We start from the raw sequence: 57,671 nt of genomic DNA, 5'->3' as shown, positions 1-57,671 counted from the left end.
GAAATAACAGGTTTACAAGATGTTCCTAATGCAGGAGATAGATTTGTAGTATTTGGCGATGAAAAAACTGCTCGTCAAATTGGAGAGACAAGACAACAACAATATATTGAGAGCCAACGACAAAATAATTCAGCAGTTTCATTAGATACATTATTTGAACAAATGAAACAAGGAGAAATGAAAGATTTAAACGTTATTATCAAAGCAGATGTTCAAGGATCTGTGGAGGCGTTAGCGATGTCGTTAGCTAAAATAGATGTTGATGGAGTTAATGTTCGTATAATTCATACAGGTGTTGGAGCTATTAATGAGTCAGATATTACATTAGCTCTAGCATCAAATGCAGTAGTAATCGGATTTAATGTTAGACCAGATAATAATGCTAAACAAATGGCACAAACTGAACAGGTAGATATAAGATTACATAGTATTATTTATAAAGTTATAGAAGAAATTGAAGCAGCTATGACAGGTCTTTTAGATCCAGAATTTAAAGAAAAAGTAATAGGATTAGCAGAAGTGCGCCAAGTTTATAAAGTTTCTAAAGTTGGAACGATAGCAGGTGCATATGTGACCGAAGGAAAAGTATCACGAGATGGAAAAGTAAGAGTTATACGTGATAGCGTAGTAATTTATGAAGGAGAAATAGATACTCTTCGTCGTTTTAAAGATGATGTAAAAGAAGTACAAAGTGGTTACGAATGTGGGATGACAGTAGAAAACTATAACGATATTCGTGAAGGTGATATTTTTGAAGTGTTCATCATGGAAGAAGTAAAACGATAAGAAAGGATTAATATGTCAGAATTAAGAGCAAATAGGCTTGGAGAACAAATAAAAAAAGAAATAACACATATTCTTGCTACTAAGGTTAAAAATCATGACTTAGGATTTCTAACTATAACAGAAGTTAGGCTTACAGGAGATTATTCACAAGCAAAAGTTTATTACACTGTTCTTGGTGGAGAAAAAGAAAGACAAAAAACTAAAGAATCACTAGCAAAAATAAAAGGATTTGTAAAATCAGAAGTAGCAAAAAAAGTAAAAATAAGGAAATTTCCAGAATTAATATTCACTTATGATACTACTAGTGAATATGCAATGCATATAGAAAGTTTAATAGCTAGTATAAACAAAGGAGAGAAATAATGTTACAAGTAACAAATTTAGGTTTGCGTTTTGCGGACAGAAAATTGTTTGAAGATGTTAATATAAAATTTACTAATGGAAATTGTTATGGACTTATAGGGGCCAACGGTGCAGGAAAAACTACATTTTTGAAAATTTTATCTGGAGAAATTGATTCACAACAAGGACATGTATCTTTAGGAAAAGGAGAACGTCTAGCGGTATTACGTCAAAATCATTTTGCTTATGAAAATGATAAAGTAATAGATGTAGTAATGATGGGTCATGAGAAATTGTGGGATGTTATGAACAGAAAAAATGCAATTTATATGAAAGATCCATTTACTGAAGAGGATGGTATTATCGCTGCCGAATTAGAAGGTGAATTTGCTGAAATGGATGGTTGGAATGCAGAAAGTGATGCAGCTCAACTGTTAGAAGGATTAGGAATATCTAGTGATATACATTATTCATTAATGAGTGAATTAGATAACTCACAAAAAGTAAAAATATTATTGGCACAAGCATTATTCGGTAATCCAGATATATTGTTATTAGATGAGCCTACTAATGGTTTGGATATAGCAGCTATAAAATGGTTAGAAGAATTTTTAATAAATTTTGAGAATACTGTAATAGTGGTAAGTCACGACAGACATTTTTTAAACAATGTTTGTACACATATTTGTGATTTAGATTTTGGAAAAATTCAACTTTATGTAGGTAATTATGATTTTTGGTATCAATCTAGTCAGTTGGCACGTAGAATGCTAGAAGATTCTAACAAGAAAAAAGAAGAAAAAATAAAAGAATTACAAGAATTTATTGCACGATTTTCTGCAAATGCATCTAAATCTAAGCAAGCTACAAGTAGAAAGAAAATGCTAGATAAAATTACTTTAGATGATATCAAACCTAGTAGTAGACGTTATCCTTATGTAAGATTCACACCAGATAGAGAAATAGGTAATGATTTGTTAATAGTAGATAATGTTAGTAAAACTATTGATGGAAAAGAAGTATTAAAAAATGTAAGTTTTACTGTTAATCCAAATGATAAAGTTATCTTGTTAGGAGATGAGGTTGCTAAAACTACTTTATTAAAAATATTAGCAGAGGAAATAGAACCAGATAGTGGAATAATAAAATGGGGAATAACTACATCTAGAAGCTATATGCCAAAAGATAATACTCCTTATTTTGAAGGACTTAGATTATCATTAGTGGAATGGTTGCGTCAATATGCTTCTCCGGAAGAAGAAGCGGAAGCATATTTACGTTCATTCTTAGGAAGAATGCTATTTTCTGGAGAAGAAGCATTAAAGAGAGCGCACGTTTTATCTGGGGGAGAAAAAATGCGCTGTATGCTATCAAAAATGATGTTATCGAAAGCTAATGTAATATTGTTAGATGAGCCAACAAATCACTTGGATTTAGAATCTATTACGGCTGTTAACGAAGGCATAATTCAATTCAAAGGATCTGTATTCTTTACTTCACATGACTATGAATTTATTCAAACAATTGCTAATAGAGTAGTAGAAATTCAATCTGATGGTGGAGCTATTAATAAAGAGATGGATTATGAAAACTATCTTAAGTTTAAAGGTGTAATTAAATAAAATTTTATATATAAAAGAATTGTACGAGAGATTGAAAATATATCTCTCGTACAATTCAAAATATACAATTTTATATATTAAATTTCATATTAGAAAAGATTTCGTTAGTTACATATACAAGTGTAGATACTTCATCATTAGAGAATCTATCAAATTTAATTGAATCTATGTCTAGTAGAGCAACAACATTATTGTTCTTAATGATAGGTATAACTAGTTCACTGTTAGTTTGGCTATCGCAAGCAATGTGTCCAGAAAATTTGTGAACATCTGGGACATAAGTGAATGTTTTGGTAGTATAGCAATGCCCACATACTCCTTTATCGAAAGGAATTCTAACACAAGCAACATTTCCTTGAAAAGGACCAAGAACCAAATTATTTTTATTATTGTCGACAAGATAAAATCCTATCCAATTAGTATCTGGCAAATATGATTTGTATAACGCTGATATATTTGATAGGTTAGCGTATAAATTATCTTCGTCAGCTAATAAATTTTTTGCTTGAGCAATAAAAATATTTTTGTCATTTATAATATTCATAATAACACCTCGAAACACTTTTTTTTAAATTATTACACATAATAGCGGAAAAATAAAGTATTTTTAATTAAATTTATAATTAAATTGGTTGTTGACAATATTTATATTGTACGATAATCTTATTTATGAATACAGAAAAAGGAGATATTAACTTTGAATAAATTTTTAAGATTATTTAATATAGGTTTGTTATTAATAAGTTTTATATTTACTATCTTAAATATTTATTATGTACTCAAACATAATTTCTTTAATTTTAGTAATATTAACTACATAGTAATATTGATATTAATTTTATTACTATCAATTTTAATAATTTTGTTTATAAAGAAAAAAGCAAAAAGATTTACTTTTATAGTAACGGCAATATTTGTTTTATGTTCATACTTATTATTTGCACAATTAAATAAAACAGTAAAAATTTTTGAAAAGTTAAACGAAAATTCTACTATCAGTGAGCAGGTTATGAGTGTAGCTGTTTTAAAAGATAGTAATATAGATAATATTACTGATTTAAAAGATGAAAAAATTGCAGCTCCTTTATCTATTGATGAGGAAAATATTAATAAACTATTAAAAAATATAGAAGAAAAAGAAAATTTATCACTTGACTTAGAAAAAGTGGAATCATATATAAAAAATTACGAACAATTAATATCAGGAAATACTAAAGCTATAATATTAAATAGTGCTTATGAAAATTTGATAGAATTAAGTAATCCTGATTATAATGATAAAATAAAAAAAATATATGAATACAAAATAACTAAAGAGGTTACTAGAAAACTAGGAACCTCAAGCAACCGTGTTATGAATATTTATATAAGTGGAATAGACACTTATGGTCCAATAACTACTGTAGCCAGATCAGATGTGAACATAATACTAACTGTTAATAAAGATACTAATAAAATAATGTTGACGACTACTCCTCGTGATTCATATGTAAGAATAGCAGATGGAGGGAATAATCAATATGATAAATTAACACATGCAGGTGTATATGGTGTTGATACCTCTCTACACACATTAGAAAATCTTTATGATATAAAGATAGATTATTATGCTCGTATAAATTTCACATCTTTTTTGAAATTAATTGATTTGGTAGGAGGAGTAGATGTTTATAATGAACAAGAATTTACATCCTTGCATGGAAATTTCTATTTCCCAGTAGGTATGGTACATCTAGATTCTAATAAAGCTTTAGGGTATGTAAGAGAACGTTATTCATTAAGTGGAGGAGATTTTGATCGTGGAAAAAATCAACAAAAAGTAATGACTGCTGTTATAAAAAAATTAACTACGACAGAAGCTTTATCAAATTATGAACAAATAATTAATGAACTAACTAATTCTATCCAAACTGATATGCCTATATCAGAAGCAATGAGTTTGGCTAATGAACAACTTAATAAGAAATCAGATTATATGGTTTCATCACAATCACTATCTGGAACTGGAACTATGGGGTTACCTTCCTATGCTATGCCCGGATATAATTTGTATATGATGCAAGTTGATGATAAAAGTTTAGAAGAAGTTAAACAAAATATAAGAGATGTCTTGGAAGGGAAGTAATATGATAGATATACATAGCCATATAATATTTGATGTTGATGATGGACCAAAAACGCTTGATGAAAGCATAGCGTTGATAAAAGAAAGCTATAATAAAGGGACTAAATGTATAGTAGCGACTTCACATAGAAGAAAAGGTATGTTTGAAACATCTGAAAGAAAAATAAAACAAAATTTTGATATAGTAAAGAACGAAGTAAATAAAATATTACCAGATTTAGAGCTCTATTATGGTGCAGAAATATATTTTACTTTTGATATATTAAATAAATTAGAAAACAATATTTTTCCTACCTTAGCAAATACAGATTATGTATTAATTGAGTTTAGTAATACGGCTATGTATACAGAAATTTATAAAGCTGTAAATAAAATTGTTCTTTTAGGAAAAATACCCATTCTTGCACATATAGAAAGATATGATGAATTATCTAATAATGAAAAAAGAGTATCAGAATTGATTAGTAAGGGAGCATATATGCAAGTAAATGCGACAAGTGTTAGAAAATTAAAACTTTTTGTCGATTCACAAAAAAAATATAAAAAAAGAACAAAATATTTTTTAGACAAGAATTTAGTTCATTTTGTTGCTACTGATATGCATAATTTAAATGAAAGAAAGCCTTACTTGAAAGAAGCGTATACAATAATAGAACAAAAATATGGTAAAAATAGAGCAGATAAGTTATTTATAACAAATCAAACTAAAATACTTAATAACGAATCAATATAAACTGTTATATAAAGGAGAATATAATGAATAATAACGGAATAGAAGAAATAGATTTAACATCTCTATTTAAAAAGATTTGGAATAAAAAAATACTAGTAATTGCTACATCACTTCTATTTACTGCTATAATGGTTTTTTATAATATATTTATAACCCAACCTACTTATAAAAGTACAACAAAAATATATGCAGTAAATCAAAACGAAAAAGAAAATTCACTTACTGTGCAAGATATACAAATAGGGACAAACTTGGTAAAAGACTATCAACAAATAATTTTATCCTCTGATGTCTTGGAAGAAGTTATCTCTAAAAATAATTTAAATATTACACAAACAGACTTAGCTAATAAAGTAGAAATTACAGCTCCAAAAGATACACGTGTGATAGAAATTGTAGTGGGAGATAGTGATTCTAATAAAGCTAGTGATATTGCTAACAGTTTACGTGAATCTTCAATAAAAAAAATTAAGAGTATTACAAAAATCAATGATATTACAACTATAGAAGAAGCAAAACCTAGTAGTAAACCTTCTACTCCAAATGTAAAAAGAAATGCTGCTATAGCATTTCTATCTGGATTAGTTTTATCAATAGTTGTAATAGCAATACGTGAAATATTAGATGATAAAGTAAAACGACCAGAAGATGTAGAAGAAGTATTAGATATGGTCTTATTAGGAGTAATACCAAAACAAGAGAGAGTAAAAGAATAATGACTAAAATAGATATACTTTATAATAAAAATATTATAACAAAAGAATTATCAGAGCATTATAATGCTCTAGCAACAAATATTCAATTTTTAGGTAAAGATATAAAGAAAATAGTTGTTTCATCTGTTCAAGAAAATGAGGGAAAAAGTACAGTATCTATAAATTTAGCAAAATCATTGGCGGATTTAGGATTTAAAGTTTTAATAATAGATGGGGATACAAGAAATTCTGTACTTCTAGCTAGATTTAAAGCTAGAGGGAAGGTCGAAGGACTTACTTCTTATTTATCTGGATCTGTAGGAATAGAGAATGTACTTTATGAGACAGATGTAAACAATCTTACTATTTTACCAGCAGGTCAAATACCGCCTAATCCTACAAGTTTATTACAAAGCAGAAATTTTGAAATAATGTTATCAGCATTTGAAAAATATTATGATTATATAATAATTGATGCACCTCCTATAGGAGCAGTTATTGATGCAGCAATTATTGCTAAGAATTGTGATGGAAGTATTTTAGTGGTTCAATCAGAAGTAATAAAGAGAAAATTTGTAAAAAAAGCCAAAGAGCAATTAGAACAATCAGGAAGCAAGTTTTTAGGAGTAGTTCTTAACAAAGTAGACATTAAAACGTCTAGTTATGATGGTTATGGAGTTTATGGGAATTACGAAAAAAAATAAGGAGTTTTAAAAATGTATCATATAACTTCGAAAAATAAAATATTATTTTTAGCATTAGATATTTTATCTATAATATTTAGTTATAAAACATTAATTTTAATTGTTGATGAACGATACACTTTTTTTGATAATAATTATTTTATTATTTATTTAGTTTTATTAACACTAATAACAAATATTTTTACAGAAGAATATAGATACATAGAAAATAGAGGATATTTAAAAGAATTAAAGTATTCGATTGTTTATGCAATAAATGTAACTGTGGTTTTTTGTTTTATTCTAATTATTAGCAAGGAAAAATATATAGTTGACTTAGAAAAGTTAGAGTTAAGTATACTAGTATACTTAATATATATAGCAATATGCTATACATATTTACTAAGAATAATTGGAAAAGTATGTGTTAAATATATACAAGAAGATAAAAAGAAAGCTATTGTTTTGACAGACTTTAGCAAAAATACAGAATTAGAAAATCAAATAAATGTAGAATATGATATAGTAGCTTATATTAATTTTTATGATGATAACACGGATTACTATAATAATAAAAAAGTTTTGAATAATGTTAATAATATTCGTGACTTTATAGCTAATAATAGAGTAGATGAAATATTTATTGAATCTAATTTACATAATGATCGTGAAGATATTTTTAAATATTTTAAAGTTTTAGGGATACCTATAACTATAGATATAAGTGAGTTTGAAAAAAGATATGTAGGGAACACTGCAATAAAAAATGTAGGTAATAAGATGTTTATAACTTCAGCCATAAAAATTACAACATTAAAACAAGTTTTTATGAAAAGAGTTATTGATGTAATAGGTGGAATAATAGGTATATTCATTACTGCTATAGTAGCTATAATAATTTATCCTAAAATTCAAAAAGAATCTAAAGGACCTATAATTTTTCGCCAAAAAAGGGTAGGTCTTAATGGTAGGGTATTTAACATTTATAAGTTCAGAAGTATGTACTTAGATGCGGAAGATAAGAAAAAGGAATTAATAAATAGTAATGACTTGAATACTACTCTTATGTTTAAAATGAAAAATGATCCTAGAATATTTCCTTTTGGACAAAAACTAAGAGACTGGTCAATAGATGAACTTCCTCAATTTATAAATGTATTAAAAGGAGATATGTCTTTAGTAGGAACAAGACCACCTACTTTGGAAGAATATAAAAATTATGAATTGCATCATTTTAAAAGATTAGCTACTAAACCGGGAATAACAGGATTGTGGCAAGTTAGTGGAAGAAGTAATATAGAAGATTTTGAAAAAGTAGTAGAATTAGATTTAAAATATATACAAAACTGGTCAATAAGGTCAGATATAAAAATATTAATAAAAACAGTAAAAGTAGTTTTAAATAAAGATGGGAGTAGATAAATAATGAGCAAAAAAGTTTGTTTAGTAGGTTCTAGTGGAGGACATTTAGCACATCTTTATTTATTAAAACCTATTTGGGAAAATATAGATCGTTTTTGAGTAACTTTTGATAAGGAAGATGCACGCAGTCTTTTAAAAAATGAAAAATTTTATAAATGCTACTATCCTACTAATAGAAATATAAAAAATTTAGTGAAAAATACTTTTCTAGCTTATAAGATATTAAGACAAGAAAAACCTGATATAATAATATCTACAGGAGCAGCAGTAGCAGTACCATTTTTTTATCTAGGAAAATTATTTAAAATTAAAACAGTATATATTGAAGTTTTTGATAGGTATGATAAACCTACTTTAACAGGAAAATTAGTATATCCCGTAACTGATAAATTTATAGTACAATGGGAAACAATGAAAAAAATTTATCCTAAAGCGATAAACTTAGGGAGTATATTTTAATGATATTTGTAACAGTAGGAACTCACGAACAACAATTTAATAGACTTATAAAAGAAATAGATAAATTAAAAAAAGAAAACATTATATTAGATGATGTTTTTATTCAAACTGGCTATTCAGATTATTTACCACAATATTGTGAGTATAAAAAATTTCTGTCATATGAAGAAATGGAATACTATATGAATTGTGCGAGTATAGTAATAACTCATGGAGGACCATCAAGTTTTATGAAAACTTTAAGTAGGGGTAAAAAAACCATCATTGTCCCTAGACTTAAAAAATTTGAAGAGCATATAAATGATCATCAACTAGAATTTTTAGAAAGTATTCAAGAAGAATTTGAAATAGAGTTTGTTTTAGATATAAATGATATAAAGAAACAATTATTATGTAATGATCAAAATAATGGGAAAATTGTTTTGAACAATCAAATATTTGTTAAAAAATTGAAGGAATTATTATTATGAGTATTACCTTAGGTAGAGCATTTAATGTTGTTTTTACTTTATTAATTTTTATTTTATTGCATGAAAAATTTTATAATATTGATAAAATAACAGGAGAATCAAATTTATTAATATGTTTTTCGTTAATAGTATTAGGTGTTATTTATTTAATCATAAAAAATAATATCGTAATATCTTTTGAAAATTTGTTTAGGGGAATTTTATATTTTTTACTTGTTATATATACATTGTATTTGGGAAGTTTTAGTTATTTTGCATATTTCTATGGTATTTTGATAATAATTATATATATATACAATAAAAATATATTAATCGTTTATGATAAATTATTTTTTCCTGGTATTTTATTAAGTGGTCTTATTTTTACAATTGTACAAAAACTAGAAGATATTGAAAGAGTTACTGGATTTATGTCTACTTCACCTACAATATTTTCTTATATTATATTAATTGCTGCAGTATATTTATTAAATGATAACATAAATAGTAGTTTAGGCAAGATATTATTTATATCAGTAATATCTTTATATATAATATATTCTACTGGAAGTAGATCAACTCTAATATGTTTATTATTATTTATTGGGTATTCTATATTAAAGAATTTATATTTACATTATAATACGTATAAACTTATCTTTGTATTTTTATTATTTAGTGCAACTATAACATTTTTGATAGTGTATGGTTTGAATTTTAGAGAAAATGGTTTTGAGAGTACTAGTGATAGATTACTCATGATAAACTATTTTTTGAATGAATTAGTATTTAATTTTAATTCATACATAATAGGAAAAGGAGCATGGTATACTAATTTGTTAACACCTTATATCTTGGGTTGGAATGTTGAAGAATTCCCCTTACATCAAGATATAATAACTATATTAGTTGAATTAGGATATTTAGGTACTATATTATTAGTAATAACTCTAACTTATAAAAATAAAATACATCTATTAACAATTTTTCTCTTTATTATTGGATCATTCCACAATATAATAATATCACCTATATGTATTGTTTTATTAGTCCTATTTAATAATTTAATTGTTAGTAAGAGAACGTGATTTTTAATATAAGAAATATATGATTTTTAAAATAGATAAGTAGAGGTGATAATTAATGGAAAGTCTTATAAGTATAATAGTTCCTGTATATAATGCTTCTAGTTATATTGACAGATGTTTAAATTCTTTAGTAGGTCAATTTTATAAAAACTTAGAAATAATTTTAATAAATGACGGTTCTACTGATCAGAGTTTAGGTATTTGTAAAAAATGGTCAAAAAAAGATAGTAGAATTATAGTTATTGATAAAGATAATGGAGGAGTTTCTTCTGCAAGAAATGCTGGGCTAGACAAAGCTACAGGAGATTATATTTGTTTTGTTGATGCTGATGATTATATAAACTCTAATATGATTTCTAATATGTACAAAAATATTGTGAAAGAGAATGCCGATATATCAGAGATAGACTTTATTTTAACAGATGAAAAAAATTATAATAAAAAGAAAAAAACAAATTTTTATGAAGTTTTTGAAAATGAAGAGTCAATAAAGGAAATGTTTTCTAGCAGTAAAGTAGAAAATATTGTTTGTTCCAAAATGTTTTCTAAAGAAATAATAGGAGATACAAGATTTAATGAGAATATAAAAATCGGAGAAGATTTATTTTTTAATTATGAGATTATGAGCAAACCGCACAAAATAGTCGTGGATACTAACGAAGCTATGTATTACTACGTAATAGTAGAAAATTCACGAATGAATCAGAAATTTTCAGAAACATCACTTGATTTTATAAAAATATTCGAGAATATTAATAAAACTATTTCTGATGAATTAGAACCTTATTGTGAAGCCAAATATATAAGAGAAATGATTAAATGTGTCAAGAAAATGGAAGAAAGTGTACTAACTGACGACTATTTGGAGAAGAAAAAGAGCTTCATTAAAATTATTAGAAATTATCCTATTACGAAAAGTTTAAAATATTTGTCAAAAAAACATATAATTACTTTGTACTTAATGAAATTATCTCCTAAAATGTACGTAAAAATCTATAATAAATATCAAAAACAATAGTGGAGCATAAGTGTAATGATTAAAATTAGTATAATAATACCTATATACAATGTTGAGGATTATTTAGAAGATTGCATAAATAGTGTTTTGCAACAAACGTATAAAAATATAGAGATAATATTAGTTGATGATGGATCTACTGATAATAGTAATAAGATAAGCAAAATGTACAAAAAATTAGATAATAGAATTATTTTTTTAGAAAAAGAAAATGGTGGATTATCTGATGCAAGAAATTATGGTTTGATATATGCAACTGGAGATTATGTAACATTTATTGATTCTGATGATTATGTATCGGCTAATTATATAGAGAAAATGTTAGTTAATTTAGAAAAAACTAATAGTGATATGGCCATATCTGGATTTTGTAATAAAGAAAATAATATATTAAAAAATGATGACACAACGATGAGTGTGTCTGTTTGCTATAAAGAAGAAGCATTAGATAATATGCATATCGCAAAAAAGAGTATACCATTTTCAGTAGCTTGGGGAAAACTTGTTCCTAGAGAATGGTATAAAGAAATAGTTTTTCCAGTTGGCAAATTACACGAAGATGAGTACACAACATATAAACTTTACTTGAAGTCTAAAAAAATTGTGTTTGTTGATTATCCAATGTACATTTACATAATAAGAGGTAACAGTATAATGAACTCTGGGCCAACATCTAAAAATTTGCATGTGCTTGATGCGTTTAAAGAAAGAATAGAACTTCTAGAAAAGTATAATTTAGACATTAGAAAAAATTTGGTAGCTTACCATAGAATATTATATAAATTTAAGAATCAATTAGATAAACAAACTTTAAAAGAATATTCTAAATATATAAATGTAAATTTAGAATATATTAATATAAAATTAAATAAAGTGAACATAGAATTAAAAGATCGTATAAAAATGAAAGTTTATAAATTTATGGGGAAATATTTTTTTAGAAATAAAAATTAAGAGAGAAGTTACAATATGAAGAAGCTATATATTTGTCATACTTATTATCATTTAATGATAACTTTGTTAAAAGAAGAGGAAACTTTGGTTACTATTTATTTAGGTAATGCTGTCAATAATAGTAAAAGAATAAAAGAATACTTAGTTAGAAAAAAAATAGCAAATAATGTAATATTAGAAACTGAAAGTGAATATAATTTATCAAATTTAGAGAATTATGATGATATATATTTATATAATGATTGGACAAATATCGGTGAATATTTTAGAAAAAATAAAGTTTCATATAATCTAATAGAAGATGGCTATAATTATTATAAATATGATTTATACAATAGACATTTTTCTTTAAAGAGAAAATTATTCAATAAAATTTTTAAAAATAATATTCCTTTTGGGTATAGTAAGTATGCTAAAAGTATAGAAGTCAATGATAAATCTATTATCTCAAAAACAGATAAAAGATATACTAAAATGATTGAGCTACCTAGAAATAAATTATTCAACAATATTTCAGAAAAAAGAAAATATGAACTTTTAGAGTTGTTTGAAGTTGAGTCTTTGGAATATCCAGAATTTTATAAAGCAGCACTTGTATTGACACAACCATTATTTAAAGATGGATGCGTTAATACAATTAATAGCGAAAATGACCAATTTAATTACTTTAAAGATATAGTTCAAAAATATACTGAAGAAGGATACAAAGTTTATTTTAAAGTCCATCCGAGAGATAAGGTAGACTATAGTTCTCTAAAAGAAGTGATATTCATGAGTCCTGATGTGCCTATAGAATTGTATTTTTATTTGGGTAATTACATATTTGATGTAGGAATTACGCATTCATCGACTGCTTTAGATTATTTGTCAAATATTAATGAAAAAATATTTTTATGTGAATAGGAGTATTATGTTTTGAATAATTTGTTAAAATCAGGATTTATTATAACTATAGGAAATTTGTTAGTCCAAGGTTTAGCGTTTATTACATTACCTATATATACACGTGTTTTAACTGTAGATGTATTTGGGCAATTTAACTTGTATACGTCTTGGGTGTCTATTATATCTTTATTTATAGGGTTACAGTTAAGTGGCTCACTTAGCATAGCAAAAATAAAATATAATGATTACAAAGAATACTCAACTAATATACTAACATTATCTAATATATTTTTTTTGATAGTCCTGTTATTTGTAGTTATTTTTAAGGATACGATATCACGCTTACTAGATTTTAATGAAAATTATGTAATAATTATATTTATACAAAGTTATGCATCTTATTTAGTAGGATTTTTTACTACATATTTTGTACAATTGCAACAAATGTACAGAGTATTTATAATATCATTTTTAAATGCAGTATTTAATGTTATAATCTCACTATCACTAATCTTTTTATTAAATGATGACTTCTATGGTAGGGTGTTAGGTAATTTATTACCAGCAATATTTACCTCTTTAATTGTATTTATTTATTTTTATAAAAGTAAAAATATTAAGATTAATCGAGATTATTTAATTTTTTCTTTGGGAATATCGATTCCATTAATTTTTCATAATCTGGGTCATAATATTTTGAATCAATTTGATAGAATAATGTTAGGAAAAATGTCGAGTTTACAACATGTTGCACTTTATAGTTTTGGTTATAATTTGGGATTAGTAATTCAAATAATATTAAATAGTCTTAATATAGCTTGGGTACCATGGTATTTCAAAGCAAAAAAAGAAAATGATCAATCTTTATCGTATTTTATACCTAGATATTTATTATTAGGATTACTTTTAACTTTAGGATATTTAACTATATTTCCAGAATTAGTTTTAATTATGGGTGGAGAAATATATAAAGATAGTGTTTACTTTATATCCTTAATTATAATAAGTTATTTTTTTGTATTCTTATACACATTCCCAGTAAATATACAATTTTATTACGAAAATACGAAATTGATACCATTAGGTACATTATTAGCTGGTTTATTAAACATAGTATTAAATTATTTTTTAATACCTATATTAGATGTTTATGGTGCTGCTCTATCTACAGTAATTTCATATTTCGTTCTTCTTGTAATTCACCACGTTATCACTAAAAAGTTATATAATTACACAGATGTTCGATTTTTTACATATATAGCTCTATCCATAATTGCACTGCTTTATTCACAGATAATGAATTATTTTATAGATAACTTAATAATACGATGGGGTATAGGTATATTAGTAGTATTCGTATATGTTTTATATTTTAGAAATGATATTTTTAATTTATTAAATAATATAAAGAAAAGAAATAAGATTAATTAGAGGAGAATTTTATGGTTTATATAATTGCGGAAATAGGCTGTAATCATAATGGAGATTTTAATTTAGCAAAAAAAATGGTTGATGTAGCTGTTGAGTGCGGAGTAGATGCAGTAAAATTTCAAACTTTTAAAGCTGATTTATTAATATCAAAATATGCACCAAAAGCCGAATATCAGAAGAAAACTACTGGTGAAGAAGATAGTCAATTAGAAATGACGCGAAAATTAGAATTAAGTTTTGATGAATATTTATTACTTAAAGACTATTGTCTAGCAAAAGGAGTTGATGTATTCTCAACACCTTTTGATGAGGTATCTTTAGATTTCTTGATAAGCACAGATATGCCTGTATATAAAATATCTTCTGGCGAAATAACTAATTTACCTTATTTAGAAAAAATAGGAAAGCAGAAAAAGAAAGTAATATTATCAACTGGAATGGCAACTATGGATGAAATTCATAATGCTATAAAAATTTTACAAGATAGTGGAACAGATGATATAAGTATCCTTCACTGTACTACAGAATATCCAACGCCTTATGATGCTTTAAATTTAAATGTAATTACTACTTTGAAAAAGGAATTTCCTAACTTAACTATAGGATATTCTGATCATAGCATAGGATCAGAAGTTCCTATAGCAGCTGCATCTTTAGGGGCTGAAATAATAGAAAAACATTTTACTTTAGATAATAATATGCCAGGACCAGATCATAAAGCTAGTGCTACTCCAGAAATATTACAAGCGTTAGTAAAAGGTATTAGAATTATTGAAAAATCTTTAGGAAGATTTGAAAAAATACCAGAACAGGTAGAAATTTCGAATAAAATAGTTGCTAGAAAATCTATAGTAGCGAAAAAGAATATAAAAAGAGGCGATACATTTACCGTAGATAATATTACAGTAAAACGCCCAGGAAACGGTATTTCACCTATGAATTGGTACAATATATTAGGTGAGATAAGCGAGGCTGATTTTGAAGAAGATCAAGTTATTAAGCATAGTAAATTTGAAGAACAAAATTAGGGGTATGCAATGAAAAATATTTGTGTAGTTACAGGATCTAGGGCTGAATACGGAATAATGAAGCCACTTATGATAAAATTATCAGAAGTACAAGATATTAATTTAGATGTAGTAGTTACAGCTATGCATCTTGAAGAAAAATATGGTTATACTTATAAACAAATAGAAGATGATGGTTTTAACATTATATCAAAAATAGATCTTAATTTAATAGATACTGAGAAAAAAACAGTAGCACATTCATTAGCCATTTTAAATGATGGATTGATAGAATTATTTGAACAACAAAAATATGATTTAGTAATAATATTAGGTGATAGATATGAGATGTTACCAGTAGCAAATGTTTGTTTAATATATAGTATACCTATATGCCATATTCATGGAGGAGAGAAAACGTTAGGGAATTTTGATGAGTTTATTAGACATGCTATTACTAAAATGAGTCATCTACATCTAGTCTCTACAGAGGAATTTAAAAATAGAGTTATTCAATTAGGAGAAAAGCCCAATACAGTTTTTAATATAGGTGCTATGGGTGTAGAGAATGTCTTGAAACAGAATTTTCTAACACGAGCAGAAATTGAAGCTAAATTAAATATAAAATTACAAGATGAATATTATGTTATTTTGTTTCATCCAGTAACTTTGGAATCTGGCTCAGCTGAAGATCAAATAAACAATTTAATTTCAGCATTGTCTAAAACAAACAAGCAATTATTGTTTATTGGTTCAAACTCTGATACTGATTCAGATAAAATAATGAATGTAATAAATAATTATGTTAAGAAAACAGATAATGCACATCTATTTTTATCATTAAGTACAAATATCTATCATTCATTATTAAAAAATTCAGTAGGACTTATAGGTAATTCTTCATCTGGATTAATAGAAGCACCGTCATTAAAAATACCTACACTGAATATAGGGAATAGGCAGTTAGGAAGAATATCAGGAAAAAGCGTTATCCATGTTGGTATTTCTGAAAAAGAGATTAGTTTAGGGCTCGCTTCTTTAGCTAATATAAGTGACTTTGATAATCCATATGAAAAGAGTAATTCATCAGAAAATGCAAAAAATATTATTATTAATTATTTAAATGATAATGGAGATAATCTAATAAAAGAATTTTACGACATTGATACAGAGGTTAAATTATGAGAAAAAAGGTAGCTTTTTTAGGGGCGGGTAGTTTTTCTGATGGGGTACTACCATGGTTAGATTTAGAAACATATGAATTTATGGGATATTTCGATGATAAAGATATAAAAAGTTATAGAGGATATCCAGTATTCGGTAAAATTTGTGAAGTTTTAGATTTTTTGAAAGATGGAAAAATTGATTGTGTTTTTATTACTATAGGAGATAATAAAAAACGTGCAGAAGTATTTAGTTTAGTTAGTGACAATTATTATGAAAAAATAATAAACGTAATTAGTAAACATAGTAATATTTTTTCTGAAGATAATATAAAAGGTCGTGGAATATTTGTAGGATTCAGTAGTTTTATAGGTGCAGATGTTAGTATATATGATAACTGTATAATAAATACTGGAGCCATAGTAGAACATCATACTATTATTGAAAAACATTGTAATATTACCCCTGGGGCTATTATAAATGGTATTTGTACCATAGGAGAAGGATGTTACATAGGAAGTGGCAGTGTTATTATCCAACTTATAGAATTAGCACCTTATACTACATTGGGAGCAGGAGCAGTAGTAGTTAAATCAATATTAGAAACTGGAACTTATGTAGGAATTCCTGCAAAAAAAATAAAATAGTTTTAAAGAGGTGATGGATTTTGAAAAATATTTCTTCTGCAGTATGTTTGATACCAGCACGATCAGGTTCAAAAGGACTACGCAATAAAAATATGCTATATTTATATGAAAAACCAATGATTTTTTATACTATTGATGCTGCAATAGATTCTGGTTGTTTTAGAAAAGAAGATATTTATGTAAGTACAGACTCACATATTTATAAAGAAATATGTGAGACCAAGGGTATAAATGTTATAATGCGTCCAGAAGAACTTTCGACAGACTTTACTACTTCTTACGAAGTTAATGAAGATTTTTTAAAAAACTTTTCTGATGATCAAGTATTTGTTCTTTTGCAACCTACCTCGCCTTTGCGAACTGCTCAAAATATAAAAGAGGCTATGAAACTATATATAGATAGCGATGCAGAAAATGTAGTAAGTTTTTCTAAAGTTGATAAGTCACCAGAACTATTTACAAGTTTAGATGATAATAATTATGCAGTAGATATTGTAGGTGTAGATACTAATTATAGACGACAAGATAAAAAAGATTTATTTGTACCTAATGGAGCAATATTTATAACTTCAAAAAAGAAATATATGCAAAATAAAAGTTATTTTACTAACAAGACAAAAGCTTATATAATGCCAAAAGAAGAATCTTTAGATGTTGATGATAGAGAAGATTTTGTTAATGTCATAGGAAGTATACTATTTAATTACAAACAAAGGGAATTAAATAGTAAAACTATGTATAAACAATTTTATATTGAAAAAAATAATGCTATAAAATATAATAATATTATTTTAGGTGATAGTAGAGCAGTATTACTACAATTGGAAAATTATGATAATCTTAGTATTGGTGGAGTTACTTTAGCAACAGTTGTAGAAAACTTGGATTGTATATTATGTAATAATAAAATAAAAAACATAGTTATCTCATTAGGAGTTAATGACTTGATTGCAGGATATGACGTTAATATTATTAAGGATAACTATAACATCTTGATACAAAAATTGTTGAAAAATAATATTAATATCTATATGTCAACAATAACATATACATTATTTAGAGAGAGTGTATCTAACAAAGATATTGAAGAATTAAATTTATATATACAAGATATTTGTAGAGTGTATAATATTCATTTAATAGACACAAATCAATCACTTTCAAAAAATAAAAATTTGGAGTATAAATACACTACAGATGGCTTACATTTTAATGAAGAAGGACAGAAAATTTTTAATAATATGTTTAAAGTATATTAGAAAATATATTTAAAGTAAAATGTATAGAAATATTTTTAAAAAGATGATATAATTTCAATAATATTCAAAAAAAGGAGATTGTTATATATGATGATACCAGGATATTACGGAATATCAGGAAGTTATTTACTTTATTTTGCATTAATAATGATAATTCCATTGTGGGCACAATGGAAAGTAAAAAGTGCCTACGGTAGATATAAAAAAGTAAAAACATTATCAGGATTAACAGGAAAAGAAGTTGCAGAAGCAATTATGCAAGCAAATGGAATAACAGATGTAAAAGTAGTCAGAGGAGAAGCTGAACTTTCAGATCACTACAATCCTTCAACTAATACAGTAGTATTATCACCTATAGTTTATTCACAACCAACGGTTGCATCAGTAGCTATTGCAGCTCATGAAGTTGGACATGTAATTCAAGATAAAGTTGCAGATTATAAACCTATGCGTTGGCGTCATGCATTAGTACCGTTAGCTAATCTAGGTGGTAACTTATCAATGATTTTCATCATGATTGGATTGGGACTTACTTATTTAATGAAAGCTGCTGGATCGTTTGGGATTACTATTGCATGGATAGGGGTAGGTCTTATGCTGTTTGCAGTATTGTTCCAAGTCGTAACATTGCCAGTAGAATTTGATGCATCTAAGAGAGCATTAGAGCAAGTAACAGATTTAGGAATAGTTAATGATCAAGAGCGTAGACACTGTAAAAAAGTTCTTTCTGCAGCGGCTATGACTTATGTTGCAGCAGCATTAGTAGCTCTTATGGAATTAATGAGATTTATTTTAATAATTTTAAATTCTAGTAATAATAGAGGATAAAAAATTTGAAGTGTGGATAATATGTTATTCGCACTTTCTTTTTATTTATATCATAAAGTTATTTAATTTTTTTAAAAAACTATTGACAAAATATTATTTTGAGTATAGAATTATAAAAAATAAATATTAATACATTGATGAAGAGTAGTATTTTAAGTTTTGATTAAAGCGAGCTAATGTTGGTGGAAGGTTAGTATTATAATTTGGAAGAACGTACTTCGGAGTAATTTATTGAAAAATAATTGGTATTTCTGCCTTAAAGAACTAGAGTGGGTATAATAATTTATATCAAGAAGAGTGGCAACGCGAAAAATTCGTCTCTTTGTAAGCATTAGCTTATAAAGAGATTTTTTTATTGTCAAATTGCCTATCGACTTTGAATAAATTTATTACTAAAAAGAGTGGTACCGCGTTAATGACGTCTCTTTGCAAATTTTGCAAAGAGATTTTTTATTTTGTAATTAATTATTTATAAGGAGGAAAAAAATGAAAAAGTTTTATATGTTTTTATTATCAATTGTTTTGATAATAATTAGTGTTGGTTGTAGTGAAGATAATACTAATAGATTGGATAAAATAAAGAAAAAAGGAAAGATTACTCTTGCAGTATCTCCAGATTATCCACCTTATGAATTTTTCACTTCGGAAGATGGAGAAATTAAGGTTGTAGGTGCAGATATTTATTTAGCTGAAGAAATTGCTAAGAAATTAGATGTAGAATTAGAAATAGTTCAATTATCATTTGATTCATTATTACCAGCTTTGACATCTGGTAGGGTTGATATGGTAATTTCTGGGATGAATCCATCTGAAGAAAGACGAAAAGTTGTAGATTTCTCTAACAATTATTATGTAGGAGGAAGTGCGTTTATTATTAATAAAAATAAGGATGATATAAAATCATTAGAGGAATTAAAAACAAAAAAAATTGCAGTTCAAAAAGGATCTATTCAAGAGAAATATTTATTAGATGAATTAGGATTAGATAGAGATAATATTCAATCACTTTCAGATGTACCTAACTTACTACAAGATTTGAAAAATAATAATGTAGATGCGGTATTTTTAGCAGAAGATGTTAGTAAAATTTCTTTAAAGAAAGAAGATAGTTTAACTATTAGTAGTTTTGTTTTAGAAAAAGATGCTGAGTCAGATGGGTTAGCTATAGCTTTTAAAAAAGGAAATAATGATACTTTATTAACAGAAGTTAACAAAGTAATCGATGAAATAGTTGAGAATAATAAATTTGAAGAACAATTAATAAAATATGGCGAATTAGTTGCCAAGTATTAAGGAGGATTATTATGTTTAATTTTTTATCAGAGTACTATAAGATGTATATAGATGCCACGATAACAACTTTGGAAGTTTCATTTTTGGCATTACTAATAGGGGTAATTTTAGGAATTATAATATGTATAGCTAAAATAGGAACTATCAAAGTTTTTAAGTATATAGCAGTAGTTTATGTTGAAATAATTAGAAATACCCCTATACTAGTCCAAATAATGATAATTTATTTTGCATTGCCAGAGGTAGGTATATCTTTTTCACCTTTTGTGTCTGCGGTTATAGCTTTAGCATTAAATTCGGCAGCTTATGTTAGTGAAATATTAAGAGCAGGTATAAATGCGATTGATAAAGGTCAAATGGAAGCTGGACGTTCATTAGGACTTAATTACTACCAAACAATGAAATTAATTATTCTTCCTCAAGCGTTTAAAAATAGTTTGCCTGCATTAGGTAATGAATTCATATCATTAGTTAAAGAATCGTCTATAGTTTATTTTGTAGGAGTTGGAGATATTATGTTTGCAGCTAATTCTATAAAAAATGCGACTTACGAAACTTTTGGACCATACATAATTGCAGCGTTGATTTATTTTGTAATAACATCATTATTGTCACAAGCAGTTAAAAAACTTGAGAAAAAATTTGAAAGTTAAGGAGAATTATTATGATAATAGAAGTGAAAAATTTGACAAAAAATTTTAAAAATAATGAAGTGTTAAAAGGAATTAACTTTGAAATAAAAAAAGGAGAGAAAGTTGTTATCTTAGGATCTAGTGGTAGTGGAAAAAGTACAGCACTAAGATGTTTAAATTTATTAGAAAAACCTAATTCAGGACAAATATTATACAATAATAAAAATATATTGGATAAAAACTATGATATTAATAGTCATAGAGAAAAGGTAGGGATGGTATTCCAAAATTTTAATTTATTTAATAATATGACTGTTTTAGAAAATATAATGTTAGCTCCAAAGACGTTGCATAAAAATAAATCATTAGAAGAAATAAAATCACAATCTTTGAAGTTATTGAAAAGAGTAGGGCTAGAAGAAAAGCAAGATAGCTATCCAAACAACCTTTCTGGAGGACAAAAGCAACGTGTTGCAATAGCTAGAGCATTAGCTAATGATCCAGAAGTATTATTATTTGATGAACCAACTAGTGCTCTTGATCCGGAAATGGTAAAAGAAGTATTAGAGGTAATAAAAGAACTTTCAGAAGATGGATTAACTATGATAATTGTTACTCATGAGATGAATTTTGCAAAAGAAGTTGCAGATAGAGTAATGTTTATGAGTTATGGGATTATTCTTGAAGAAGGAACTCCTGATGAAATATTTAATAATGCAAAAGAAGAGAGAACTAAAGAATTTTTCAGTAAAATTTTATAGAAAAAAATAATGTGTAGGTAATATAACTACGCATTATTTTTTTGTATTAAAGTGATTATGTAGTAGAATTTTAAATTCATTTATAGTATAATAATACAAAGGTCAATTTTAGTCAATCAAGGAGGTTGATATAATGAATAATATGACGGACATTATAGAACAATATATAAAAGAGTTGTTAAATAATTCTGATGAAGATTTCATAACATTAAAAAGAAGTAATGTTGCCGAAAAATTTGACTGTGTTCCGTCGCAATTAAATTATGTAATAAAAACAAGATTTACTCCGGAACACGGTTTTACAATAGAGAGTAAAAGAGGCGGTGGTGGTTTTATAAGAATTACTAAAATCACTATTCATAACAATGCAGATTATCTAGATTATCTAATAGAAACTATTAATAATGAATCGTTAGAAAATATTGATTATATAAAAATATTGAAAATATTAAAAAATGAAAATTATATAAACTACTTTGATTTTGAAATTATGGGAACAGCATTTAGTAGACTATTGTCAAACTACCAAAACTTAGAACGATACATAATTGATAAGGATAATTTGGAAATTGCTAGAATAGAAACTCTTCAAAATCTGAAAGAAATGTTAATTGATTTCATAACAACAATAAAATATAGTAAGGAGAATAAATAATGTATATTAGATTTAATGAATCGGCTTTAATGGTACTTACAAATTCTAAAAAAGAAACGAAATCTTTTGGACTTAGAGCCGTTGGAACTGAACATTTATTACTTGCGATTTTATCGACTGATGGTTTAGGTAAGAAAGTTTTAAATAGATATGGTGTATCTTATAATGATTTTAAAAAAGAAGTTGAGAAATTTTATGAAGTTGAGTTAAAAGAAACGCCATTTTATAATGATGTGCTAATGACAAAGGAATATACTAATGGTGCAATAAAAACTATTGAACAAAGCCAAAATTTTGCAGATGATACTAGAAGTTTTGTAGTTAGTAGCGAACATTTACTATTATCGTTACTTAGTCAGTATGATAGTACGGCAGTAAAAATATTAAAAGATATAAAAAATATTAACGTAGATGCTTTGATTATTGAATTAACAAATTTATTAAAACAAAATCAAGGATTATTTTCAAAATTATTTGATACATTTAGAAACGTTGAAGAACAAGAAGATACTTCGAACCAAACTGAATTATTAAATTCTTTAGCTAAAGATTTAACTAAAGAAGCTTTGCATAACAAATTGGATCCTGTAGTAGCTCGCGATTCTGAAATAACTAGAATGATTGAGATATTAAATAGGAGAACAAAAAATAATCCAGTATTAATAGGGGAGCCAGGCGTTGGTAAAACTGCCATAGTAGAAGGATTAGCGCAAAGAATAGTATCACAAAATATTCCTAGTAATCTTCTAGGAAAAAGAGTTATGGTACTAGATATGGGAACGCTACTTGCTGGTACTAAATATCGAGGAGAATTTGAAGAACGTTTAAAAAATATAATAAATGAGATAGAAACAGCAGGAAATATTATTTTATTTATAGATGAAATTCATACAATTATAGGAGCAGGTGGAACAGAAGGAAGTGCAGATGCTTCTAATATTTTAAAACCTGCTTTGTCAAGAGGAACTATTCAAGTAATTGGAGCTACAACAATAGAAGAATATAGAAAATACTTTGAACGTGATGCTGCTCTAGAAAGAAGATTCCAACCTATTAAAGTAGAAGAACCTAAAGATAATGATTCTGTTGAAATTTTGAAAGGTTTACGTCATAAGTACGAAGAACATCATAATGTAGAAATTACAGATGCAGCTTTGGAGGCTGCAGTTAAGTTAAGTAGTACATATATAAATGATAGATTTTTACCAGATAAGGCAATTGACCTTATAGATGAAGCTAGTTCAAAAGTTAAGTTAAAATTTTATAAGTCTCCAGAAGAACTAAAAGAATATGAAGATGAACTTAATAAATTGAATATTGAGAAAGATGCAGCAGTTTTAAATCAAGAATTTGAAATAGCAGCTCAAAAACGTGATGAAATAAACGAAGTGGTCAAAAAAATTGAAGATTTTAAAATTAGTTGGCAAGATAATCTATCAAAAGAGAAAATTATTATTACTGATGAGCATATAGCTGAAGTTTTAGCAACATGGACAGGAATACCAGTAACAAAACTTAATCAAACAGAAAGTGAAAAACTGTTGAACCTTGAAGATACATTGCATCAGCGAGTGATCGGACAAGATGATGCAGTAATAAGCCTTGCAAAATCTATCCGAAGAGCTAGAAGTGGTTTTAAAGATGAAAATAGACCTATAGGAAGTTTTATTTTTTTAGGACCAACAGGTGTAGGAAAAACAGAACTAGCTAAAAGTTTATCAGAGGTATTGTTTGGATCAGAGGACAATATGATAAGAATGGATATGAGTGAGTATATGGAACCTCATTCTGTAAGTAGATTAATAGGAGCTCCTCCAGGATATGTAGGGTATGATTCTGCCGGTCAACTGTCGGAAAGTGTTCGTCAAAAACCTTATTCTGTAGTACTATTTGATGAAATCGAAAAAGCACATCCATCAATATTTAATATTTTGTTACAAGTACTTGACGATGGTAGATTAACAGATAGTAATGGTAGGTTAATTGATTTTAGAAATACAATAATAATTATGACATCAAATGTAGGAGTTAGCGAGCTAAGTGACCAAAAATTTGTAGGATTTGCTGGTAGCACATCTATTAAAGATGATTATCAAAATGTTCAAAAAACAATGATGGAGGCTCTAAAAAAACAATATAGACCAGAATTTCTAAATAGAATAGATGATATAGTAGTGTTCAAATCGTTAGAAAAAGAAGATCTTGAAAAAATTTCTTTATTACTGCTTGACGGTTTATCGAAACGTCTAAAAGATAGAGATATTACTATAAAACTTACTAAAAAAGCGATGGATAAAATAATAGAAGATGGTAGTATAAAAGAATACGGAGCAAGACCGCTTAAAAGAAGTATTCAAAAGAATATAGAAGATTTATTAAGTGAAGAAATATTAAAAAATCCAGAGTTATCAGGATTAATTAATATAGATTATAAAAAAGATAAATTTGTCGTTAAGAATAAATAGGTGACTCTATGGCAAAAAAAGTTTCAACAAAATATGAATGCAATGCTTGTGGTTATCAGAGTGTTAAATATTTAGGAAAATGTCCGAGATGCTTTAAATGGAATTCATTAGAAGAAGTAAGAGAGATAAAAGTTAATGATAAGCACAGTACATTTCTTTCTGAGCAAACACAATCTAAATTAGAAATTACAGTAGATAAGTTAAAAAATATTTCCACACAAGATGTTCCGAGAACTCTAACAGATAGTAATGAATTAAATAGAGTTTTAGGAGGTGGAGTAGTGCCGGGATCGTTAGTTTTACTTGGAGGAGATCCTGGAATAGGTAAATCAACATTGTTATTGCAGATATCATCATATTTATCCAAAGAACATGATGTTTTGTACGTTTCTGGAGAAGAGTCTGTTAGGCAAGTTAAAATTAGAGCAGATAGAATGAAAAGTGATACTAATGAATTATACGCTTATTCTCAGACAGACTTAAATTTAATATATGAAATAATAAAAAAAATTAAACCTAAGTTTTTGGTCATTGATTCTATACAAACTGTATATAATCCTAACTTAGATAATTCTCCAGGCAGTATAACTCAAGTAAGGGAATGTACGCAACAACTTATGAAGATTGCAAAAAGTTTAAATATTGCAATATTTATAGTAGGTCATGTCACTAAAGAAGGAACTATAGCCGGTCCTAAAATGCTAGAGCATATGGTAGATACAGTTTTATATTTTGAAGGGGAAGAACATCATAGTTATCGTATTTTACGAGCTGTAAAAAACAGGTTTGGATCTACTAATGAATTAGGTATTTTTGAAATGCAGTCTAGTGGTCTTATGGATATGGATAATCCTTCACAAATTTTTTTAGAAGAAAGAAGTAGAGATTTATCGGGAGCTACTATAGTGGGAACTATGGAAGGAACAAGACCATTGTTGGTAGAAATTCAATCATTAACAACTCCAACAGCATTCAATAATCCTAGAAGAGTGTCGACAGGCTTAGAGTACAATAAATTAGTTTTATTAATGGCAGTGTTGGAGAAAAAAGCTGGATACCTATTACAACAACAAGATGTTTATGTAAAAGTAGCTGGTGGAGTAAAAATAGATGATCCCGCAGTAGATTTGGGAGTTTTAATAGCTGTTGCCTCAAGTTTTAAAGATATTTCTGTTAATATGTATGATTGCTTTATAGGAGAAGTAGGTTTAACTGGAGAGATTCGTAGAGTTAGCAGAATTGAACAACGAATCAATGAAGCTAAAAAACACGGATTTAAACGAATATTTATCCCATATAGCAATAAAAATATTATTGATGTTCCTGAAGGCTTAGAAATAATCCCAGTAAAAAACATAAATAGTTGTTTAGACATAGTATTCGAACAAATATTTTAAATCTATATACAAAATATTATAAATTTGTTATTATAGATATAAGTTGTAGATATTTAATATCTTCAAATTATTGAAGAAATATTTAGAGTAGAGTAGAGTTGAAATTGTTAAATATATTTTTCGCTACAATAGTATTTAATAGCTTTGTAGCGAAAATATATTTTTAAGAGTTTAATTTAGATAAATATTTCTTAATAAATAAAATTTTAATATTTTATTTATAATTTAAGTACATATATTAGAATATATGAAATAAAATAAAACAAGGAGAGATTTTATGCTAAGAAAATTAATTGTAATAATTTCTGGGTTGTTAGGAGTTACAGTAGGAACATTAATAACTAACATTATATTTAGTAATAATTATTTTTCAAATATAAATGATATAGTATTAAGGTTAGTTGTAACATCTATTATAACATTATTGTTTATTATATTGTCTTTATTATTTTCATCAAGATTAGTAAGTGTTATAAAAAAAATAGAAGAAAAATTAAGTAATATACCTATGTCTAAAGTTGTATTTACAACTATAGGTCTTATTTTAGGATTACTTGTTGCAGCATTATTATCCCTTGCTACAAGTTCTATAGTATCAATACCGCTTATAACTTCTATAATTTCAGGTCTGTTCTATTTAGTATTCGGATATTTAGGATTTATATTAGGATATCGACGTGGTGGAGAATTTTTAGGGTTATTTACTAATAGATTACCTATATCAAGATCCAAAAATGAAGATAAGAAATCAAATGGTCAAAGTTTTATCTATGATAAAGTTGTTGATACTAGTGCTTTAATTGACTCTAGAATACATGATGTAGCACAAACAGGATTTTTAGAAGGAAAAGTTATTGTTCCTGAATTTGTTCTTAAAGAATTACAACTTATTGCAGACTCAGAAGATCCTATAAAAAGGTCTAAAGGTAGATTAGGATTAGATTGTGTAGAAGACTTACAAAAGACTGAGAGTGTCAATTTGGTAATAGATAGTGACTATAAATATAAGGAGCATGATGCAGTTGATGGGTTGTTGATAGATTATGCGAAAAAAAATAAGTGTGCAATCATAACGACAGATTATAATTTAAACAAATTAGCGACAGTTCAATCTATTAAAGTGCTAAATGTTAATGATTTATCTAATGCAGTAAAACCAATTTTAACTGCGGGTGAAAAGCTAACAGTTCATGTTCAAAGAGAAGGTAAAGAAAATAATCAAGGTATTGCATACACAGAAGATGGAACAATGATAGTAGTAGAAAATGGAAAAAAATCAGTAGGAAAAAATATAGAAGTAGAAGTTCAGAGTGTGTTACAAACATCATCTGGAAGAATAATATTTACAAAAATAATATAGTTGTAATTTCAGAAAATATATGATATTATAAATTTTATGTGGATAAGTAATTAGGAGGAAAATATGCATACTTTATTAATGACACTAGCATTAGTTAGCAGTATTTTAATAATTATAGTAGTGATGTTACAAGAAAGTAAGTCTGGAGGATTATCAGGTCTTACAGGTGGAGCAGAAGAATTATTTGGAAAACAAAAAGTAAGAGGAGCGGAATTAGTTTTACAAAGAATAACAATTATTTTGGCACTAATTTTCTTTGTTTCTCTATTATGCTTAACTTGGTTTAACATTTAATATTGTAAATTGACCCAAAATACTTTATTTTGGGTCAATTTTATTAGTTACCAAATAGGAGGGAAAATGTTAGAAGAAATTATAAAAATATTCAAAAAAGAAAAAGTTTTAACTATTGAAAATTTAAAAGAGATTATGCTCGTAGATAACTCAAAACAATTTGTTGAATTAATAAAAAATATAGAAAAGTTAGTAAATAGACGAGTAATAGCTCAATTAAAAAATGATAAATTTTTGTATATAGCAGAAGATATACATTTGGAGGGAATTATTAAAGTAAATCAAGGAGGATTTGCATTTGTCTATATCCCTAATTTAGATATTGAAATTTATATACCTAAAGGATTTTCTAAGGGAGCTATGACAGGAGATAAAGTATCTGTTAATGTAGATAATTTTGTTATTAGTGATAAAAATATAGAAGGTATTGTTACAGAAATATTAGAAAGAAATACTAAGTACACAGTTGGTACTTTGATAAAATCTAAATTATTTGCTCATGTTAAAAGCGATGATAAAAATATTGATAAGTACATTAAAATTGAAAATGATATAAATAACTTACTAGATGGAGATAAAGTTCTAGTAGAAATAACAGTATATGCTAAAAATAGATTTGATGATCATAAAGGTGTTATTATAAAATCGTTAGGTCACAAAGATGATCCAGGTATTGATATTTTGTCAACAGTTTATAAACACCAAATTCCAGTTGAATTTTCTAATGAAGTAGAAGAAGATTTAGAAAGTATAATCGAAGAGATTTTGTTAGATGATAAATATAAGGATTGTACTGAGGATCTTGTAGTTACAATAGATGGTGATGATTCTAAAGATTTAGACGATGCTATTTCTGTTGTAAAGACTAAAAAAGGATATAAATTAAAAGTTTTTATTGCAGATGTAAGTAGATATGTACTAGAAGGAAGTAGGCTAGATGAAGAAGCTTCTAAGAGAGGATGTAGTGTTTATTTGGTAGATAGAGTAATCCCAATGCTTCCTAGAAAACTTTCTAACAATATTTGTTCTTTGAACCCTAATGTATTACGATATACTATATGTTGTGATATGAATTTTAATGACTCTGGGATGATTGTAGATTATGATATATATCCAGCTATAATAAAATCAAAAGGTAGACTAACTTATAAAAAAGTAAATGCCGTATATAACGATGATAGGAAAATAGTTGATGAGTATGAAAACTATTTGCCTATGTTAAATTATGCTTTAGAATTATCGTTAAAAATTCGAGAAAATAGAGAGCGTAGAGGGGCGATAGATTTTGATAAATCAGAATCAAAAATTTTGGTAGATAAAGATGGTAAAGTTCTTGATATTATTCTTAGAGAAAGAGAAAGAGCTGAGAAAATGATTGAAGACTTTATGCTTAGTGCTAATGAAGTAGTAGCTGAACATTTTTATTGGTTAGAAACACCATTTATTTATAGGATACACGAAGAACCTAAAGTAGAAAAATTAAGACAATTTTTTGATCTATCAGCCAGTTTTGGTTATCGAGTTAAAGGTAACATTAAAGAAATAGAGCCTTATATGTTAGCAAATATGTTAGATAAGTTTAGAGGGAAATCTGTAGAAAGTATGTTATCAACGGTATTGTTAAGAACTATGAATCAAGCTAGATATTCTAGTTTAAATATTGGACATTTTGCTCTAGCTTCAAAATACTACACACATTTTACCTCTCCTATAAGACGATATCCTGACTTATTAGTTCATAGAATGATACGTAGTTATTTATTCGGCGGAGATATTAGTCAAAAAAATAAAGATCATTTTGAAGAAATATTGCCAATTTTAGCTGAGCAATCTTCATTGTATGAAAAAAGAGCAGTAGATTGTGAACGTGAAGTGGATCAAATAAAAAAATGTGAATATATGTTGAGCCGTCAAGAACAACAATTTTTAGGTATTGTTTCATCGGTAACTAGGTTTGGTATATTTATAACACTTCCTAATATGATAGAAGGCTTATGTCATATAAAAAATTTAACGGATGATTACTACAGCTTTGATGAAAAGAATCTTTATCTAATAGGAAGACGTACAAAAAAAATATATCGTATAGGAGATGAAGTAATAGTTAAAGTAGACAATGTAGATTTAGAAAATCAAGAAATAGACTTTAAAATTTTGAAACATAAAGGTATAATAAAAGAAAGTAATAAGAAAACTAAAAATAAAAGGAAGAGAAAATAGTTATGTCGGAAATAAAAGTAATTGCTAATAATAAAAAAGCTTATCACGATTATTTTGTTGAAGATACTTACGAAGCTGGTTTAGTATTAACTGGAACAGAAATAAAGTCTATACGCAGAGGTAGAATTAATTTAAAAGACTCTTATTGTCAATCTAGACAAGGAGAAGTTTTTGTTTATAATATGCATATATCTCATTTTGAAGAAGGAAATAGATTTAATCATGAACCTTTACGTGTTAGAAAATTATTATTACATAAAAAACAAATTAGAACTCTTCAAGACAATCAAAATAATACCGGAATAAGCATAATACCTTTGAAACTTTATTTAAAAAAGGGATATGCTAAGTTATTAATAGGTATCGCGAAAGGTAAGAAGAACTATGATAAGAGAAACAGCCTAAAACAAAAAGAAGCTAAGAAAGAAATAAATCGTGTTTTAAAAGAAAAGCAAAGATATTAAAATATATTTATTTATTAGCGAAAATAAAAAACCTTGATTATTCAAGGTTTTTTATTTTATATTATTTTTTAGAATAATAGTTTATCTGCTCCACCCAGTTTGTAGTCAAGAGCAGCCATAGCTAAAACATTTAAGAAATGCCAAGGTCTATCAAATTCAGGTTGGAAGAAAATATCAGCTAGTGCTAATTGTTCAAGTGTCCATTTGGCAGATATTGCAATAGATATAGCCGCAATTGCTGAGCTTATATCATATTTTGACATTAACTGAGCGCCTAGTATTCGCTTGGTATCATTATCGAAGTATATTTTCATTCTTACTAGATTATCTTTTTTACGCATAAAGTCTGGATAAAGTTTTTCTTCTACATATACTGATTTAACATTTCCTTCATACATTTTGCTACTATTATTTGAAAGTCCTGTGCTTACAAATTTGTAGTCAAAGAAAGATAAAGCAGAAGTTCCATTCATTTCTGGCATTTTAGTAGGTATTCCCATAGCATTTAGAGCTGCAACAACACCCTGTCTTCTTGCTAAAGTAGCTAAAGCAATAGGGATTTTAGTTTCTGTAGGTGCATATGGGATAAATGTAGCATCTCCTCCAGCATATACATCTTTTGCAGATGTTTGTAGATATTCGTCAGTAATTACGAAACCACGTTCATTAATTTCTAGAGAATTTTTTAGCCAAGTAGCGTCGCTTTTAACTCCAATAGCCAAAACTACAACATCAGCTTCATATTCTCCTTTATCGGTAACAACAGAGCTAACCTTCCCATCAATTCCTTGGAAAGAGACAACTTTTTCTGTACCACGGAAAGTTACATTATTTTTCTGTCCTTCTTCCATAAGAATATTCGTTAATTCTTCGTCAAGATATGTATTTAATATTGATGGAGCTAAGTCAATTATAGTAACATCCATGCCTGCTTTGGCATACGATTCTGCAACTTCAATTCCGATATAACCACCACCAACAACGATAGCTTTGTTACCTTTTTTCATAAGATTATATACATTTTGTGTGTCCTCTGGCCCCCTAAAGGTATGGATATTTTCTAAATCTATTCCTTCAAATGGAGGCTTAATAGCGGCTCCCCCTGGACTTAGTAATAATTTGTCATAATATTCTTTAGTTTTACCATCTTCAGTTTGGACTATTACAAATTTATTTTCGGTATCTAATCCTATAACATTGCTATTAACATGGATGTTAATTCCTTGATTTTTATATGATTCTTCATTGGCAAAGTGAAGTTCTGATAGTTTTTTAGATGTACCATCTAAATAAGATTGACTACCTCATCCCATAAATGAAGCGGTGCTTCCTCTTTCATATAAGTGAATTTCAGCATCTGGCTGATTTTTTAGTATTGTTTGAACAGCCTCGTATCCAAAGTGAGATGTTCCTACAACTATATATTTCATATTGAATTCTCCTAACTTTTTAGTTTATAGAATATTATTATATCATATCACAATTAAAAATAACTTAATAGAAGCTCATTAAGAAGGTTTATACGTAGCTATATTTTTAATTAATTACAATATATTTTAAATGATTATTTAACTTGGCGTAAGAAATTTGTTTCATTTCGTTGTTTTGAAGTTTACAATTTGTTTTATTAGTGGTATTATTTATAAGTTAGATTTTTTAGATAATATAGTTTTTATAAGGAGATATATGATGAAATTTAGAGATGATATTAGAAATATTGCTATTATTGCTCACGTTGACCATGGTAAGACTACATTAGTTGATGAGCTATTAAAGCAATCTGGTATATTTAGGTCAAATGAGCACGTAGAAGAGCGAGCAATGGACTCAAATGATTTAGAAAGAGAACGAGGAATAACAATTTTAGCTAAAAATACAGCTATAGATTATGCAGGGAAACGAATAAATATTTTGGACACTCCAGGACACGCTGATTTCGGTGGAGAAGTTGAACGTATTATGAAAATGGTTGATGGTGTGTTACTAGTAGTTGATGCTTATGAAGGTACTATGCCTCAAACTAGATTTGTATTAAAGAAAGCATTAGAACAGCAATTAAAGCCAATAGTAGTAGTTAATAAAATTGATAAAGATTCTGCAAGACCTGAAGAAGTAGTTGATGAAGTATTGGATTTATTTATTGAGTTAGGAGCAGATGAAGATCAATTAGAATTTCCAGTGGTATATGCATCTGCAATAAATGGAACTGCTTCACTAGATAGCGATCCACTTAAACAAGATGAAAATATGAAATGCTTATATGATACTATTTTAAAATATGTGCCAGCACCAATAGATAATAGTGATGAGCCATTGCAATTCCAAACCGCGTTATTAGATTACAATGACTATGTAGGACGCATAGGAATAGGAAGAGTATTTAGAGGAAGTATGAAAGTAGGAGACTCTGTAAGTTTAATTAAGTTAGATGGTACTGCTAAAAACTTTAGAGTAACTAAAATATTCGGTTATTTTGGTCTAAAAAGAGAAGAAATACAAGAAGCTAAGGCAGGAGATATTGTTGCAGTTAGCGGAATGGACGATATAAATGTTGGAGAAACCGTAACACCAACTGATCATCAAGAAGCACTTCCTGTTTTACATATAGATGAGCCAACACTACAAATGACATTTTTAGTTAACAATTCTCCTTTTGCAGGTAAAGAAGGTAAATTTGTAACAGCAAGTAAGATAGAAGATCGTTTGATGCAACAATTAGAAACAGATGTGTCGTTAAGAGTGGAACAAGCTAGTAGTGATTCGTGGATAGTAAGTGGACGCGGGGAGCTTCATTTATCTATTCTTATAGAAAATATGAGACGAGAAGGTTATGAGTTGCAAGTATCTAAGCCAGAGGTTATTATTCGTAATATAGATGGAGTTGATTGTGAACCAGTAGAAAGAGTTCAAATAGATACTCCAGATGAATCTGTGGGTGCTGTTATAGAATCTCTTGGGCAACGCAAAGGAGATATGATTGATATGCAAGCAGATGGTAATGGACAAACTAGATTAATATTCAATGTACCAGCAAGAGGTCTTATTGGATATAGAACAGAATTTATGTCAATGACAAAAGGTTATGGAATTTTAAACCATACTTTTGATTCTTATCAACCTATGCAAAAAGGTCGTGTAGGAGGACGTCGTAATGGAGTGTTAGTTGCCCTTGAAAATGGACAATCAACTGCTTATTCTATTTCTAGTTTAGAGGATAGAGGAATTGTATTTATAGAGCCAGGAACAGAAGTTTATGGTGGAATGATAGTTGGAGAAAATAATAGAGAAAATGACTTAACGGTTAATATAACAAAAGCAAAAGCTCAAACTAACGTTAGATCTTCAACAAAAGATCAGACAGTTACACTGAAAAAAGCTAAAATTATGACATTAGAAGAAAGTCTTGAATATTTAAATGATGATGAATATCTAGAAGTTACACCAGAATCGATAAGACTTCGTAAAAAAGAGCTTGATAAATCAGCACGAGAAAGAATGGCTAGAAAAGCTAAATATGCAGAAGAATAATATATAAATCTAAATCTTATTAAATTTGTCTATATTCAAATTTAATAAGATTTTCTTTTCAAAATATTGTTGACAAAGAAAAGAGTAGTAATTATAATAGATAGGTAGCCTATCTATAAATTATAAAGAGGAATAAAAATGAATAATAAATTATATAAAAAAATAGGGATGACTACAGGAAAACTAAGAAGTTTACTTGTAGAAAAAATAAAAATTGATGACTTATCTCATAAAGAAGTTATAACACTGTTATGTATTGTAGAAATATTTAATAATGAAAATGAAGTAAATGTAAAAACCTTACAAGATATTTTTAAAGTAAAAGTATCTTCAGTTGTTCAAGTTCTTAATAAATTAGAAACAAAAGAACTAATTATAAGAAAAAATTCAAAAGTAGATAAAAGAATATCTATATTAATTCCAACAAAAAAAGCTATAAAAATATATAATATTTTTTGTGAAGAAAGTGAGAAATTTTTATTATCAGCTATTGATAATGATTTAGAGTTTTATTATTGTTTGGATGTTTTGATGAAATTTAATGAGAATTTAAGTAGTAAAGAAAGTATAACAATAAAAATTTAGGAGGACAAATGAATAGTAACAAATTATTTAAACCATATTTTAAATATATTTTTATTTATATGTTAATTATAGGATTACAAGTAATATTAAATCTAGTAATGCCTGAATTAGTTGCTCAAATACTAAAAGATGGCATTTTATCTGGAAATAAAAGCAGTGTCTATAATAATGGAATATATATGTTTATTATATCTATAATTATTTTTACTTGTTCTTTAGTAGGGATAAGATTTATGACGAAAATTACATTTAATTATGCAAAAGATGTGAGATATGAATTGTATAAAAAATTTCAAAAATTTTCTTCAGTAGATATCCAAAAATACGGTACATCATCGTATATTACACGTGTAACGAATGATATAGATCAAATATCAAATGTTATGACGATGGCTCTATATATTCTTGCATCTGCACCAATAACATTAATAGGTGCTACATTTATGGCTATAAGAATAAATGCAAATATTTCTTTTATATTTCTATCACTTATTCCTATTATAGCTATTATGACAGCTATAATTATATTTTTTGCTAATCCATATTTTAAATTACAAAGAGAGTATACTGATAAAATTAATAAATTAGTTCGCGAATTTATAACAGGTATTAGAGTAATAAGAGCATTCAATAAAGAAAAAACAGAGACACAAAAATTTGACGAAGCTAATACACAATTTGCTAATAGTCTATTTCAAGCAAATAAGTATATAGCATTTTTCCCTACATTTATTCCAGTAATATCTAATCTTTCAAATTTAGCAGTTTTGTTTTTAGGGGCGTACTTAATTAATAAAGGTAGCCTAGACATCGAATATCTAATATCATTACAACAATACGGTATGCAAGTAATAATTGCACTTATTATGATGTCATTTATTATGTCAATGATTCCTCAAGCTTTAATGGCAAAACGTAGAATTGATGAAATGTTTAGCCAAGAAATAGTTAATAAAGATGTAGAATCTTCAAAAATTTTAACCAATATAAATAGTGTTGAATTTAATAAAGTTACTTATACTTTAGATGATGCAGAATATCCTTTGATTAGAAAAGTATCTTTTACTGTAAATAAAGGGGAAACATTAGCTATTACAGGTGCAACTGGTAGTGGTAAAACAACTATAGTTAATAACTTAGTAAGATTAAATAGAGAGACTGATGGGAAAATTTTAATAAATGGTGAAAATGTAGATAATTTTGATATATCAAGTTACAAATCGAGAATAAGCTACGTACCTCAAATAAAAAAATTGTTTAAAGGTACTGTAAGAAGTAATATGCTGATAGGTAAAATTGATGCTACTGATGAAGAAATTATTAACGCATTAAAGCAAGCAGGAGCTTATGAATTTGTAGAGAAATTAGATGGATTTTTGGATGCGAAAGTAGAAAAAAATGGAGAAAATTTTTCTGGTGGACAAAAACAAAGATTGTGTATGGCTCGCTCTTTAGTAAAAGAAGCAGATGTTTATATATTTGATGATAGCTTTTCAGCATTAGATTATAAAACGGAAAGTCAGATAAGAGATAATTTAAATAAATACAAAAAAAATAGTATTAAGATAATAATATCTCAGCGCCAATCATCTTTAATAGGGGCAGATAAAGTGTTGCTTATGCAAGAAGGAGTTTTAATAGATCAAGGAACTCACAAAGATCTCTTAGAACGAAATGATATATATAAAGAAATATTCGCACAGGTAGAGGAGGTAGAAATGTAATGAATAATAAATCATCATTTAGATTATTAAAATATTTATCTAAATATAAATTTTCAATAACAATAGCTATTGTGGCTACCTTAATTTCAGTTATCTGTAGTGCCTTTATGCCTAAATATTATGGTCAAGCAACCACTATAATAATAAATAATTTTATAGCAAATGGCAAGATTGAATTAAGTGCTCTTTACCCAATAATTAAAATTTTAATAATACTTTATATTATATCTATGATTTTTACTTATGTAATGCAGTATTTAGCAGCTAAATTAACGCGCGATGTAGTTTATAGTTTGCGTAAAGATTTGCGTGAAAAATTTGAAAAATTACCAATATCTTATTATGACCAAAATGAAACTGGTCAAATAATGAGTAAAATTACGAACGATATTACGGTAATAGGTAATAATTTGGGACAAATTATTAATCAATTTTTGCAATCATTGTTCACTATAATCTCAATTGTAGTAGTTATGTTCACAGTTAGTGTAGATTTATCTTTTGTTATATTAGCAAGTATTCCTATAACTATATTTGTATCAGTAAAAAGAGCGAGAAAAGCGCAGCCATTGTATAGAGCAAAACAAAATGCATTAGGAGATGTTAACTCTTATGTAGAAGAGTATTTTACAGGATATGAAGTAGTTAATACATTTGATAGAAAGAAAGAAACTTTAGAGGACTTTAAGAAACTAAACGATAATCTGTGTAAAGAGGCAATAAAAGCCGAAAAAATATCAGCAAGTATTTTTCCAACATCTCTATTTATTAACAATGTAACTTATGTAATAATTACAGTAATAGGATTTATTCAAGTATTAAATGGACGTTTGGAAGTGGGATATGTACAATCAATGATTCAATATACAAAACAATTAGGGCAGCCTATAGGTAACTTAGCAAATATTTCATCGCTTTTACAGTCTACAATAGCTGCAAGTGACAGAGTTTTTGAAGTTTTAGATAACGAAGAAGAGGACAATAGTGAAACTTTAGAACTTAAAGAAGTTCAAGGTAAGTTAGAAATTGAAAATCTATTTTTTGGATATGATTCAACTAAAACTATTTTAAAAAATATTTCTTTCAATATTAATCCTGGAGAAACTGTGGCAATAGTTGGACCAACAGGAAGTGGAAAAACAACATTTATAAACTTACTAATGAGATTTTATGATGCAACAAGTGGTCAAATAAAACTTGACGGAACAAATATTACTGAGTATAAGAAAGAAACAGTTAGAAGACGTATGGGAATGGTTCTTCAAGAAACGTGGTTGTTTAATGGAACAATTATGGATAATTTGAAATATGGTAATGATAATGCTAGTGAAGAAGATGTGTATAAAGCGGCTGTAAGAGCTGGAGCGGATACATTTATTAGGCAAACAGTCCAAGGTTATAATACGATTTTGAATGAAGAGATGGATAATATCTCTGCTGGACAAAAACAATTATTGACAATTGCTAGAGCTTTAGTAGGCAATCCGGATATTTATATTTTAGATGAAGCAACATCAAATATTGATAATAAAACCGAAAAAACTATCCAAAAAGCAATGGATCAAATAATGTCAGAGAAAACTAGTATAGTTATTGCGCATAGGTTATCAACAATCGAAAATGCTGATAAAATTATAGTAATTAAAGATGGTGAATTGTTAGAAGAAGGTAATCATAAAGAATTATTAGCTCAAAAAGGATTTTATTATGATTTATATACTGCTCAGTACAATTCTTAATCGTTTAATTAATGAAGAAGAGAAGAAAGAATTATATTCTATCTTCTTTTTATTTTAAATAATCTTGTAAATTTATAAATATATATTAAAAAATAGAAAAAAAATATAATTTATAGTATAATTAACAATGATTTGAAAAAATAGAACGGAGAAATAAAAATGTTATCGAAGTCTTTTGAACAATTTAAGTTTGAAAAATTTGTAAATGATGCAGTAGTAGATTTAGGTTTTAAAAATCCTACGAAAATACAAGAACGAGTTTTTTCACCGGTGTTAAAGTATAAAAGTGTTGTAGCAAAATCACAAACAGGTAGTGGAAAAAGTCATTCTTTTTTATTCCCTATATTTAGTAAATTAAACATAGAAAATAAAAAAACACAAAGTATTATTATGGCGCCGACAAGAGAATTATCAAGACAATTGTTTGATATGGCAGTACATATTGCCAAATTCTCTAAAAAAGAAATTAAAATATCACTATTTATAGGTGGTCAAGATCTTAATAGAGATATCGAAAGAGTATCTAATGCGCCTCATATTATTATAGGAACACCAACAAGAATATTAGAGTTAGACAAAGCAAGCGTCCTGTCAATTAAAGAAGTAGAAACTATAGTAGTAGATGAATGCGATATGATGATAGATTTAGGATTTATGCCAGATATAGATAAAATAGCAACTAGAGCTTCCAAAAATTGTCAATTTTTGGTATTTTCTGCAACAATTCCTGAACAAATGACACAATTCTTAAAAAAATATGTAAAGAATGCACAGTATATTGAAGTTGATAATGCTAATACTGGAAAAATCAACTATATTTTATTGTCTATAAAAAGTTCAAATAGATTAGAGAAGTTATATGAAATAACTAATGTAATCAACCCTTATTTAGCTATTATTTTTGCTAACAAAAAAACAGAAGTAGAAGAAATAAGTAGCTATTTAATATCACGTGGATTAAATGTAGGAGTATTACATGGAGATTTAAGCCCACGTGAAAGAAAACAAATGCAGAAGAGAATAAATAATCTTGATTTTACATACGTTGTTGCTAGTGATTTAATGAGTAGAGGAATTGATATTGAGGGAGTAAGTCATATAATAAATTATAATATCCCGAGTGATTTAGACTTCTTCATACATAGAGCAGGGAGAACAGGAAGAGCAGGACTTAAAGGAGAATGTATAACTATCTATACTAGTAAAGATGAGAGTAAGCTACAAGAATTAGAAAATCGTGGTATTGTCTTTGAACATAAAGATATAAAAGATGGAGAATTTGTTGTAATAAAAGATAGAAATCAACGTCAAAATCGACAAAAAATAGTAGCAGATCATAATTTAACTAACAAATTAAAATCTAAAGTAAAATCTAGTAAAAAAGTAAAACCTGGCTATAAGAAAAAGCATAAATACAAAATGGATAAATTAAAGCAAAAAGAAAGAAGAAAATTTGCAAAGCGTCAAAATAGAATGAATAGAGGTAAATAATGAAAAATTTAAAAATAGGTTCTCATGTTTCGATGTCTGGTAAAGAAATGATGATAGGATCAGTAAAAGAAGCAGTAAGCTATGGAAGTGATACTTTTATGATATATACAGGAGCACCACAAAACACAAGAAGAAAACCGATAGAAGAATTAAGAATAGAAGAAGCAAAAAAAATAATGAAAGACAATAATATTTCTGATATAGTTGTCCATGCTCCTTATATCATTAATTTAGGGAATACTATTAAGCCCGAAACTTATGAACTTGCAGTTAATTTTTTAACTTTAGAGATAGAAAGAACAGAGAGAGTAGGAGCTAAAAATATGGTGCTTCATCCTGGATCACATGTTCAAGCAGGAGTAGATAAGGGACTTGCTAGTATTATTAAGGGATTAAATACTGTAATAAGACCTGATATGACGACAAATATTTCCCTTGAAGTAATGGCTGGTAAAGGAAGCGAATGTGGCAAAACTTTTGAAGAGATAGCTACAATTATAGATGGTGTTGTTCATAATGACAAACTAACGGTTACTTTTGATACTTGCCACTTTTTTGAAGCGGGTTATGATATTGTGAATAATTTAGACGGAGTTCTTACTGATTTCGATAAGTTAATAGGTTTGGATAGAATACAAGTTTTACATGTTAATGATAGTAAAAATTTTTTAGGTGCACATAAAGACCGTCACGAAAATATAGGATATGGTGGAATAGGTTTTGAAGCTATAAATAGAATTGTACATTTAGATCAATTTGCGAATATTCCTAAAATTTTAGAAACACCTTGGTATGGCGAAAATAAAGAATTTGCTCCTTATAAATATGAAATTGAGATGCTACGTAATCAAAAATTTGTAGATTTTAAAAAAATATAGTAAAAAGGATGATGGTATATGAATGATGTAGAGAAAAAAGTGACTAAGTTAATGGCTATTTTAAAAGAAAATGGTTATAAATATACTGATAAAAGAAAAGCGATGATACAATTATTAGTAGAAGAAGATAGATATATAAATGCAAAATACGTTTCAGAAGTTTTGTGGGATGAGTATCCTGGTTTGAGCTTTGATACTATTTATAGAAATCTAAGCACTTATGTAGACTTAGGCATTTTGGAGTTAACAGAAATGAATGGCGAACGATTTTTTAAAGTAGCTTGCATAGATGTAAACCATCATCACCATCATCATATTTGCTTGAAATGTGGTAAAGCCAAAATTATAAACATTGATTTGTGTAAGCAATTAAATATTGAAGATTTAAAAGATTATAGAATAGATAGTCATAAATTTGAAGTTTATGGCCTATGTCCAAATTGTTTGAAAGAAGAGAAAGCAAATGTATAATGGTATTTTGCCTGTTTATAAAGATAGAGGTATGACCAGTCATGATGTAGTTTTTAAACTTAGAAAAATTTTGAATATGAAAAAGGTTGGGCATGCAGGGACATTAGATCCTGATGTTGATGGAGTGTTACTAGTTCTACTAGGAGATAGCACAAAAGTTAGTAATTATGCTATGGATCTAGGAAAAGTATACAGAGCGGAAGTTTGTTTAGGGATAAAAACTACAACTGAAGATTTAAGTGGTGATATTCTAGAAGAAATAAATATAGAAGACATATCATTAATTGAAGTACAAAAAGCTTGTGATAATTTAATAGGAAAAATAGTTCAAACACCTCCTATATATTCTGCAATAAAAGTTAATGGCAAAAAACTTTATGAATATGCTAGAGCAGGTAATTTTGACGTAGAAATTCCTACTAGAGAAGTTGACATATATAATATAGAAATTGTAGATAATAGCTTATACAAAAAAAATGGAAAAATATATTTCACGATTGATATTAAATGTGGTAAAGGAACATATATAAGAACATTGGCTACGCAAATAGGGGAGTTATTAGGTGTTCCTAGTTGTATGAGTAAATTAACTCGCACATTAAGTGGAAAAATAACGATTAACGATACAGTAACCTTAGAAGAAATAGAAAAACTAGGTTCAGAAATTACGACAAAAATATTAGCGAAAGAATACGCCTTAGAAAAATTTGTTAGTTACGAAGTTCCCAAATTTAGAGCGAAGCAAATAATGAATGGATTAAGATTTAGAAAAGACCAATTTCCTAATTTGAATTTTAGTGAAGGAGTAGTTTTTACTTATAATAAAGAAGCAATAGCAGTTTATATATTGAAAAATCCCGAAGATGAGCTATTAACAGTAAAAACAACCTTTCCGAAAGAAATAGAATAAAGTATAGAAGGTAAACTTATGGATTTTTTTAAAATTTCTAATTTAGAAGATATAAATAAAGATAAAAAAAGAAGAGTAGTAGCTTTAGGTTTTTTTGATGGTATTCATCTAGCACACAAAGAAATAATAATGAATACTATAAAAAATGCTAGAGAGAATAATAAAGTTGCTACCCTTATTACATTTGATAAGAGTCCTAAAGAATATTTTACTAAAACAAAATTAAACTTAATAACACCCGAGCATATAAAATTACAAATTTTGTCAGAACTGGGCTTAGATGAGTTATACATAATAGAATTTAATGATTTTTTTAGAAATTTAACAAAAGAACAGTTTGTAGATGAAGTTTTGTTAAAATTAAATATTGACGAAGTTTATTGTGGTTATGATTATTCTTTTGGCTACAAAGGTAAGGGTAGTCCTAAATTTATTCAAGAATATAGTAATAATAAAATAAATGTACATATCTTAGATAAGAAATTGTTAAATGGTGAAAAAATATCTACAACAAAAATTAGAGAATTGATAATAAGTGGTGATTTACAATCTTACTATGATTTTGTAGGAAGACCTTATAAATTATCTGGAGAAGTAATAAAGGGTAGACAGCTAGGAAGAACTATTAATTTTCCTACTGCAAATATATCTTTAGTAGATAACTGTGTTGTTCCAGAAAAATTAGGAGTTTATATTACTAGAGTGAGAGTTTTAGGAAAATATTATAAAGGAATTACTAATATAGGTAAAAATCCTACAGTATCTGATGAAAATAAAATTTTTATAGAAACTCATATATTAGATTTTGATAAAGATATATATGGAGAATTTATTGAATTAGAATTTTATAAATTTATAAGATCTGAACAAAAATTTAACAATTTAGAAGAATTAAAATTACAATTAGAAAAAGATAGAATAGTTGCAAATAAAGAAAATTTAAAAAATATATTTTAGCATATTGCAAAAAACAATAAAATAGTGTAGAATTATAAAAGTTCCTTATTCCTGGTGTAGAAATACTCCAAATTTTACACTAAGATTAAGGGGAAAAATTTTTTATGGAGGTGCCATATGGCAGCAATTAGTAAAGAAAGAAAAAATGAAATTATCGCTAAGTACCGTACTCATGAATCAGATACAGGTTCACCAGAAGTACAAATAGCAGTGTTAACAGCAGAAATTGAAGCTTTAACACAACATTTAGAAGTACATAAGAAAGATCACGCAGGGCGTCGTGGATTATTAAAAAAAGTATTCCGTCGTCGTCACTTATTAGATTATTTAATAAGAAAAGATATCCAAAGATATCGTGATTTAATTAAGTCATTAGGATTGAGAAGATAATTTTTAACCGCAGAAGATTCTGATATAATCTTCTGCTATTTTTTGAAAAAAACTATTGACAACCTTTATAAAAAAAGGTATACTATTATAGTGCTTAAGACAAGTACTTATTAATTTTATGTCTCGATAGCTCAGCAGGATAGAGCAACGGCCTTCTAAGCCGTCGGTCGGGGGTTCGAATCCCTTTCGGGACGTCATAAAACCAAGAGAGCTACTTCTCTTGGTTTCTTTTTTAGTTAGGGGGAATAGATATTAAATGAATACTGTTAATAAAATAGGAATTGGGGTTTCAGTACTATCACTTGCTGTAATAGCCGGCTCACTTTATTATAATAATGAACAGTTATTGAAAGCTAGTAATAATATAGTTGTTAGAAATAATACAGCTAAAGAAACAGATGTTGAAAGTAAAAAAAATATTGATATTAAAACAGAAATAATAAATAATAAACTTGTAGTAACAATTAAAAATGTTTCCAACAGAGAATTGATAGATGTTGTATTAGAGTCAGGGGTTAAAGATAGTAAATTAGCAGAAGTTTATCTTGAAAAATTTGCATCTAATGCAGAAAAAATAATAGAGATACCACTTGATAGAAAATTAACTAGTCAAAGTATTAGAAATAATAATACAGTAGTTAATGAATATAGATTAGTAGAAGAAGCAGAATTTACTTATAATAGTAATAAAGGGTATGTATTAGTAACTAGTTTGAAGGAACAAAAAATTGATTATTACAGAGATAAGATAAATAGTAGTAATTTAACTCAAAGTGAAAAAGATCAATTACTTGCTAGTATAGCTCAAAATAATAACGTAAATAATGTAGAAAAATTATTAGAAGGAAAAATAATACCTTTATTGAATTTATCTCCAGATGTAACAGTGTTCTCTTCAGATGAAGATAGATTAGTTATTTCAGAAAAAAACTTGGATGAAGGACAAGCTCAATCAATAAATAACGGAGGTGTAGATAATCAAAATACTCCATCTCAGTCAGTACAATCTTCTACGCCACAATATGTTGCACCTAATAATGGAACTGTTAATCAATCAACTAGACAACAAAGAGTTCCTAATAGTCAAGGGAATGCAGGAACAAATTCTAATAATACTACTCCTTAAAGTAAGAAAACACTTTAATGAATTTAATTCATTAAAGTGTTTTTATTCTTATTTGTTTAATTTAGATTCGTGGAATTTTTTCATTATTCCTTCTTTTGATAATAAGCTTCTTACAGTATCAGATGGTTGAGCACCATTTCCTAACCATTTTAAAGCTAATTCTTCATCAATTTTAACTTCTGCTGGATCTTTAACTGCGTTATAAGTTCCAATAGTTTCGATTGAACGTCCGTCACGTGGTGATCTTGAATCAGCAACAACGATACGGTAGAAAGGTGATTTCTTAGCACCTAATCTTTTTAAACGGATTTTTACTGCCATTTTTGTTCTCCTTTAATATTTCAACTTTTATTGTGTATCTATTTTGTGTGTTTATGAGTATTTAATGAAAAGTTGAATAAATAAGCTAAGTTTTAAGCTAGTAATTATTCTAACACTATAAATAATGAAAGTCAATAGATTTTTAGAAAAAGTGTCAACTTTTTTTGTTGACAGTGATGACTATTGATAAAACTTATAATTTCATTTAAGTAAATAAATATAATTGACAAAAAATATATATTATTTTTAAATAATACTTGATTTTTTTTTCATAATTAATTATAATATTTAGGTATGTGATTTAATCACTTAAAATAACTCTGTTCATATATATAAATGTTCAGGGCAGAAGGAGAGAATAAAAATGAAACAAGGAATACACCCAGATTACCGTAAAGTTGTATTTATGGATACTACTAGTGGTTTTAAGTTTTTAAGTGGTTCTACAAAACCAGTTAAAGAAACAATTGTATGGGAAGATGGAAATGAGTATCCATTATTAAAAGTGGAAATTAGTTCAGATACACACCCATTTTACACAGGACGTCAAAGATTTGCACAAGCAGATGGACGTGTTGAACGTTTCAACAAAAAATACGGAATCAAGTAAAATTTTAAAAACAGACACTTTTGAGTTGTCTGTTTTTATTCTATTATTATAAATAGAAATGTATTTATTTTATAAATTTTGGCAGGAGAATGTATGTTTGAAGATAGAAAAAGAGGATGGATAGAATGCATATGTGGGAGTATGTTTTCTGGTAAATCAGAGGAACTTTTAAGAAGAATTAAAAGGGGAGTTATAGCAAAACAAAATGTTCTACTGTTTAAACCAGCTATTGATAATAGATATGAGGCAGGAAAAGTTTCGACACATAATGGGAATAGCTATGATTCCATATGTATAGAAAATTCAAAAGATATTTATAAATATGTAGTCAAAGAAAATTATGATATCATAGGTATAGATGAGATTCAATTTTTTGATAAAAATATTATTGATGTAATTAATAATTTAGCTAACAAAGGTATTAGAGTTATAGTAGCAGGATTGGATATGGATTTTAGGGGAGAGCCTTTTTATCCAATGCCAGAAATTATGGCAATAAGTGAAATAGTAACTAAGTTGCATGCAGTATGTAGCAAATGTGGAAGAGAAGCTAGTAGAAGTCAAAGATTGTTAGATGGACAACCCGCAAAATATGATGACGAGATTGTCGTTATAGGTGCTAGTGAATCTTATGAAGCAAGATGTCGACATTGTTATGAAATAGATAGATAAATTAGGAGGTATTATGGAAATATTAGGACAACTAGAAATAGTTGAAGAGAGATACGAACGTCTAAATGAACTACTTAGTGATCCGGACGTAGTTAGTGATACAAAAAAACTAATGGAATACTCTAAAGAACAAAGATCAATAGAAAAAACAGTTGCAGTATTTAGAGAATATAAAAATATAATTAGTCAAATCAAAGATACAAAAGAACTTCTTGAAATCGAAGAAGATAAAGAAATGAAAGAAATGATGCAAGAAGAACTAAAAGAGCTGGAGTCTTCTGTAGATCCTATGGAAGATGAGTTGAAAATATTATTATTACCAAAAGATCCTAATGATAGTAAAAATGTTGTTGTAGAGGTTCGAGGAGCAGCAGGAGGAGATGAGGCAGCTCTTTTTGCTGGTGATTTATTAAGAATGTATACTCGCTATGCTGAATCACAAGGCTGGAAGGTAGATTTATTAGAACGTTCAGAAACTGGAATAGGAGGAATAAAAGAAGCAATATTTATTATCTCAGGTGATGAAGTTTATTCTAAGATGAAATTTGAAAGTGGGGCGCATAGAGTTCAAAGAGTACCTACGACAGAGTCAAGTGGACGTATCCACACGTCTACTGCAACGGTAGTAGTATTACCAGAAGCAGAAGAAGTAGAAATAGAAATTAATGAAAATGATATAAGAGTTGATACATTCGCATCAAGTGGTGCAGGAGGACAATCTGTAAATACTACAATGTCAGCAGTAAGATTAACTCATATTCCGACAGGTGTCGTAGTATCTATGCAAGATGAACGTTCACAAATAAAAAATAAAGAAAAAGCTATGAAGGTTTTGCGTGCTAGGGTTTATGATAAATTCCAGCAAGAAGAACAAGCTAAGTTTGATGCAGAAAGAAAATCAAAAGTAGGTACAGGAGATCGATCAGAGCGTATAAGAACATACAACTATCCACAAAATCGTGTAACTGATCACCGAATAGGACTAACTATTCAAAAATTAGATCAAATAGTAGAAGGTAAACTTGATGAGATAATGGAAGCATTACGTATAGCAGAACAGACAGAAAAAATGGCAGAATTAAATAAAGGTGACGAGCTATAATGAAAAGAGAACAGGCTTTAATAAAAGCTTGTTCTCTTTTGAGAGAACAAGAAAAAGAAGAAAGTATAGCTAGATTTTTACTTATGTATTTATTAGATGAATCTAGTTCTACTTTTAGTAATAATTATAAAGAAGAATTATCAAATGAACTTTCAGACAAGTTTTTTCAATTAATCAATGAACATATACAAAATAATAAACCACTCAGTCATCTAGTAGGATTTGATTATTTTTATAATCGTAAATTTAAAGTAACTTCTGATGTTCTATCTCCTAGAATGGAGACTGAAGAACTTGTTTATAAGGTAATAGATTATATTAATAGTGAAAATTTGAATAATATAAATATTTTAGATTTATGTACAGGTAGTGGAATTATTGCAATCACATTAGAAAAAGAATTGAATAACAAAAATATTATGATAACAGCTAGTGATATTAGTGTTACTGCATTAAATATTGCCAAAAGCAATGCTGATTACAACGAAGCATCTATAAAATTTGTACAATCAAATATTTTTGATAATATATACGATAAATTTGATATAATTGTTTCTAATCCTCCGTATATTTCGTATGATTATAAAGATAAGATGACTAAAGATGTTTTGGATTATGATCCACATCTTGCATTATTTGCAGATGAAGATGGAATGTACTTTTATAGAAAAATATTAGAAAATGCTACTAAATATTTAAAAAAGAATGGAATAATTTTTTTTGAAATTGGTTATGATCAAAAAGATAAATTACAAAAATTAGCAATGTTAAATAATTATGAAATTAATGTTTATAAAGATATTAATGGACGCGATAGAATTGCCAAATTAAAAATAAAGTAATAATTACTTTACAAAAAAATTCTATTAGTGTATTATATTTATGGTTAACGCCAAATATAATTAACCTTTCGGGAGGTCCCATATGATAAATGATATGAGAATATTTGATTATGAAGATGTTCAGCTTATACCAAACAAGTGTATAGTAAACAGTAGGTCTGAGTGTAATACAGAAGTTAAGTTAGGTAACAGAATTTTTAAATTGCCAGTTGTACCTGCTAATATGCAAACTATTATTGATGAAAATTTAGCAGAACAGTTAGCTAGTAAAGATTATTTCTATATAATGCATAGATTTAATCCAGAACGTAGACTTAACTTTGTTAAAAGAATGAAAGAATTAAATTTATTCTCTTCAATTAGTATTGGAATAAAAGATGAAGAATTTAATTTTGTTTTAGAATTAAAAGAAAATAATTTAGAGCCAGAATATATAACTATAGATATAGCTCATGGTCATTCTAATAAAGTAATAAAAATGATAAAATTCATAAAAGAACATTTACCACAGTCGTTTGTTATTGCTGGAAATGTTGGAACGCCAGAAGCTGTTCGTGAATTAGAAAATGCTGGAGCAGATGCTACAAAAGTTGGTATAGGACCAGGAAAGGTATGTATTACAAAATTAAAAACTGGATTTGGAACAGGTGGTTGGCAATTAGCGGCACTAAGATGGTGTACTAAAGCTGCAAGTAAACCTGTTATTGCTGATGGAGGAATTAGAGATCACGGAGATATAGCAAAATCTATTAGATTTGGTGCTACGTTTGTAATGATAGGTTCTTTATTTGCAGGTCATGAGCAAAGTCCTGGAGAAACGATAGAAATAGATGGTAAAAAATATAAAGAATACTTTGGAAGTGCTTCAGAGTTTCAAAAAGGCGAAAGAAAAAATGTTGAAGGTAAAAAGATTTTAACTCCTCATAAAGGAGATATGTTTGACACATTAATCGAAATGCAACAAGACTTACAATCATCAATTTCTTATGCTGGAGGACGTGACGTGTCTTCATTAAGAAAAGTAGATTATGTAATTGTAAAAAATTCAATATTTAATGGAGATAGATAGTAGAAATTCCCAAGTACACCTGATGATTCAGCATTACTTAGAGCATAGACTTTTTAAAAAAAATAGTTGTATAATTTTATAAAAGGAGTGATTGTTATGTTGAGGAATTTACAAATTATAGTATATTCTATCTTATATATTGTGTATATATCATTTATATTAGCGTGTGCGTCATTTCTTTTATATTTATGCTATGTATTGATAAAAGCCATGTTAATGGTTTAGTGAAAAATTAAAATTGATAAAAGTCAATCAGATAGTCTGATTGACTTTTATTTTTTTCTATTGAAAATTATTAATGATATAAAATAAAATATTCCTTCAATAGTAGCAATAAAGAAAGTTACTGGAAGAGAGGTATAATATGATAAGGTTAAACCACTCCAAACACCTACTAATGCGAAAAATATTGATATAAAAATCATTTTTGCGATATTTGTCGTTAAATATCTTGCGGCACTAGCAGGAACAGTAAGTAGTATAAACATAAGTAAGGCACCAACTATTGGTACAGTTATACTAATTGCTATAGATAGTAATAGCAAAAAGAAAATAGATACTAATTTTGTATTTATTCCAAGTGCTGCAGCACCTAAAGAATCAAAAGAATCAAATTTTAATATTCTATAAGACAATAGTAAAGCGAAAATAACTAAAATAGCTAATGAGAAAATAATTTTCACATCTGATCTAGTTATAGATACGACACTTCCGAATAAAATACTATTAACATAGCTTGTGCTCTTAGGGGTAAGAGAGAGGAACAGAAGTCCTAATCCCAAGAAAATTCCTAGCATAACACTCACTGTAGCCTCTCTGCGAAAAGCTTTAGAACTTAGGTGTCCTACTATATATGACATAGTAATAGTAAATATTAACAACCCATATATAGGATTAATACCTAAAAATACTGCGAATGCAGCCCCAGAAAATCCTACGTGAGAAAGTGTATGTGAAATAAATGACATATTACGTGCCATAACGAAAACTCCTATAAAACCACACATTATAGCTACTATAGTTCCACTTATAAATGCATTTTGCATAAATTCATAACTAAACATATATATTTTTATCTCCTGCACAATGTTTACACAATTTAAATAATTGCTCATGATCTTCATATTGCTCTACATTAATAAAAGTGTATGTATTTTTATCAAGATACAATATTTTATCAACGTATTTTTTATCTATTAAGGATAATTCATGAGTTATACAAAGTGTAATTAATTTATTTTTTTTTGTCATTTCTGTAACGAGCTGCATACAGTCAATTTCACTTTTTTTATCAAGATTTGATGTAAACTCATCAAGTAGAATAATTTTAGGGTTAGTAATAAGAGCTTGGGCTAAATATACTCTTTGACGTTCTCCTCCCGATAAAGTTCCTATTCTTTTTTGCTTCAAATGTTCTATTTTCATAGTTTCCATAATTGTCTTTAAGTTAGAAATTTCTTGTTTTGATAACCAAGGGAAAATTTTCTGTTTTAGAGGTAATGTTAGGAAGTCATAAACAGATAGCGGTACTTCATCGTTAAAATATCTAAATTGTGGAACATATCCAATTTTTTTATTGTTAGTTTTAATGTCTAAAAATTCACTTTGTTTTTTATTTATTTCTAATATTATATTTTTTAGTAGGGTAGTTTTTCCTACTCCATTCTCTCCTATAATTGCAATGACTTCTCCTTCTTTTGCATCAAACGAAATATTTTTTTGTAAAATTTTATTATCAATACTTATATTTATATTTTTAACTGTTAGTTTTTCCATATACTATCCTTTCTAATATAAATGGGAGTGACTAGTTAAGATTTAATTCTAGGTTAGTCTAACTCCCATTTGTTTTGATAATTAATGACTATGATCATGATCGTGGTCATGATCGTGTGTATGTCCTTCTTTTGCATCTTCTGTATGATAAGCTTCTTCACCAACACCACTATCTAATATTTTTTCAAGTGCTTCATATTGACTAAGCATCCATTCGATATAACTTTTGTCGTTTGGTTTAGTTTCGGAAACATTCATTATAGGTATATTATACTCGTTAGCTAAAGCAATAATACCTTCAACTGTTTTATTAGTTGTCTGAACGTTATTAACTATAAACGATATTTTTTTATTCTTAATATCTTCTTGAATTTGTTTTAAATCTTGAGGGGACGGATCATTTCCTTGTGATGTAGCTTTTGCGAGTCTATCAATAGAATCTGTAGTTTTTAGGTTAAGTTGTTTTACAGCGTATTCAAAAACTGGCTCTGTCGTTAAAACTACTTTCCCATCAGATTTATTTTTCAGTGAAGAAATTTTTTCTTCTATTCTATTTAATTCTTTTACGTAATTTTCTTTATTTTTATTGTAAAAATCTTTATTATTACTATCTTTGTTAGATAATTCTTCTGTTAATTTTTCTGCAACATTTTTTAATACTTGAGGATTATACCATATATGTTCGTTATCTCCATCTTTAAGATTAATTAGTTTTGCAGCATCAATTTTTGTTGCATTGTTATTGTTGTCTGTAAGTTTTTCGAACCACGAATCATATCCACCACCATTATAAATAGTAATATCAGCATCTGAAACTTTTTTCGCATCATTAGCAGAGGGCTCGAAATCGTGTGGATCTATGCTACTACTTTCTATTATAGAAGTGACTTCTGCTTTATCTTGTGCTATATTTTTTGCGACTTCAGAATAAAAATTCATGGAAGAAACTATCTTAATTTTGTTGTTATTAGATGTAGTTTTTGAACTACAAGCTGTTAACATTATAATTATAGAAGTAATAATTGTCAATATTTTTAAATTTTTCTGCATAACAAAATATTCCTTTCTTATTTCGTAATTGTTACGTTTTATATTGTAATACTTTTTTATATAAAAATCAAGATATAATTTAAGATAAAAATATAATTAATTCTATATAATTATATTAAGTACTTGATTTTTATGTTATATTCATTTATAATTAATAAAGTTGGCTAAAAGTCAATAAAAAACACACAGTATTAGATTAATTGTTCGGTGCATTTGTCTACAATTAATATGAAAATACTGGAGGAAAAACCAAGGAGGATAATAACTATGCCAGTTATTTCAATGAAACAATTATTAGAGGCGGGGGTACATTTCGGTCACCAAACTAGAAGATGGAACCCAAAAATGGACAAATATATATTCACAGAAAGAAACGGAATATATATTATAGACTTACAAAAAACAGTTAAGAAAGTTGATGAAGCTTATGAATTTGTAAAATCAATAGCAGACCAAGGTGGAAAAATGTTATTTGTAGGTACAAAAAAACAAGCGCAAGAAGCTATCAAAGAAGAGGCAGAGCGTTCAGGACAATATTATATCAATCACCGTTGGTTAGGTGGAACATTAACTAATTACAAAACTATCAAAGGACGTATTGATAGAATTTCTGAAATTGAAAAAATGGAAGAAGAAGGTGTATTTGAAGTATTACCTAAAAAAGAAGTTATTGAATTAAGAAAAGAATATGACAAACTTAATAAGTTTTTAGGTGGAATTAGAGAGATGAGAACTATGCCAGATGCAATGTTCGTAGTAGATCCTAAGAAAGAACACAACGCTATTGCAGAAGCTAAAAAATTAGGAATTCCTGTCGTAGGTATTGTTGATACTAACTGTGATCCTGATGATGTAGATTATGTAATTCCAGCTAACGATGATGCTATTCGTGCGGTTAAATTATTAACAGCTAAAATGGCAGACGCATTCGTTTCTTATAATGAAGGGAATATTGAAGAAGTTGTAGAAGAAGAAGTAGAAGTAACAACTGAAGAAGAATAATAAAACATAGTAGTATAGAAGAATATTCTATACTACTTATCATAAAAAATATATTATATATGGAGGAATATCTATGGCTATAAAAGCTAGTCAAGTAAAAGAATTGAGAGATCGTACTGGTGCTGGAATGATGGATTCAAAAAAAGCACTAGAAGCAACTAATGGAGATATGGAAGCAGCTATCGATTACTTACGAGAAAACGGAATAGCAAAAGCAGCTAAGAAAGCAGGTCGTATTGCAGCTGAAGGAATTACATATCTAATAACAGAAGGAAATAAAGCATTAGTACTAGAAATTAACTCAGAAACAGATTTCGTAGCTAAAAACGATAAATTTATTGAATTAGTAAAAGAAGTAGCTAATGCAATATTAGCAAATGAACCAAAAACAGTTGAAGAAGCTTTAGCTGTTAAAGTTGGAGATGGAACAGTTGAAAGTGCTATTAATAATGGAATTGCAACAATCGGAGAAAAATTATCATTAAGAAGATTTGAGATTGTTACAAAAACTGATGCTGATGTATTCGGTACTTACTCTCATATGGGAGGAAGAATTGGAGTTCTTACATTAATTGAAGGAATTAATGATGAAGAAGTAGCAAAAGATGTTGCAATGCACGTAGCTGCTTTGAATCCAAAATACTTAGATGAAACAGAAGTACCACAAGAAGAATTGGAACATGAGAAAAAAGTTTTATCAGAACAAGCATTGAACGAAGGTAAACCTGCTAATATCGTAGAAAAAATGATAGTAGGAAGATTAAACAAATATTTAGAAGAAATATGTTTAGTTAAACAAAAATTCGTTAAAGATGATAGTGTTACAGTAGAAAAATTTGTAGCTTCTAAAGGTGGAAAACTTACTAAATTCGTTAGATACGAAGTAGGTGAAGGAATCGAGAAAAAAGAAGATAACTTTGCAGAAGAAGTTATGAGTCAAGTAAGAGGAAACTAATATCAAAAAAGCATACACTTTTTCGTGTGTGCTTTTTTACAAAATAGGAGGATATTACAAATGTCTAATCAATACAAAAGAGTACTTTTAAAACTAAGTGGAGAAGCATTAGCAGGAAGCAAAGGATTTGGAATAGATTCAGCAGTAGTTAATAAAATAACAGATCAAATAGTTAAGGTTGTAAAACAAGGTGTTGAAGTGGCAATAGTTGTTGGTGGTGGTAATATATGGCGTGGTAAAACTGGTGAAGAACTTGGAATGGAACGCCCTACTGCTGATTCTATGGGAATGTTAGCAACAGTTATGAATTCTTTAGCACTTCAAGATTCACTTGAGCATAAAGGTGTAGACACAAGAGTTCTAACATCAGTTGAAATGAAAGCTATGGCTGAACCTTATATAAGAAGAAGAGCTATCAGACATTTGGAAAAAGGACGTGTAGCTATTTTTGCAGCAGGTATAGGAAATCCATTTTTCTCAACAGATACAACAGCAGCACTAAGAGCTAAAGAAATAGATGCAGAAGTTATTCTTATGGGTAAAAATGGTGTTGATGGTGTTTATTCAGCAGATCCGAAAATAGAAAAAGACGCTACAAAATATAATGATTTAAAACATATGGATGTAATTAGTAGAGGTCTAGCAGTAATGGATGCAACAGCGATAACATTCTGTATGGATAATAATTTACCATTAATAGTATTTTCTATTGATGAAGAAGATAATATAGTGAAAGTCGTAAACAAAGAGAATATAGGAACAATAATAACGAAATAAAGGAGATAAAAAATGCCTGAACAAATTTTATTGAGTTTAGAAGAAAAAATGACAAAAGCCATCTCAAGCTTAAGAAGAGAATTAGCTTCTATTCGAGCAGGAAAAGCTAGTGCATCTGTTCTTGATAGATTGAGTGTTGAATACTATGGTGTTCCTACACCTATAAATCAAGTGGCAGGGATATCTGTGCCAGAGCCAAAAATGCTAGTGATATCACCTTATGAAAAAAGTTTGTTAAAAGAAATAGAGAAAGCTATTCAAGCATCTGATTTAGGTTTAAATCCTGCTAATGATGGAACAGTAATCAGAATAGTATTTCCAGCGTTAACAGAAGAGCGTAGAAAAGAATTAGCAAAACAAGTAGGTAAAGAATCAGAAAGCTCAAAAGTTGCTGTTCGTAATGTGCGTCGTGATGCAATGGATGCTGTTAAAAAACTAGAAAAATCTTCACAAATTACAGAAGATGATTTAAAAGGATATTCTGATGATATCCAAAAAGCAACCGATAAATTTATTGCTGAAATTGATAAAATAACAAAAGAAAAACAAGACGAGTTGATGAGTGTTTAATTATGGAAATGTCAAAAATAATAGAAAAAGTTAATAGTTTAAATGCTATAAAGAAAGAAAGAGAATTAACTGAAGAAGAATTTGCTGAATTAGAGAAATATAGAAAACTATATTTAGAAAATTTTAAAGCAAATGTAAAAAATATATTAGATAATACGAGAGTAATTAATGAAGAAGGAGAAGACGTTACCCCTTCTAAGAAAGGAAATAAATAATGAGTACAGGAACAGTAATATTAATATCAACATTAGTATTTTTAGCTGGTGCAGTATTAGGATTTTTCTTAGCACGTAGAAATTTTATGAGTTATATGGAAAAAAATCCACAAATAAACGAAGAAGTTATTATGAATATGATGACACAAATGGGACAAAAACCATCTAAGAAAAAAATCAATCAAATGATGAGTAATATGCAAAAAGCTCAGAAACAAGCAGTAAAAAATAAAAAATAAATTTATAATATGGAGCAAAATAGAGTATAATTACAATATTTTATTATTAATATAGTAAAATTAATTACTTAGTAAGGGAGTAATTACAATATCAACTTTTATTTTGCTCCATATTATTTTTTAGTGTTGTTAGGAGGTAAAAATGGAAATCAAAACAGTTGTCTACAACAAAGATGAAAGTATCAGATTAGATAAATTTCTAATATCTGAAATTAGTGATATATCAAGAACTAATATACAAAATTTAATAAATGAAGGCTATATTTTAGTTAACGATAATAATATAAAAAGCAATTACAAACTTAAATTTAATGATAATATTACAATTAAATTCAAAGAGGCAGAAGAATTAAATGTAGAAAAAGAAAATATAAGCATTAATATAATTTATGAAGATGACGATTTATTAATTGTAAATAAAGAAAAAGGTATGGTTGTACATCCTTCTGTTGGTCATAAAAGTGGAACTTTAGTAAATGCGTTAATGTATCACGTAGATAATTTATCAAGTATTAACGGAATAATAAGACCAGGAATTGTTCATAGAATAGATAAAGACACATCTGGTCTATTAGTAATTGCGAAAAATGATAAAACTCATATAAAATTATCTGAAATGATAGCTAATAAAGAAATTAAAAGAAAATATTATGCGTTAGTACATGGCAATATAAAGCATGATTATGGGACAATAGATGCACCTATAGCAAGAAATCCTCGAGAAAGGAAAGAAATGGCAGTAATAGACGAAGGTAAAAAAGCAATTACTCATTTTAGAGTTGTTGATAGATTCGAAAAATTTACTCTCGTTGAATGTGAACTGGATACAGGACGTACTCATCAAATAAGAGTCCACATGAAATATATAGGATATCCTTTAGCAGGAGATTTAGTTTATGGACCACGAAAGACATTAGATACTAATGGTCAGATGCTCCATTCTAAATCTTTAGAATTTATACACCCAACTACTAATAAATTGATAAGTATAGATACAGAATTACCTAGTTATTTTAGTAATATTTTAAAAAATTTAAGCTAACTAGAAATAACAATATCTTTTTTACAAAATATATTTATTTTTTTCTTATTTTGTAGTATTATAATAATAGTGCTATACATAAGGAGGATATATAAATGGTATTAGTACCCGCAAAAGACATGCTTGTAAAAGCAAGAAAAGAAGGATATGCAGTAGGACACTTCAATATCAATAACTTAGAGTGGACAAAAGCTATTTTAGAAGCTGCTGAAGAAGCCAAAAGCCCAGTTATTCTAGGTGTTAGTGAAGGTGCTGCTAAGTACATGACAGGTTTTAAAACTGTAGCTGATATGGTTAAAGCAATGGTAGAAAGTATGAATATTACTGTCCCAGTTGCTCTACATTTAGACCACGGATCATACGAAGGTACGAAAGCAGCTATTGAAGCAGGATTTAGTTCAGTAATGTTTGATGGTTCACACTACCCATTCGAAGAAAATATTGAAAAATCTAAAGAAATGATTGCATTAGCTCATGAAAGAGGATTATCAA

General features: G+C 27.7%; 59 protein-coding genes, 1 tRNA gene, 1 pseudogene and 1 other annotated feature (2 of these 62 only partly in view). Of the genes and pseudogenes, 55 read left to right on the top strand and 6 right to left on the bottom strand.

All coding sequences use genetic code 11. From position 1 onward, the window contains the following. The 3 genes in view from infB to AC1XWJ_RS02180 are tightly spaced (at most 12 nt apart) and all read left to right on the top strand, a layout consistent with a single transcriptional unit that may run on beyond the window. Positions 1–786: the 3' portion of a translation initiation factor IF-2 gene (infB, locus tag AC1XWJ_RS02190; RefSeq protein ID WP_483334238.1), read on the top strand. The gene continues 1,302 nt to the left of window position 1, outside the view; the window shows 786 of its 2,088 coding nt (coding positions 1,303–2,088); its start codon lies beyond the left edge, outside the window; its stop codon occupies positions 784–786. A gap of 12 nt (positions 787–798) precedes the next feature. Further along, complete coding sequence (gene rbfA / locus AC1XWJ_RS02185; protein WP_483334237.1) at positions 799–1,149, top strand: 30S ribosome-binding factor RbfA; 351 nt, start codon at positions 799–801, stop codon at positions 1,147–1,149. Next, positions 1,149–2,750, top strand: a complete 1,602-nt coding sequence (locus tag AC1XWJ_RS02180; RefSeq protein WP_483334235.1) for an ABC-F family ATP-binding cassette domain-containing protein — start codon at positions 1,149–1,151, stop codon at positions 2,748–2,750. The genes rbfA and AC1XWJ_RS02180 overlap by 1 nt, the downstream gene beginning before the upstream one ends. 70 nt (positions 2,751–2,820) lie before the next feature. Here the strand turns inward: AC1XWJ_RS02180 and AC1XWJ_RS02175 are convergent, their stop codons facing one another. Continuing rightward, positions 2,821–3,294 (bottom strand): GAF domain-containing protein, encoded by a 474-nt coding sequence (locus tag AC1XWJ_RS02175; protein ID WP_483334234.1) that lies wholly within the window; start codon positions 3,292–3,294, stop codon positions 2,821–2,823. Between the two features lie 153 nt (positions 3,295–3,447). Here AC1XWJ_RS02175 and cpsA point away from each other — a divergent pair, with 153 nt between their 5' ends. From cpsA to smpB, 27 genes and pseudogenes are all read left to right on the top strand, one after another. Further along, positions 3,448–4,875: an LCP family glycopolymer transferase CpsA gene (gene cpsA, locus AC1XWJ_RS02170; RefSeq protein ID WP_483334232.1), complete on the top strand. Its 1,428-nt coding sequence runs from the start codon at positions 3,448–3,450 to the stop codon at positions 4,873–4,875. A 1-nt stretch (position 4,876) separates the two neighbouring features. After that, positions 4,877–5,608 carry a CpsB/CapC family capsule biosynthesis tyrosine phosphatase gene (locus tag AC1XWJ_RS02165; RefSeq protein WP_483334231.1) on the top strand — a complete coding sequence of 244 codons (732 nt, stop codon included), beginning with the start codon at positions 4,877–4,879 and terminating at the stop codon, positions 5,606–5,608. A 23-nt stretch (positions 5,609–5,631) separates the two neighbouring features. Beyond that, positions 5,632–6,324 (top strand): Wzz/FepE/Etk N-terminal domain-containing protein, encoded by a 693-nt coding sequence (locus AC1XWJ_RS02160; protein ID WP_483334229.1) that lies wholly within the window; start codon positions 5,632–5,634, stop codon positions 6,322–6,324. Further along, positions 6,324–7,007, top strand: a complete 684-nt coding sequence (locus AC1XWJ_RS02155; RefSeq protein ID WP_483334228.1) for a polysaccharide biosynthesis tyrosine autokinase — start codon at positions 6,324–6,326, stop codon at positions 7,005–7,007. Before AC1XWJ_RS02160 ends, AC1XWJ_RS02155 begins: the two co-directional genes overlap by 1 nt. A gap of 12 nt (positions 7,008–7,019) precedes the next feature. Beyond that, positions 7,020–8,408 (top strand): exopolysaccharide biosynthesis polyprenyl glycosylphosphotransferase, encoded by a 1,389-nt coding sequence (locus AC1XWJ_RS02150; protein WP_483334227.1) that lies wholly within the window; start codon positions 7,020–7,022, stop codon positions 8,406–8,408. A 147-nt stretch (positions 8,409–8,555) separates the two neighbouring features. Then, positions 8,556–8,867 (top strand): annotated as a pseudogene (gene pssD, locus AC1XWJ_RS02145) (PssD/Cps14F family polysaccharide biosynthesis glycosyltransferase); the annotation flags it as partial. Further along, the gene (locus AC1XWJ_RS02140; protein ID WP_483334225.1) at positions 8,867–9,337 is read left to right on the top strand and encodes a glycosyltransferase; all 471 of its coding nucleotides are present in this window, start codon (positions 8,867–8,869) and stop codon (positions 9,335–9,337) included. The pseudogene pssD and the gene AC1XWJ_RS02140, both read left to right, overlap by 1 nt. Continuing rightward, positions 9,334–10,404, top strand: a complete 1,071-nt coding sequence (locus AC1XWJ_RS02135; RefSeq protein ID WP_483334223.1) for a hypothetical protein — start codon at positions 9,334–9,336, stop codon at positions 10,402–10,404. Before AC1XWJ_RS02140 ends, AC1XWJ_RS02135 begins: the two co-directional genes overlap by 4 nt. A gap of 55 nt (positions 10,405–10,459) precedes the next feature. After that, positions 10,460–11,422, top strand: a complete 963-nt coding sequence (locus AC1XWJ_RS02130) for a glycosyltransferase family 2 protein (RefSeq protein WP_483334222.1) — start codon at positions 10,460–10,462, stop codon at positions 11,420–11,422. Between the two features lie 15 nt (positions 11,423–11,437). Beyond that, positions 11,438–12,376: a glycosyltransferase family 2 protein gene (locus tag AC1XWJ_RS02125; protein WP_483334221.1), complete on the top strand. Its 939-nt coding sequence runs from the start codon at positions 11,438–11,440 to the stop codon at positions 12,374–12,376. Positions 12,377–12,391: 15 nt separating this feature from the next. Then, positions 12,392–13,279: a glycosyltransferase family 52 gene (locus AC1XWJ_RS02120; RefSeq protein WP_483334219.1), complete on the top strand. Its 888-nt coding sequence runs from the start codon at positions 12,392–12,394 to the stop codon at positions 13,277–13,279. A 12-nt stretch (positions 13,280–13,291) separates the two neighbouring features. Beyond that, complete coding sequence (locus AC1XWJ_RS02115) at positions 13,292–14,692, top strand: oligosaccharide flippase family protein (RefSeq protein WP_483334218.1); 1,401 nt, start codon at positions 13,292–13,294, stop codon at positions 14,690–14,692. 11 nt (positions 14,693–14,703) lie between these two features. After that, positions 14,704–15,720, top strand: a complete 1,017-nt coding sequence (gene neuB, locus AC1XWJ_RS02110) for an N-acetylneuraminate synthase (protein ID WP_483334216.1) — start codon at positions 14,704–14,706, stop codon at positions 15,718–15,720. A 9-nt stretch (positions 15,721–15,729) separates the two neighbouring features. Next, on the top strand, positions 15,730–16,884 hold the full coding sequence (neuC, locus tag AC1XWJ_RS02105) for a UDP-N-acetylglucosamine 2-epimerase (RefSeq protein ID WP_483334215.1): 1,155 nt from the start codon (positions 15,730–15,732) through the stop codon (positions 16,882–16,884). Next, positions 16,881–17,510 (top strand): NeuD/PglB/VioB family sugar acetyltransferase, encoded by a 630-nt coding sequence (locus AC1XWJ_RS02100; protein ID WP_483334214.1) that lies wholly within the window; start codon positions 16,881–16,883, stop codon positions 17,508–17,510. The genes neuC and AC1XWJ_RS02100 overlap by 4 nt, the downstream gene beginning before the upstream one ends. A gap of 20 nt (positions 17,511–17,530) precedes the next feature. After that, the gene (locus tag AC1XWJ_RS02095; protein WP_483334213.1) at positions 17,531–18,769 is read left to right on the top strand and encodes a cytidylyltransferase domain-containing protein; all 1,239 of its coding nucleotides are present in this window, start codon (positions 17,531–17,533) and stop codon (positions 18,767–18,769) included. A 90-nt stretch (positions 18,770–18,859) separates the two neighbouring features. Then, complete coding sequence (locus AC1XWJ_RS02090; RefSeq protein ID WP_483334274.1) at positions 18,860–19,597, top strand: zinc metallopeptidase; 738 nt, start codon at positions 18,860–18,862, stop codon at positions 19,595–19,597. A 125-nt stretch (positions 19,598–19,722) separates the two neighbouring features. Further along, positions 19,723–19,922 (top strand) — a binding site (T-box leader). Between the two features lie 161 nt (positions 19,923–20,083). Continuing rightward, positions 20,084–20,890, top strand: a complete 807-nt coding sequence (locus AC1XWJ_RS02085) for a transporter substrate-binding domain-containing protein (RefSeq protein ID WP_483334211.1) — start codon at positions 20,084–20,086, stop codon at positions 20,888–20,890. A gap of 11 nt (positions 20,891–20,901) precedes the next feature. After that, positions 20,902–21,543, top strand: a complete 642-nt coding sequence (locus AC1XWJ_RS02080; RefSeq protein WP_483334209.1) for an amino acid ABC transporter permease — start codon at positions 20,902–20,904, stop codon at positions 21,541–21,543. 14 nt (positions 21,544–21,557) lie between these two features. Next, complete coding sequence (locus AC1XWJ_RS02075) at positions 21,558–22,283, top strand: amino acid ABC transporter ATP-binding protein (RefSeq protein WP_483334273.1); 726 nt, start codon at positions 21,558–21,560, stop codon at positions 22,281–22,283. A gap of 133 nt (positions 22,284–22,416) precedes the next feature. Next, entirely contained in the window at positions 22,417–22,938 is a 522-nt protein-coding gene (locus AC1XWJ_RS02070; protein WP_483334208.1) for a CtsR family transcriptional regulator, read from the top strand. Next, positions 22,938–25,403, top strand: coding sequence for an ATP-dependent Clp protease ATP-binding subunit (locus tag AC1XWJ_RS02065; RefSeq protein ID WP_483334207.1), 2,466 nt, complete (start codon positions 22,938–22,940; stop codon positions 25,401–25,403). The genes AC1XWJ_RS02070 and AC1XWJ_RS02065 overlap by 1 nt, the downstream gene beginning before the upstream one ends. 8 nt (positions 25,404–25,411) lie before the next feature. Continuing rightward, complete coding sequence (gene radA, locus AC1XWJ_RS02060) at positions 25,412–26,800, top strand: DNA repair protein RadA (RefSeq protein WP_483334206.1); 1,389 nt, start codon at positions 25,412–25,414, stop codon at positions 26,798–26,800. A gap of 277 nt (positions 26,801–27,077) precedes the next feature. Then, positions 27,078–28,160 carry a PIN/TRAM domain-containing protein gene (locus AC1XWJ_RS02055; protein WP_483334205.1) on the top strand — a complete coding sequence of 361 codons (1,083 nt, stop codon included), beginning with the start codon at positions 27,078–27,080 and terminating at the stop codon, positions 28,158–28,160. 63 nt (positions 28,161–28,223) lie between these two features. Continuing rightward, on the top strand, positions 28,224–28,454 hold the full coding sequence (secG, locus tag AC1XWJ_RS02050) for a preprotein translocase subunit SecG (protein WP_483334203.1): 231 nt from the start codon (positions 28,224–28,226) through the stop codon (positions 28,452–28,454). Between the two features lie 66 nt (positions 28,455–28,520). Then, positions 28,521–30,674, top strand: coding sequence for a ribonuclease R (gene rnr / locus AC1XWJ_RS02045; protein WP_483334202.1), 2,154 nt, complete (start codon positions 28,521–28,523; stop codon positions 30,672–30,674). A 2-nt stretch (positions 30,675–30,676) separates the two neighbouring features. Then, positions 30,677–31,138 carry an SsrA-binding protein SmpB gene (gene smpB, locus AC1XWJ_RS02040; protein ID WP_483334201.1) on the top strand — a complete coding sequence of 154 codons (462 nt, stop codon included), beginning with the start codon at positions 30,677–30,679 and terminating at the stop codon, positions 31,136–31,138. Positions 31,139–31,206: 68 nt separating this feature from the next. Here smpB and AC1XWJ_RS02035 read toward each other — a convergent pair whose 3' ends face one another. Continuing rightward, positions 31,207–32,568: an NAD(P)/FAD-dependent oxidoreductase gene (locus tag AC1XWJ_RS02035; RefSeq protein WP_483334200.1), complete on the bottom strand. Its 1,362-nt coding sequence runs from the start codon at positions 32,566–32,568 to the stop codon at positions 31,207–31,209. A gap of 256 nt (positions 32,569–32,824) precedes the next feature. Between AC1XWJ_RS02035 and typA the strand changes: the two genes are divergently transcribed. From typA to AC1XWJ_RS01975, 12 genes are all read left to right on the top strand, one after another. After that, on the top strand, positions 32,825–34,666 hold the full coding sequence (gene typA, locus AC1XWJ_RS02030) for a translational GTPase TypA (protein ID WP_483334199.1): 1,842 nt from the start codon (positions 32,825–32,827) through the stop codon (positions 34,664–34,666). A gap of 138 nt (positions 34,667–34,804) precedes the next feature. Next, positions 34,805–35,251 carry a MarR family transcriptional regulator gene (locus AC1XWJ_RS02025; RefSeq protein ID WP_483334197.1) on the top strand — a complete coding sequence of 149 codons (447 nt, stop codon included), beginning with the start codon at positions 34,805–34,807 and terminating at the stop codon, positions 35,249–35,251. Between the two features lie 8 nt (positions 35,252–35,259). After that, positions 35,260–36,975 (top strand): ABC transporter ATP-binding protein, encoded by a 1,716-nt coding sequence (locus AC1XWJ_RS02020; RefSeq protein WP_483334196.1) that lies wholly within the window; start codon positions 35,260–35,262, stop codon positions 36,973–36,975. Continuing rightward, a complete protein-coding gene (locus tag AC1XWJ_RS02015; protein WP_483334194.1) occupies positions 36,975–38,714 on the top strand; it encodes an ABC transporter ATP-binding protein in 1,740 nt (579 codons plus the stop codon). The genes AC1XWJ_RS02020 and AC1XWJ_RS02015 overlap by 1 nt, the downstream gene beginning before the upstream one ends. 159 nt (positions 38,715–38,873) lie before the next feature. Then, positions 38,874–40,205 (top strand): DEAD/DEAH box helicase, encoded by a 1,332-nt coding sequence (locus AC1XWJ_RS02010; RefSeq protein WP_483334193.1) that lies wholly within the window; start codon positions 38,874–38,876, stop codon positions 40,203–40,205. After that, positions 40,205–41,083: a deoxyribonuclease IV gene (locus AC1XWJ_RS02005; RefSeq protein WP_483334191.1), complete on the top strand. Its 879-nt coding sequence runs from the start codon at positions 40,205–40,207 to the stop codon at positions 41,081–41,083. The genes AC1XWJ_RS02010 and AC1XWJ_RS02005 overlap by 1 nt, the downstream gene beginning before the upstream one ends. A gap of 18 nt (positions 41,084–41,101) precedes the next feature. Then, the gene (locus tag AC1XWJ_RS02000; RefSeq protein ID WP_483334190.1) at positions 41,102–41,554 is read left to right on the top strand and encodes a Fur family transcriptional regulator; all 453 of its coding nucleotides are present in this window, start codon (positions 41,102–41,104) and stop codon (positions 41,552–41,554) included. Further along, positions 41,547–42,464, top strand: coding sequence for a tRNA pseudouridine(55) synthase TruB (gene truB, locus AC1XWJ_RS01995; protein WP_483334189.1), 918 nt, complete (start codon positions 41,547–41,549; stop codon positions 42,462–42,464). The genes AC1XWJ_RS02000 and truB overlap by 8 nt, the downstream gene beginning before the upstream one ends. 18 nt (positions 42,465–42,482) lie before the next feature. Continuing rightward, complete coding sequence (locus tag AC1XWJ_RS01990; protein ID WP_483334188.1) at positions 42,483–43,421, top strand: bifunctional riboflavin kinase/FAD synthetase; 939 nt, start codon at positions 42,483–42,485, stop codon at positions 43,419–43,421. A gap of 117 nt (positions 43,422–43,538) precedes the next feature. Then, positions 43,539–43,811 carry a 30S ribosomal protein S15 gene (rpsO, locus tag AC1XWJ_RS01985; RefSeq protein ID WP_483334187.1) on the top strand — a complete coding sequence of 91 codons (273 nt, stop codon included), beginning with the start codon at positions 43,539–43,541 and terminating at the stop codon, positions 43,809–43,811. A gap of 120 nt (positions 43,812–43,931) precedes the next feature. Further along, positions 43,932–44,005: transfer RNA gene (locus AC1XWJ_RS01980), tRNA-Arg, on the top strand. A 62-nt stretch (positions 44,006–44,067) separates the two neighbouring features. After that, positions 44,068–44,937, top strand: coding sequence for a hypothetical protein (locus tag AC1XWJ_RS01975; protein ID WP_483334185.1), 870 nt, complete (start codon positions 44,068–44,070; stop codon positions 44,935–44,937). Between the two features lie 48 nt (positions 44,938–44,985). On the opposite strand, the gene rpsP is transcribed toward AC1XWJ_RS01975, so the two are convergent. Further along, positions 44,986–45,258 carry a 30S ribosomal protein S16 gene (rpsP, locus tag AC1XWJ_RS01970; RefSeq protein WP_021752330.1) on the bottom strand — a complete coding sequence of 91 codons (273 nt, stop codon included), beginning with the start codon at positions 45,256–45,258 and terminating at the stop codon, positions 44,986–44,988. Between the two features lie 364 nt (positions 45,259–45,622). Between rpsP and AC1XWJ_RS01965 the strand changes: the two genes are divergently transcribed. The 5 genes from AC1XWJ_RS01965 (at position 45,623) to guaC (ending at position 49,553) form a co-directional block, all read left to right on the top strand. Beyond that, entirely contained in the window at positions 45,623–45,868 is a 246-nt protein-coding gene (locus AC1XWJ_RS01965; protein WP_483334184.1) for a type B 50S ribosomal protein L31, read from the top strand. Between the two features lie 93 nt (positions 45,869–45,961). Then, complete coding sequence (locus tag AC1XWJ_RS01960) at positions 45,962–46,540, top strand: thymidine kinase (RefSeq protein WP_483334183.1); 579 nt, start codon at positions 45,962–45,964, stop codon at positions 46,538–46,540. A gap of 13 nt (positions 46,541–46,553) precedes the next feature. After that, a complete protein-coding gene (prfA, locus tag AC1XWJ_RS01955) occupies positions 46,554–47,642 on the top strand; it encodes a peptide chain release factor 1 (protein ID WP_483334182.1) in 1,089 nt (362 codons plus the stop codon). After that, a complete protein-coding gene (gene prmC, locus AC1XWJ_RS01950; protein WP_483334181.1) occupies positions 47,642–48,484 on the top strand; it encodes a peptide chain release factor N(5)-glutamine methyltransferase in 843 nt (280 codons plus the stop codon). The genes prfA and prmC overlap by 1 nt, the downstream gene beginning before the upstream one ends. 94 nt (positions 48,485–48,578) lie before the next feature. Further along, positions 48,579–49,553: a GMP reductase gene (gene guaC, locus AC1XWJ_RS01945; RefSeq protein ID WP_483334272.1), complete on the top strand. Its 975-nt coding sequence runs from the start codon at positions 48,579–48,581 to the stop codon at positions 49,551–49,553. 272 nt (positions 49,554–49,825) lie between these two features. On the opposite strand, the gene AC1XWJ_RS01940 is transcribed toward guaC, so the two are convergent. From AC1XWJ_RS01940 to AC1XWJ_RS01930, 3 genes are all read right to left on the bottom strand, one after another. Then, positions 49,826–50,617, bottom strand: coding sequence for a metal ABC transporter permease (locus tag AC1XWJ_RS01940; RefSeq protein WP_483334179.1), 792 nt, complete (start codon positions 50,615–50,617; stop codon positions 49,826–49,828). Further along, positions 50,610–51,329 (bottom strand): metal ABC transporter ATP-binding protein, encoded by a 720-nt coding sequence (locus AC1XWJ_RS01935; RefSeq protein ID WP_483334178.1) that lies wholly within the window; start codon positions 51,327–51,329, stop codon positions 50,610–50,612. Before AC1XWJ_RS01935 ends, AC1XWJ_RS01940 begins: the two co-directional genes overlap by 8 nt. Positions 51,330–51,410: 81 nt before the next feature. Continuing rightward, positions 51,411–52,379, bottom strand: coding sequence for a metal ABC transporter solute-binding protein, Zn/Mn family (locus tag AC1XWJ_RS01930; protein ID WP_483334176.1), 969 nt, complete (start codon positions 52,377–52,379; stop codon positions 51,411–51,413). Positions 52,380–52,646: 267 nt separating this feature from the next. Here AC1XWJ_RS01930 and rpsB point away from each other — a divergent pair, with 267 nt between their 5' ends. The 8 genes from rpsB to fba form a co-directional block, all read left to right on the top strand. Further along, positions 52,647–53,381 carry a 30S ribosomal protein S2 gene (rpsB, locus tag AC1XWJ_RS01925; RefSeq protein WP_483334175.1) on the top strand — a complete coding sequence of 245 codons (735 nt, stop codon included), beginning with the start codon at positions 52,647–52,649 and terminating at the stop codon, positions 53,379–53,381. A 73-nt stretch (positions 53,382–53,454) separates the two neighbouring features. Beyond that, positions 53,455–54,336, top strand: coding sequence for a translation elongation factor Ts (tsf, locus tag AC1XWJ_RS01920; protein ID WP_483334173.1), 882 nt, complete (start codon positions 53,455–53,457; stop codon positions 54,334–54,336). 60 nt (positions 54,337–54,396) lie between these two features. Next, a complete protein-coding gene (gene pyrH, locus AC1XWJ_RS01915) occupies positions 54,397–55,113 on the top strand; it encodes a UMP kinase (protein ID WP_483334171.1) in 717 nt (238 codons plus the stop codon). A 12-nt stretch (positions 55,114–55,125) separates the two neighbouring features. After that, the gene (frr, locus tag AC1XWJ_RS01910) at positions 55,126–55,683 is read left to right on the top strand and encodes a ribosome recycling factor (RefSeq protein WP_483334170.1); all 558 of its coding nucleotides are present in this window, start codon (positions 55,126–55,128) and stop codon (positions 55,681–55,683) included. A 2-nt stretch (positions 55,684–55,685) separates the two neighbouring features. Continuing rightward, a complete protein-coding gene (locus tag AC1XWJ_RS01905; RefSeq protein WP_483334169.1) occupies positions 55,686–55,898 on the top strand; it encodes a DUF896 domain-containing protein in 213 nt (70 codons plus the stop codon). Then, a complete protein-coding gene (locus tag AC1XWJ_RS01900) occupies positions 55,898–56,137 on the top strand; it encodes a YneF family protein (protein ID WP_483334168.1) in 240 nt (79 codons plus the stop codon). Before AC1XWJ_RS01905 ends, AC1XWJ_RS01900 begins: the two co-directional genes overlap by 1 nt. A 142-nt stretch (positions 56,138–56,279) precedes the next feature. Continuing rightward, on the top strand, positions 56,280–57,179 hold the full coding sequence (locus AC1XWJ_RS01895; RefSeq protein ID WP_483334167.1) for an RluA family pseudouridine synthase: 900 nt from the start codon (positions 56,280–56,282) through the stop codon (positions 57,177–57,179). A gap of 95 nt (positions 57,180–57,274) precedes the next feature. After that, positions 57,275–57,671, top strand: the start of a protein-coding gene (fba, locus tag AC1XWJ_RS01890) for a class II fructose-1,6-bisphosphate aldolase (RefSeq protein ID WP_483334165.1). The gene runs 470 nt beyond the window's last position; the window shows 397 of its 867 coding nt (coding positions 1–397); the start codon lies at positions 57,275–57,277; its stop codon lies off the right edge, out of view.

The sequence above is a fragment of the Gemelliphila sp. 1F1 genome, assembly GCF_056897515.1.
This window is presented reverse-complemented; position numbering and strand designations above follow the sequence as displayed.

Coding starts and splice junctions, on each gene's coding strand:
- rbfA (WP_483334237.1), top strand. CDS start 799: ATGTCAGAATTAAGAGCAAATAGGCTTGGAGAACAAATAAAAAAAGAA.
- pyrH (WP_483334171.1), top strand. CDS start 54,397: ATGTCTAATCAATACAAAAGAGTACTTTTAAAACTAAGTGGAGAAGCA.
- AC1XWJ_RS02175 (WP_483334234.1), bottom strand. CDS start 3,294: ATGAATATTATAAATGACAAAAATATTTTTATTGCTCAAGCAAAAAAT.
- rnr (WP_483334202.1), top strand. CDS start 28,521: ATGTTAGAAGAAATTATAAAAATATTCAAAAAAGAAAAAGTTTTAACT.
- AC1XWJ_RS02125 (WP_483334221.1), top strand. CDS start 11,438: ATGATTAAAATTAGTATAATAATACCTATATACAATGTTGAGGATTAT.
- neuC (WP_483334215.1), top strand. CDS start 15,730: ATGAAAAATATTTGTGTAGTTACAGGATCTAGGGCTGAATACGGAATA.
- smpB (WP_483334201.1), top strand. CDS start 30,677: ATGTCGGAAATAAAAGTAATTGCTAATAATAAAAAAGCTTATCACGAT.
- AC1XWJ_RS02005 (WP_483334191.1), top strand. CDS start 40,205: ATGAAAAATTTAAAAATAGGTTCTCATGTTTCGATGTCTGGTAAAGAA.
- tsf (WP_483334173.1), top strand. CDS start 53,455: ATGGCTATAAAAGCTAGTCAAGTAAAAGAATTGAGAGATCGTACTGGT.
- AC1XWJ_RS02180 (WP_483334235.1), top strand. CDS start 1,149: ATGTTACAAGTAACAAATTTAGGTTTGCGTTTTGCGGACAGAAAATTG.
- AC1XWJ_RS02000 (WP_483334190.1), top strand. CDS start 41,102: ATGAATGATGTAGAGAAAAAAGTGACTAAGTTAATGGCTATTTTAAAA.
- AC1XWJ_RS02155 (WP_483334228.1), top strand. CDS start 6,324: ATGACTAAAATAGATATACTTTATAATAAAAATATTATAACAAAAGAA.
- AC1XWJ_RS02135 (WP_483334223.1), top strand. CDS start 9,334: ATGAGTATTACCTTAGGTAGAGCATTTAATGTTGTTTTTACTTTATTA.
- guaC (WP_483334272.1), top strand. CDS start 48,579: ATGAGAATATTTGATTATGAAGATGTTCAGCTTATACCAAACAAGTGT.
- AC1XWJ_RS01940 (WP_483334179.1), bottom strand. CDS start 50,617: ATGTTTAGTTATGAATTTATGCAAAATGCATTTATAAGTGGAACTATA.
- AC1XWJ_RS01935 (WP_483334178.1), bottom strand. CDS start 51,329: ATGGAAAAACTAACAGTTAAAAATATAAATATAAGTATTGATAATAAA.
- prfA (WP_483334182.1), top strand. CDS start 46,554: ATGGAAATATTAGGACAACTAGAAATAGTTGAAGAGAGATACGAACGT.
- AC1XWJ_RS02090 (WP_483334274.1), top strand. CDS start 18,860: ATGATACCAGGATATTACGGAATATCAGGAAGTTATTTACTTTATTTT.
- AC1XWJ_RS01930 (WP_483334176.1), bottom strand. CDS start 52,379: ATGCAGAAAAATTTAAAAATATTGACAATTATTACTTCTATAATTATA.
- AC1XWJ_RS02020 (WP_483334196.1), top strand. CDS start 35,260: ATGAATAGTAACAAATTATTTAAACCATATTTTAAATATATTTTTATT.
- AC1XWJ_RS02150 (WP_483334227.1), top strand. CDS start 7,020: ATGTATCATATAACTTCGAAAAATAAAATATTATTTTTAGCATTAGAT.
- typA (WP_483334199.1), top strand. CDS start 32,825: ATGATGAAATTTAGAGATGATATTAGAAATATTGCTATTATTGCTCAC.
- AC1XWJ_RS01965 (WP_483334184.1), top strand. CDS start 45,623: ATGAAACAAGGAATACACCCAGATTACCGTAAAGTTGTATTTATGGAT.
- frr (WP_483334170.1), top strand. CDS start 55,126: ATGCCTGAACAAATTTTATTGAGTTTAGAAGAAAAAATGACAAAAGCC.
- AC1XWJ_RS02120 (WP_483334219.1), top strand. CDS start 12,392: ATGAAGAAGCTATATATTTGTCATACTTATTATCATTTAATGATAACT.
- AC1XWJ_RS01960 (WP_483334183.1), top strand. CDS start 45,962: ATGTTTGAAGATAGAAAAAGAGGATGGATAGAATGCATATGTGGGAGT.
- AC1XWJ_RS02070 (WP_483334208.1), top strand. CDS start 22,417: ATGAATAATATGACGGACATTATAGAACAATATATAAAAGAGTTGTTA.
- rpsP (WP_021752330.1), bottom strand. CDS start 45,258: ATGGCAGTAAAAATCCGTTTAAAAAGATTAGGTGCTAAGAAATCACCT.
- AC1XWJ_RS02130 (WP_483334222.1), top strand. CDS start 10,460: ATGGAAAGTCTTATAAGTATAATAGTTCCTGTATATAATGCTTCTAGT.
- AC1XWJ_RS02065 (WP_483334207.1), top strand. CDS start 22,938: ATGTATATTAGATTTAATGAATCGGCTTTAATGGTACTTACAAATTCT.
- radA (WP_483334206.1), top strand. CDS start 25,412: ATGGCAAAAAAAGTTTCAACAAAATATGAATGCAATGCTTGTGGTTAT.
- rpsB (WP_483334175.1), top strand. CDS start 52,647: ATGCCAGTTATTTCAATGAAACAATTATTAGAGGCGGGGGTACATTTC.
- AC1XWJ_RS02080 (WP_483334209.1), top strand. CDS start 20,902: ATGTTTAATTTTTTATCAGAGTACTATAAGATGTATATAGATGCCACG.
- prmC (WP_483334181.1), top strand. CDS start 47,642: ATGAAAAGAGAACAGGCTTTAATAAAAGCTTGTTCTCTTTTGAGAGAA.
- AC1XWJ_RS01990 (WP_483334188.1), top strand. CDS start 42,483: ATGGATTTTTTTAAAATTTCTAATTTAGAAGATATAAATAAAGATAAA.
- neuB (WP_483334216.1), top strand. CDS start 14,704: ATGGTTTATATAATTGCGGAAATAGGCTGTAATCATAATGGAGATTTT.
- secG (WP_483334203.1), top strand. CDS start 28,224: ATGCATACTTTATTAATGACACTAGCATTAGTTAGCAGTATTTTAATA.
- AC1XWJ_RS01900 (WP_483334168.1), top strand. CDS start 55,898: ATGAGTACAGGAACAGTAATATTAATATCAACATTAGTATTTTTAGCT.
- AC1XWJ_RS02025 (WP_483334197.1), top strand. CDS start 34,805: ATGAATAATAAATTATATAAAAAAATAGGGATGACTACAGGAAAACTA.
- AC1XWJ_RS02100 (WP_483334214.1), top strand. CDS start 16,881: ATGAGAAAAAAGGTAGCTTTTTTAGGGGCGGGTAGTTTTTCTGATGGG.
- AC1XWJ_RS02140 (WP_483334225.1), top strand. CDS start 8,867: ATGATATTTGTAACAGTAGGAACTCACGAACAACAATTTAATAGACTT.
- AC1XWJ_RS02165 (WP_483334231.1), top strand. CDS start 4,877: ATGATAGATATACATAGCCATATAATATTTGATGTTGATGATGGACCA.
- AC1XWJ_RS02085 (WP_483334211.1), top strand. CDS start 20,084: ATGAAAAAGTTTTATATGTTTTTATTATCAATTGTTTTGATAATAATT.
- truB (WP_483334189.1), top strand. CDS start 41,547: ATGTATAATGGTATTTTGCCTGTTTATAAAGATAGAGGTATGACCAGT.
- AC1XWJ_RS02055 (WP_483334205.1), top strand. CDS start 27,078: ATGCTAAGAAAATTAATTGTAATAATTTCTGGGTTGTTAGGAGTTACA.
- AC1XWJ_RS01905 (WP_483334169.1), top strand. CDS start 55,686: ATGGAAATGTCAAAAATAATAGAAAAAGTTAATAGTTTAAATGCTATA.
- AC1XWJ_RS01975 (WP_483334185.1), top strand. CDS start 44,068: ATGAATACTGTTAATAAAATAGGAATTGGGGTTTCAGTACTATCACTT.
- AC1XWJ_RS01895 (WP_483334167.1), top strand. CDS start 56,280: ATGGAAATCAAAACAGTTGTCTACAACAAAGATGAAAGTATCAGATTA.
- AC1XWJ_RS02015 (WP_483334194.1), top strand. CDS start 36,975: ATGAATAATAAATCATCATTTAGATTATTAAAATATTTATCTAAATAT.
- AC1XWJ_RS02160 (WP_483334229.1), top strand. CDS start 5,632: ATGAATAATAACGGAATAGAAGAAATAGATTTAACATCTCTATTTAAA.
- AC1XWJ_RS02010 (WP_483334193.1), top strand. CDS start 38,874: ATGTTATCGAAGTCTTTTGAACAATTTAAGTTTGAAAAATTTGTAAAT.
- rpsO (WP_483334187.1), top strand. CDS start 43,539: ATGGCAGCAATTAGTAAAGAAAGAAAAAATGAAATTATCGCTAAGTAC.